This is a genomic window from Limosilactobacillus oris DSM 4864 (genome assembly GCF_001434465.1).
Classification (GTDB): domain Bacteria; phylum Bacillota; class Bacilli; order Lactobacillales; family Lactobacillaceae; genus Limosilactobacillus; species Limosilactobacillus oris.
Map to the genome: position 1 here is coordinate 1 of NZ_AZGE01000014.1, position 44,659 is coordinate 44,659.

A 44,659-nucleotide genomic window follows, 5' to 3' on the forward strand; every position below is an offset into this window, starting at 1 on the left:
AAGTGTCTAACTTACAGGGTTCACTTCAGTTCGTGCTTATTTTTGTTCATGGCAATGGTCGGTGACTTAGCGCTTCCCTGCTTGACGGTTCGTTCTAATTAGGCCCAACATCGTCATTACTGTCGCCAACCCTAAAGAAAGCAGGCCCTTTTCCTGGTCAACACCAGTTTGCGGAAGCTGGTTGTTGCCAGCTGGTACTCTCTCTGTTACCAACTGAGGATTAGCCGGATCAGTAACCAAGCTCGTCGCCCGGCTTTCAAGCTCAGAAGAAGTTTTCCCCTGACCGTTGAACTGAGCAGCTACCAATCCATCGCTAGCACTTTCAAGGTCAGCGCGGTTGTTCGGCGTCAGCTGTGACTGCTTAGCCTGGTTAGTATCCTGCTCATCCCCCAGGACGTGCAGTGCCATTCCGAGGGTCTTGGTAGAACCATCGGGGAACGCAACTACCACGCCCTCCTGGTGGTTACCTGGCTGGGCCACGTCAGCCATAAGTTGCTGTGGTGCCGCCCAGCTCGTCTTAATCCCCGCAGGGACAACAGCCAGGTTCATCCCGTCCTGGCTGCTTCCCGCCGTGGTAGGATTAGCAATTACTGGAGTCGTTAACTCCTCAGCGTGGTTTTGCCGGATGGTTTGGTCATTAATCGTAACCAATTCTCCATATTTCTGGGCCTCAGTTGTTGTCTGAACGGCCGCGTCACTATTGCTGCTAGTTACTACCTCCCCAGCAGTTGTCGCCGCGTGGGCCGGAGTTGCTGTGATCAGTACTCCCGCCAAACCTAGCGTGGATAATGCCACTGTTGCAATCAAACTTGTCTTCAGTGTTTTCTTTAGCATCATTTTCCTCCCCCAACTTACCATCATAAATCGTTCAACTTACAGCGCCCCTATTATACCATAATAATAATCAGGCCCCTGAACACTTTGTTAAATAGAAACAGCGGCCTGACGGTTCATTCCGTCAGCCGCTGCTACTTTTGGCTTAGGTACTTTTTAATGATTCGCAGGATGCGTTGGCTCGCCTGCCCGTCCCCAAACGGATTTTCTGCCTCGGCCATCTGCCGGTAAGCACGGTGATTGTTTAATAGTTCAAACACTGCCTGCTGGATGCTCGTCGGGTCCTTACCCACGATTTTAACGGCACCAACGTCAACCGCTTCCTGCCGTTCCGTCTTTTCCCGCAATAAGAGAACTGGTTTATGCAGGGCCGGAGCCTCCTCCTGCACGCTACCGGAGTCGGTAATGATCAAGCTGCTGCGCGCCGCCAAGTTGAGGAAACTGCGGTGGTCAAGGGGCTTAGTCAGGTGGATCCGGTCATTATTCCCCAGAATCTTCTCCGCCATCGCCAGGACGTCGGGGTGGGGCATCACCGGATATATCAGGTCCACGTCAGGATTGGTCTCGACAATGTCTTTCATCGTGTGGAAAACCTGCCGCATCGGTTCACCAATGCTTTCGGGGCGTGCCATCGTTAAAAGGATCAGCCGCTGGTCAGCCGGGATTTGCTGGAGGATCGGACTGTGGAAGTCTTCCTTCAGCGAATCCTTTACCATGTCAATCGCTGTGTTCCCAGTCACGTAAATCTGTTTGGCTGGATGGTGCTCAGCCAGGAGATTATCCCGGGCCCGGGTCGTTGGCGCAAAGTACAGGTCGGCCAGATCATCGGTCAACCGCCGGTGCATTTCATCGGGGAATGGCGAGTACTTATCATAGGTTCGCAAGCCCGCCTCAACGTGGCCAATGGGCAGGTGGTGGTAGAAACCGACCAGACTCGCCGCCAAACTGGTAACCGCATCCCCAACCACCAGCAGCATATCCGGCTGCCCGGCATTGATAGCGTTGTTCAAGTTATGGAGCAAGCCGCTGAGTTCTTCGACCGCTGCTCCTTTCCGGCCGCTGGTCTGGGCCAGGTCAAAGTCAGGAACAACTTGAAGATACGCCAGCGTCTGGCTTAATACTTCCTGTTGGGATTGTTGCGGGGCAACGGCAATTACTGGTTGCCAGTTCGCGGGGTCATTCCGCATTACCTTAATCAGCGGAGCCAGCTTCAATGCTTCCGCCCGGGTTCCAAACAGCAACATGATTCGATACGGCGCCTGCACAGTTCTCACCTCTTTTTAAGCAATTGTTAACATTATTGTACACCAAATCAGCTCACATTTTTATCCCCAGCAGGCCAAGCTGCCCTGGCGGTAAAGAAACGGGAGCGTGTTTATGACTTCGTCTTCACGCCCCCGTCGACGCGCAGCTAGTCTTTAGAGAGTACAAATAGGGCTTCAGAGTTCGGCAAAGCCGATCTCTGAAGCTCATATGTGTACCGCGTTATTCGGATGTTGAGTGAACAAAAGAACTTATTTCACAGTCCCACCCAATGCTGTTAATGATCCCATCCGGGCTTGAACCGGAATCGACCGCTTAGGAGGCGGATGCACTATCCAATTATGCTATGGGACCAAGCAAAGAATATTATCGCATTATCCATTTCGGAGGTAAAGCGATAATATTCTTTTTTATTAGGAATTTTGCCGCCGGTGTTTCAGGCGGATCCCCTTATTTTTCCGGTTCTTCTTATGACGGCGCTTCTTCGGCTTTGAAAAGCCGCTCAGGGTTTTGGCAACCGACTTCCGTGGTCCGGCTTCGCTATCAAGCTGGGCCTTTTGCAGGTGGCGGTCGGCCTTCTTGACAAATGGCTCAACCTGTTTGCCAGCCACCGGCTTCTGGTCAGTCAGCTGGTCCTGACTGATGTAAAAACGTTGGATATTTAAGTCCAAGTCCGCCGTCAGCTTGCGCAGGTCACGGATATCATGATCGTCCCCGAGGTTGATTACCATTCCCCGTTCTTCCTGCCGGCCTGTCCGCCCCGCGCGGTGAACATAGGTATTAGTGCTCGTTGGCAGGTCAAAGTTAACCACCCCAGGGAGCTTCGGGATATCTAATCCCCGCGCCGCTAAATCAGTGGTCAACAGCAGCTTGATCTGCCGTTTGCGGAACATCCGCATCGCCTTTTCCCGCTCCACCTGCCGTTGACGGCCACCAAGTGTCCCCACTGCCACGTGTTCATGGCGCAAGCGGCTCGCCGCGTAGTGAAGGGTTCGGGTGCTGTTGAAAAAGACTAGTGCCCGGAAGTCTTTGATACTTGCCAGCCGCCGCAGGGTAGCCGTCTTTTGGGCATTGGTCCGGGCCGCTAGGTAAACGTGCTGGACTGGGCCCCGGGAATGGTCAGTATCCCGAACATCGAAGGTTACGATATCCCGGCCAAACATCACGCTGAGCTGGTCCAAGATGGGCGACATCGTGGCGGAGAAAAACGCCAACTGGGTACTGAGCGGGGTTGCCCGTTCAATATCCTCCACCACCGCCAGGGTGTCATCCTGGAGCAGGTCATCGGCCTCGTCGACCACCAGGGTCTGGAGGTGGCCCAGCTTGAGGTGGTGGTTATCCAGCATGTGAAGTACCCGCCCCGGCGTGCCGACCACGACATCCGGGTGCTTGTGCAGCTGCATGACCTGCCGGCGCAGGTTTGCGCCCCCGGTCAGTGACTGGACCTTCACGCCGAGTATTGTCCCCCACTCGCGCATCACCCGGGCAGTCTGCAAGGCGAGTTCCTGGGACGGGGCCAGCACCAAAATCTGGGTTCCCGCGCCCGGCATCACCTTCGGCAGCAGCGGGAGGGTAAAGGCAAGGGTCTTCCCAGACCCAGTCGGCGCAATTCCGAGCACGGATTGGTCCGTCTGCAGCGCTTGGTCAACAGCCGTCTGAATCGCAGTCGGCTGCTGGTAGAGCTTCTCAAAATGTTCTTTAAACTGTTCGATCAAATAGCATCATCCTATTCTTGATCATTATCTGCAGGGAAAGTTAAGTTAGCGGACTGGCGCAGCGAGTACATCACGGAGTTGACCGTCCGCGCCAGGTTCATCCAGTGCTGGTACTTTTTGACTTGCACTGGGTCATCAGGGTTGTTGAAGAGGTCAGCGAAATCATTCATTTCGTCGGTCATCGAATTTTTCGCAACTGGTGCTTCCAACGGGTGGGCCTGCTTATCAGCATCGTAGTAAGTTACCTTCTGGGTTTCAAAAATACTATCAAAGACCAGGGTATCCTTTAAGCCGTACACCTCTGATGGCAGGTAGGAATTAGCGGTCTTACCAAAGTTCAGGGTCACCGTGAAGTGGTCATAATTGAGAATGGCAACTCCCTTCGCGTCAACGCCCGTTTTCGCCAAAGTTGGGTAGTAGACAACCGTTGATGGCTCGCCAAACAGGGTCACCGCACCGTAAACGGCGTAAACCCCTAGGTCCATCAGGGCACCACCCGCAAAGTCCAGGGTAAAGATATTCGGGTAGGGTTGGTCGCCAGCCAGGACCTTGTCATACCGTGAGGAGTACTTCATCACGGTGATTGTTCCCCCCTGGCAGTGGTGCTGCTTCATCTCATCAACCTTTTCCACAGCCTTTTCATAGAGCGGCGTGTGGATGTGCCGAGCTGCTTCTACCAGCCGGGCCTGCGGGTGTGCCGCCAGCAGTGATTCGATCGCACTGAATTCGGCCGGGTTAACAAAAGCTGGCTTTTCCACGATGATAAACTTATCATTTTCGATTGCCAGCCGCACCTGTTGATAGTGCAAACTATTTGGTGAAGCTACGTAAACTACGTCGAAGTCGCCCTCGCTGAAGAACTTCTCCAGGTCATCGTAAAATTCCGTTGCGCCGTAGGGTTCACCGAATTCCCGTGCCCGGTCCAGGGTCCGCGAATAGACCGCCGTCAGTTGGTACTTGCCCGTCGTCTTCGCGGCGTCTAACATCTGATCAGTAATGATATGAGTTCCAATAATTCCTAGCTTGAGCATCGCTTTTCTCTCTCCTTTATTAACAAATACGTTTGTTACAACTAATTTTACCAATTATTGCCGCTTTTTAACAGAAATGAAATCTTCTCCTAATACAAATGTGTGTATAATTGACCATGAAGTTAATGACTTATCGCATACTTAATTGAGGAGACTGATGAAATATGAAGAAAAAGGGAATGTTACTTTTCGGCGCGGGATTAATGGCTGGGCTCAGCAGTACATTGGGTTTCAGCCGTAAGAAAAGTAGCACGATAACTGCGTTACCGATTTTTTATACTGGTACTTGGCAATATTACGATAAAGAACGCAATCGGTCCCATCGAATCACCATTTCTCCTGAATTAAAATTAGGGATCGATAATCAAGCTATTCCGGCCACCGTCCAGCAAATCGAAACTGATAAGCTGGTATTCCTCGATAAATTCGGCTACCACATTACTATCCGGGCCAACGAACAACGGCCAGTTTCCTTGACTGACGAAGCGGACGACCAGGTCTACACAATTCAACCAGTTCAATAAATTTTCGAGCGCTGCTAACCAGCGTTTTTTATTTTAAACTACTTATCGTACGTTCGGTGAGCCGGCGCCTGGTAATCCTCCATAAAACGCAAGATTTCATCCAGGTTACTGCTGAAGCAGATTTCACGTAAGTATTGGTCTTCCAAGAAGCCGGCCTGATTCATCGTCACCAGTTGCTTTTTGAGGTTGTCATAATAGCCGCGGTAGTTATACACTGCCACCGGCTTGGCATTATCGCCAATCGTTACCCAGGAAGCGGCCTGGCTAATTTCCTCAAGGGTCCCCAGGCCCCCCGGAAAGGCAATCATCCCATCCGCCAGAGTCATCATCTTTTCCTTACGCAGGTCCATGTTGGCGACAATCTGCCGGTCAGTTACCCCGGGAAGTGCCACGCCCCGGTCGTATAATTCCTGGGTTAAGATACTGTGAACCACTCCGCCATTTGCGAGAACGCCGCGGGCCACAGCCCCCATTAGGCCATGCTGACCGCCACCGTAAACTAATTCAATCTGGTGGGCGGCCAGCCATTCGCCGACCTTCTCAGCTTCGACCATGTAGTCCGGGTCCTTCCCCTGAAGGGCACCACAATAAATTGCTAATCTTTTAATTGTCATCTGTTGTTCCTTCCTTTACTAACTCATTCAAGGCGGCTAGCTGCCCGTTAATTGCCGTTGCCGCGGTTCGGACCGCCATTTCTTCAACGGGGTATAGCTTTAAGAGAATTAAGTTGCCGACCCCCTGCCGACCTAACACCGCGGGAAAACTTACGTAACCCGAATATTGGGGTTGATAGATTGCCACGGGTAGGACTAGCTGCTCGTCATTTAGCAGGGCGCTAATCAGTCGGCAGGTCCAGGCAGCTACCGCACTATTATTATAACCGAGTCCCTTGAGGGTATACCAGCTTGAGAGGTCGGCCTGAATCTTGAGCTGGCTTTCATCCAGGTGGTGACCATTGATGGATCCGTCCAGTGCCTGACCATTCACCCGGGCGGTCGACCAGGCAAACGCCTGCCGGCCAGCGTGTTGTCCATAGACAAAGCCGCTGACGTTGGCCGGCGCTACGTGGGCGGCGTGGGCAATTGCCCGGTAGAGACGCGCGGTATCAAGCACCGTTCCGATCCCCAGCACCTGCTTCGTCGGCAGCTGCAATTGTTGTTGGAGGAAGGCGGTCACCGCCTCGTTAGGGTCAGTTAAGTTGACTACCAGGCCGTGGAAGCCGCTCCCTTTAACCCGCGGAGCAATTTGCATGACGGCCCGCCCCGCTACCGTTAGCTCTGCCATCGGGTCATCCTTCGTGAGGGCGCTGTCACCGACCGCTACCACTAGGACTTGCGCCGTGGCAAGGGCGGCATAGTCTTGAATGATAATTTGCGGCTGGGTCCGCATGGCTGGCAGTGCGTCCAGCAGGTCGGTCTGCACGGCCAGTGCCAGATCATCATCCTGGTCGATTAACACCAGCTTGTCGACCGCGGCCGTCGCCACCAGCTCATTTGCCAGTAGCCGCCCCACGTGGCCCAAACCAATAATACCAATTGTGCGCATCTCTCTATCTCCTTTTTTAAAGAAGAGGCCGGGAAAATATCCCAGCCTCTTTGCTATTTTAAAGCTCATAATGTCACAGCACGATAGACTAGGCCCTGATCAGCCTAGCTCTGGCCCACCCGCTTGTCTGTAAGTTAACTTACCTCTTCCTGAAAAGCGGCTGTTTCTGGGAAAGTGTTCAAAATAAAGTCCCGGGCCCCCTTGCTAAAGTCAAAGGCCTCTTGCGCCCGGTAGCTTTCCCGGTGGTCGCCCACCGCCAGGGTTACCTGGTCGGGAGCCAGGTTAAATTCAACGCCAAGTTCAATCGCCGCCCGAATCAGTTGCTGCACATCGTCGGAATAGTCCTTGCTGATGGCCTGCAACGGGTGCTGGTAGTTAATGTTATTCGTGTACCGGTCATTGGCAATTTTTAACCCAAACGACAGCAAATTGCCGTTCTCAATTTGGTCAGCCAACTGTCCGCTGATGGTCAGGGCAGGATCCTCCACCCGGCGTTTGGCAAAGGTCAATGCCAGCCGGTATTCCCGGGGAGCGTTAAATTCCTCAACAAATCCTTCCAGTTCCGTAATCAGGGCGTTCGCCGCCTCTTTCATCCACGCGGTTTCATCCTTAGGCTTTTGCAGGGCAACCTCATTGTTGAGCTGACGAGCCTGGGCTAACTTCGCAGTTAAATCATCTGGCAGCGGCGATACCAAAGCATCCAGCAGTAACAGTTCCAGGAAGTTAATCGTGTCGTCACTGATCCCGGTCCTCGAGAGCGGATCCAGGTCAAAGTTCCGGAATTCGAGGTAGTCGACCCCCTTAGCCAGGGAACCCTTCAGGTCAGTCACGTCCTGGTTATGTCCCCGCAGCCGGACCGGTCCAAAGAATTCCTTCAGGCTATAGAAGGTCCCATTGTCCATGAACTCCTGTAATTGAGCAACGTGCTCCTCAAGTGAGTTATAGGTGACCCGCTCGCTAGCAATGTTGTCATCTCCAAAGTCACTCGCCCGAATGCTCCGCACCGGCAACTCCAAGTTGTCAGGAAAGCTCTCAGGCATGTCTTCGGTGACTGGGCTGGCCCCATATAAGTAGGTAAAAAGCCACTGGTAAAGGTAGTAGACTTGGGCCAGCTTGAAATAGAGGTGGTTGCGGAAGTCAACCTCACTCTTGTAGTCTTCCTGGTAAAAGCGCTGGTAAAGGGTCGTAATCAGCTGGGGTGCCAAGCCAAAGTTAATGTGGACATCCCCCATGATTTCTTTAACGATCCCGTATTTATTTCCCAGGTAATCATGGTTTGCCTGGTCCCAATGTTTCGTGTAGTTGTCCTTGAGAAAATCCAGGTCGTTTTGGTACAAGGGTGCCGGTGCCATACTCAACGGCCAGAGCCGCTCATCACTGTGGAGGTGCTGAATCATGATCTGTTCCAGCATCTTCAGGTGGCGTACCGCTGCCGCACTCCCCACCACGGGCGGTGTTTCAAAGTCAATCATATCATCGGTAAACCCAGAATTCAGGTAAATATTGTGTTGGCGTGACCGCAAGTTTGCCGGATAAGGATAGCGGCTGGCCCGGCCATTCGTCAATACACGATGCTTTTTAGCTTCCAAGCCAAACCGGCAGGCGAACATCTGGGCGTTAAGCTCTGGTTCCTTTAGTGCCGACTTGATTTGGTCATATTTATCAGCCATCTAGCATCCCCCCATCATAATATCTCGTTTTCCACTCTACCACTTTTAAAAGCGAATGGGCAATCTTTTTTTGACCGCTTTCTTTCCCATTCTGCAAGCATTAGATTCCCTGCCAGCGGCAGCGCCGAATATCGACGTGGTTCTCGTCTTTAAACGGTACCCCCTCTGCCAGCAGCATTGGGCGTTGGTCAAACCAGCCGGGCACCAGGCGGCCGCTTGCGGTCACTACCCGGTGACAGGGATGTTTTCCCCGGCCGCCATACTTCCCCAGGATTTTGCCGACGAGGCGCGCGTTGCGGGGCCGGCAAATCATTTGGGCGATTTGACCGTAACTGGCAACCAGCCCGAACGGAATCAGATCGACCGTATTCAAAACGTCCTGAATAAATTGTTCATCCATCTTTGCCATGGTCCCGCCTCCTTGTCCATCGATTATACCTGTTTTGCCAGGAAAGAAAAGGCGCCCGAAACCGGCAGACAGCTTCGGACGGTCATTGCTTGAAAAGTGCAGTCAAGCTATTTCACATAAACAGGCGGGCAAACGGAATAACCACCAGGTCGATGACAATCCCGCTAATGACAACGCAGACCGAGGCCATTGCCCCCTCCAAGACACCGAACTGAAGCGCCTTGGCGGAACCAATCGTGCCCCCGGTCCCTAGACCCAGGCCCAGCCCAATTTGGGAATGTTGAAGCCGGAACGCCTTGATAAAGACATCCGCCAGGGCGTAAATAATTACGGCCTTGACGATGCAGGCGATGGCGGTCACCGCCGAATTGCCACCAATCGCCTCGGCAACCGGCATCGCAATCGCGGTAGTAGCGGCCTGGGGAAGCATGGCGGCCGCCGAAGAATGTGACAGGCCCACCAGCTTGCTGGCCCCAAGGATGATAAAGAGGCAGAGTACGCTCGATAGCACCAGGGAAATCAGAATATCAAGCCAGTACTTCTTCAAGACGTCGTTGCGCTTAAACAAGGGAATCGCGAAGGCAATCGTTGCTGGGTTTAAAAACCAGAAGATGATGTCCCCACCCGGCTTGTAGAAGTGCCGGTAAACATACGCGGTTGACGTCCCCTGAACCTTTCCCCAAAGAATCAAGATGATAATTCCGGCCACCATTCCAAAGAAGAGGGGCTGAAAGAGGAAAAAACCATTGCTCTTCTTGAATAGCCACTGACCGACCAGGAAAACCAGCAGAGAAATAAAAATTCCGGTAAATGGTAAGGCGAGGTTGTTAGTTAATGCTGTCATGCTGCTGCCCTCCCATGATCCGTTTGTGAATGGCAATCACCAGCCGGGTAACGTAGGCGGTTACCACCAGCAAGGCGACGGTCGCAACTAAGATGACCAGCAGGATTTGCAGGCCCTCCCGCTGTAAAATTCCCAGGTCGTTGGCGATTTGAATTCCTGATGGCACAAACAGGAAACCAATCAGGCTGATCAAAAACATTCCCAAGTTTTCGACCCACTCTAGTTTAACGACTCCCAGTGTCAATAATAGGTAGAGCAGAACCAACCCGATTACTGGGGTCGGCACAACAAATGACGGTGGACAGAGAGCAGATAGAATGCTCGCTACCCATAGGATGCCGGCAAAAATTGCACACTGAACAAGAATCGGTGCTGATTTGTGATTATTATCTTTTCTCGTCATAATAGCGTCCTCCTTATATTGAACAGTCTAATTTCACAAACTATTATACAGGAGAATTGCGAACAATGTAACCGCACTCAAAATTTACTTGCTGGCTGGCGCCGTTTCCAGTAAGAAGTGACCTGCTTAATTGATAGTGTCGTGCTCCGCCGAATGCAGCTGACGTTCATTTGGGCATTGCAGAGAGGCGCAGTCGGCCACCTCAAGTAACCGGCACCTGCCGCCGGCCATGTAAAAACTTTCCTCCCAATAATAAAATACGGCAACTGGCTCTGTTTGCACCAGGCAGATTGCGTGACATCCCCTCCTTTCCCGGTATAATTCAAGCTGAAACCCAACTTTAAGGAGGAAGAAGCAATGAAGACAGTGCAAAACATCATTATTGGTTTTGGCAAGGGTGGAAAAACACTCGCCAAATTTCTCGCCAAACAAGGCGAAGAGGTGCTCGTCGTAGAAAAGTCACGGGAAATGTACGGGGGCACCTGCATCAACATTGCCTGCCTCCCCTCTAAACGGCTGATTACCGAGGCCGCCCGCGGTACTGACTTTGCGGCCGCCATCCGGGGCAAGCGGGAAATGGTTGCCCAGCTGCGGGACAAGAACTACCACATGCTCGCCGATGAGGACACCATCACCGTCCTGGACGGGACCGCCCACTTTACCAGTGACCACACAATTACCGTCGATACCGCAACTGGTCCCCAGGAATTCACCAGTAAGCGAATCTTCATCAACACCGGCGCCCAGCCAACCGTCCCGGCCATCCCCGGCCTGCGGGAGAGTCCGGCCCTGCTGACGTCCACGAGCGCAATGGAACTGGATAGTCTGCCGCAGAAATTAGTAATCATCGGTGCCGGCTACATCGGCCTGGAGTTTGCCAGCATGTTTGCCGAATTTGGCGCCCAGGTGACCGTGGTTGACCACCACCAGGAATTCCTCCCCCGTGAAGACGCGGACGTCGCGGCGATGGTAAAAGCCAACTTAGAGCAAGCCGGCGTCACCTTCCGCCTCGGGGCTAACATCGACCAGGTCAGCACGGCCAATGGGCAAGCCCAAGTGGAAATCAGTCGCGATGGTCATACTACCCAACTGGTCGCCGACAAAATTCTCGCTGCCACCGGACGCCGGCCAGCAACGGCAAAGCTCGGGCTGGAAAATACCGGGATTGCCGTTGACGACCGGGGCGCCATCAAGGTCGATGACCAGCTCCACACCACGGTACCCGGTGTATGGGCCATTGGCGACGTTAAGGGCGGTCCCCAGTTTACTTATATTTCCCTAGACGACTTTCGAATCATCAAGGACGAGCTCTTTGGCGACGGCACCCGCCGTATCAGTAACCGTGGGGTCGTCCCAACCAGTGTCTTTATTGAGCCACCGCTCGCCCAAGTTGGTTTAACCGAAAAGCAGGCCCACGCTCAAGGACAGGATTACCTACTGTTTAAACTCCCCGTCGCCGCCATCCCGAAGGCCAAGGTACTAAAGGACCAGCGCGGAGTCCTCAAGATGCTAGTTGATCCGCAGACCAAGCTCATCCTCGGTGCCACCCTCTACGCACCGGAAGCCCATGAAATCATCAACATGGTTGCCCTGGCAATGCGGGCTAAGCTCCCCTACACCATGCTCCGTGACCAGATTTACACCCACCCAACCATCAGTGAGGCCTTTAACGACCTTCTCAAAAAGCCGCAATAGTTAAAAACGCTCACGCTTCCGACACTAAGTCGCTCGCGTGGGCGTTTGCTTTACAATTTTCGTTCATACATGTGGGCACTGGTGTCGCCAATGTCTTCGTAATGGAGGACTACTTCGCCGGCAAAGCAAAAACCGCTCTTGACGTATGCCCGTTCGGCCGGGACATTGCCCTTCATCACGTCGAGGTGCATTACCGCGTACCCCTTATTCTTGGCAAATTCAAATAATTTCTGGAGCATTTGCTTAGCCAGGCCCTGGCCCCGAAAGTTTTTGCTGACGGCAAATAGGTGGAGGACGGTTATTTGCTGCTCTGGTGCTGCTATTGCCCAGTCAACCTGACGGTAATTGGGGTCCTCCCCAGTCGTCAAAATTCCGACAGTAGCAACTTGACCGTTTACTAGACCCTCGACTACCATCCCGTTATCAATCCGGTCAGCCAGGAGGTCCCTGTTGGGATAAACGCCCCAGTGCCAATCAGCTCCGTATTCGTCGTCCTGCTGCTGGGCACAGACTTCTTGGTAAAACTGGCAAACCGCCTCTAGGTCAGCGGCCGTCGCTTGCTTAATCTGCATTTTCACAGCACTCCTTTCCGTATCATTCGTTGTTCTCCATGATATAAGAAGCAACCGAGAAAAGCAAAAACGAGGCTGGGAGAAAACTTCATTTTCTCACCAGCCTCTTGCTAGTTCTTAACTATTATAAAGATAACGTGGAAAATAACCACAAGGCTAGTGTCTAGCTACGAACGATAGCCGACCCGTGCCGTGTCAACTATCGTCCTAGGCTAGTCATACGCCTTGTCAAGGAGGTTATTTCCCACTCACTTGCTAATTTAGAGCTAAAAGTGAAACAGCACAGTAGCTAGCTGGCAGGATAAACGCCGGTAAATCAGCAATTTCCCCTCCTCAAGCAGTCTACTCTGCAACAGCCTGGATAGTTGGGGAAGCTAGACCTATCCCTCCCCACTATTGGCCTATTACTTAGCATTCAGGACAAAACTAAAATCAATGTCCTTAGTGGCCGGAATGTGGTAGTGCTGCTCAACATCGGCCCCCCAGCTGTCGATTCCGCCGACGCCGCGAACCGCACCGGCAATTACCATCACCGTCCGCCGTTCCAGGGGCAGTTCTTCGATGTGGGTCGCGTTTTCCAGCTCCTCCGCTGTGTATGGCAGGCAGCTAAAGGCAAATGGCTGGTCCGCCTTTGCCACCTTCAGGCTGAACGGCTGCCCGTCGTGATCAGCATTGTTCTGGGTCGTCGTCCGGATCACTTCGACCCAGTCGGTCACCATGTGCATCCCGTTTTCCTGGGGAACTAGATATTTGGCGACCGGCAGGCCCTTGATTTGGTAGACGCCGTGTTCAGCTCCAGCCATCCGGTCCGGGTAGGTTTCACCAGATAGGCCCTGGTATTCAAAGCCATCTGCAAGGGTCGGCATTACCAGCCGGACGCCCATCACGGGTAGCTCTGGCAAGCCTTCCTTGCCCGTATAGTGAACGTGGACCGCAATTGGCCCGCCCACTTCCACTGTATAGGTCATTGTGACCGTGGTTGCCGGAACCGTCAGTGTCTCAAAGGTGTAGGCAACCGTCACTTCTTCAGCCGTTTCTTCATTTGAGTAGTGGTCGTTGTCCAGTGGCAGGCCGCCAAAGTCGTGGTCATCCACTGTGACATTAATAGCAGTACACTTCTGGAAGTAGTCCGCACTCAGCCACTGGGCCGACTTGATATTGAAGCCGCTCCCCCGGTCGTTATCCGTTGTGGCCCGCCAGAAAGTCGGCACTGGCGTCCGGTAGAGCCATTCCTTCCCGTTCAGTTTTAACGATTCCAGGCCGCCCCGCTCGTAGGAAAAGATGTAGTGAAAGCCAGCACCGCCGACGCCGAGCGAACCGTCACCATAAACAACGTGTAATTTATTTGTGTAATCCATAGTAGTACCGTACCTCCTGCATTGCCGGCTTTGGTGTCCGATCCGCAAACATCAAGCCATCGCCAGAAAATTCATAATCGGAGTGGCGGTCGTCAAAGTCGCCACCGTAGCGCATTACTAGCTTGCCGCTAACTGGGTCCTTGACCTGAAGTGCTTGGTCGATAAAGTCCCAGATGAAGCCGCCGAAGTATTGCGGGTACTTATCGAGTAATGCGATGTAGGATCCCATTCCCCCGCAGGAGTTTCCCATGTCGTGCATGTATTCACACTCCATAAACGGCTTGTCCGGGTTATTTTGCAGGTATTCCTCCACCTGCTTTGGCGGCAGGTACATCCAGCTCTCGACGTCAGAAACCTGATCCCGGTAGTCCTTGGTTCCACCGGCCGGTAGATAGTTGGCCTTATCCATGCTTGGAATCTGTTCACTATAATCGTGAGTATGACAAACCCCTTCGTAGTGGACCAGGCGGCTGTCGTCATGCTCCTTGTAGAATTGCTGCATGGCTACCATGTCATCACCAACGAAGGACTCGTTTCCTAACGACCAGAAAAGGATGGCCGGGTGGTTCTTAAAGGTCTCGTAGTTGGTCCGGGCACGATCCACCACCGCTTCCTTCCATTGGGGAACGGAGCCCGGCACGTTGTAAGACGGGGCGACACTACCCATCTTTTGCCAGGTAGCGTGCGACTCCAAGTTATTTTCGGCCATCATGTAAATGCCGTTGTCATCACACATACTGTACCAGGGCAGCTGGTCCGGGTAGTGGCAGGTCCGGACGGCATTGATGTTATTTTCTTTAAAGGTCTGAATATCCTTTTTCATGTCGGCCATCGTGACGGAACGGCCCCGCTGGTCGTCCCATTCGTGGCGGTTGACCCCGTTGATAATTAAGCGTTTGCCGTTCAACAGGACGACGTGGTCCGGGCTGATTTCAATCCGCCGGAAGCCAAACCGGTATGGGACCAGCTCAACTAGGCGGCCCGCTTCGTCCTTGATCTCAACCAGCAGCTGGTAGAGGTAGGGGTGGTGGTTATCCCAGAGGTGGACATCTTTGACCGTCGTTTCATCCAAGCGGATGCTGGCAGCGACTGGTTTTGTCTGGTCGACAATTACCTGACCATCGGCATCCTTGGCAACCACGTGAACGGTCCCAGCCTGTTCACCAGCCAATTGCAGCTCCAGGTTAAAGTGGCCGTTTTGGTAGTCATCATCAACGGTCGGCCGGATGGTCATGTCCTCGACGTGGGTTGCCGGTTGGGCTAAAAGGTCGACGGAACGGAAGATCCCGGAGAAGCGGAACATATCCTGGTCTTCCAGCCAGGAAGCGGTACTGTGCTTAAAGACTTCGACCGCCATGACGTTGCCCTCGTCCTGAATGTACGGGGTCAGGTCAAATTCGGACGGGGTAAAACTGTCCTCGGCATAGCCAATAAAGTGGCCGTTAAGCCAGAGGTACATCGCCCGCTCAACCCCGGCAAAGCGGACCCGGATTTGCTGACCGCGCAGTGCCGGATCAAGGTCAAACTGCTTTCGGTAGAGGCCCACGGTATTGTCAGCCCCGGTGCTGAAGGAGCCCGCCTCCTTATTCTGACCATCCACGGCATAAGCTGGCCGCCGGTAAATCTTCCCTTCCCACGGAATCAGGGTGTTGATGTAATTGTTCTGGGCGTAGTCACTGAGCTCAATTTCACTCGGCACCTCAATCGTGCCAAAGTCTGCCGTGTCATAATCAACGGCAGAGAAGTCCGCCGGCCGTTCCTGCGGGTTCGGGGCAAACTGAAACTGCCACTGCCCATCGAGAGACTGAACGAAGCGGCTACGGTGGTGCGCCCACTCCGCGTAGTCGCCATAATAATGATGGTCGCTATGGGCGGGCAACTGGTTGACCCGGAAGATCTCCGGATCGTCCAACCATTTAATATCTGCATCCATGAATGAAAAACCTCCTCACTAAAACTATCCAGTTTTAGTATAGCGCTTTCATTTAGGCGAAGATAGTAAACATTGATGGATTTTACTAAAAGGTAAATAATCACAATTAGCTAAAAAACAAAGCAGCCGGTGCCCATTCAAGGTACAAACTGCTTTTCAAAATTTAACTATGTTTTTCCTTGATGCTATCAGGAACCCAATTATAGTCCTTACTTTTATTGATGAGCACTTTGCCGTGATCCGCCGAGTATATTAACTCCGTGTCACTCAGACTATTATCCCAAAGTTCTACTGCATCAAATTCATCATAGAGCTCAGCCAATCGCTGGAGGCTCCTAGTATATCTTCGAGTAACTAAGTCCGAGCTTACACCATGTCCGCCTTTGGAAACTCGTGATTGAACTCGACTAACAGCTAATTCAGCACTTGCCAAGCCTACATATTCCAAGCGCACTGTATACCCTTGTTTTTTGGCAAAGTTAATAAATTTTAAAATTCCCTTCCGGCTTGAAGCAAGCGTCGTCTCCTGGATAACATTATGCCCCGACAACAACTCGTGCTTTAATTTAGCAACAGCAGCCCGCATTGCTTTTAAATTATCCAGATTCGAATGCCAATCTCCATGCATTGACTGCAAAATCTCATCCGCATTAATCAACGCATAATTCTTATCACTGCTTAATAGAGACCTATATAGAGTACTTTTACCTGCGCCATTTACTCCAGCTAAAATTATATACTCAGGCATTAGAGGACAAACTTCCCTTCAATGATTGGTTTTTGGACTTCTCGCAGCCTAGAATTTAATAAATCATAGAGGAACAACCTTTTATCTTCGTTCGGTTCGTTATCAGCCATCCGTTTAATCTCCGCAGGCGTTAAATTGTGGAACCAATCGTAAAATTCAGTTGCTTTATCCATAATAATCATCTCCTCTGCTCAGCCTAAATATATGCCTTTGTTATACTTGAGGCTAATTTTTTATACATTTGTAAATTCAATTTTAGCTTATTAAATTAAATAATTGTTCCACTTTTGAAACAATTCGTCTTTGCCCAGCTAACGATGGTAACGGGAAGCAGAAATCTTCAATTTTTTCTTAGAGATATTAGGTTGCGCACCACCAGTTTCTAAACCAATTAATCGATTTCTAGAGGCTAAAAGATAATAAAACAAAACCCAATTATAAATTTCCTCGTAAGGAGTACATCCACAACCAGCTTGGTTGGTTACTAATTCTTTCTGACTTACAATTCCAAGTTTTCCGATAGTAGCACTGTACATTACTATTAAAACATTACCAGATTTATTAACTTTTACAGATGAATTCTTAACACCTAATTCCGTAATTGTTTCAGTTATATTTTCAATAACCCCATCATTAAAATTACCAGTCTTTAGCCAAGGAATATTCCCATCTGTACACGAAATCCTTGGACTGCATTTCTTGGTGCTTGGTATAGTATACATTCCGCTTGCTGTCCTGATTTAATAATTTCTGCGTATTTAGAAGGGTAATTATCAAAATTAGTTTCCATCATTTTCATTTCCTTCTTAGGCTACTTTCTTTTTAAATTCTCTGTAAGTAATTATACAGCAGAAACCGTCTACCTTACTATGCCTGCTTTAGCTCACTCACTCCTTAAAAACTAATCTTATGCACAGAAAAAAGGCCAAAACCCATCATACCGGTCTCTGATAACCCTTCAAAATTTCATCTACCCACCAAAAAACGTACGCAGTTTAAAGTTAACGCAAAAAACACCCGACCGATAATTAAATCAGTCGGGTGTTCTTAGTAGTGCGGCCAAGAGGACTTGAACCTCCACGGTCTAAACGACCATAAGATCCTTAATCTTACGCGTCTGCCAATTCCGCCATGGCCGCGTCAACAAATAATATTATAGCAAGCTGACTACTTGTTGACAAGCCCTTTTTTATTTTTTTAGGTAAAAGTGGTGACCACAGCGCCGGCAGACATAGCGCCGGGTATTAAAGCGGCGCTGGCGGCCAATCGTAATCCCACAGCCTGAGCACTGGTAGAGCCACTTTACCTTGCGTGGCTGAGTCTTGCTGGTCGGCGGTGCGTAGCGGGAACCACCAACTTGGGCCAACAGGGTTTGAAAGGCGGCGCTCCGGTGATGATAGTCCTGGCCAGTCTGGTGGAGGTGGTAGTGACACAATTCGTGAAGCACCACCCGTTTCAGGTTTGCCAGGTCAAATTCCGTATACATCAGCGGGTTGATATCAATATGGCCGTCATCCAAATGGTAGCGGCCCCCGGTCGTCTTGAGACGGGCATTAAAGAAAATCCGGTGCGTAAAGGGCCGGTGAAAGGCTGCTAGTGACCATTCCTCGGTCAGGCGTTGCAGGTCCGCGTTATTCATCCACGGTCGCCGGCTTCAGCATGGTCAGCTGGATTCGCTGCCGTTTTAGGTCAACGCTATCAATCCACACGTCGACGATATCGCCGACAGAAACAACGGACCGTGGATCACGGGTAAACTTCTTGGTCATCTTCGAAATATGAACCAGGCCGTCGTGCTTGACCCCAATATCCACAAAGGCTCCGAAATCGACCACGTTCCGGACGGTTCCCTGAAGCTGCATCCCCGGTTTCAGGTCCTCAATCGTCATTACATCGTGGCGCAACAATGGTGCCGGCATCGAATCACGCAGGTCACGGCCCGGCTTTTGCAGTGAAGCCACAATATCGTTGACGGTCGCTTTTCCAGCCTTGGCGGTCGTAAATTCTGCAGGATTCAACTGCCGGATCCGCTTGGTCGCTGCCGGCGTTCCCAGGTCAGCAACCGCCACGTCCGCCTTTTCCATCATTGCTGCCGCGATTGGGTAGCTCTCCGGGTGGACATCGGTGTTATCGAGCGGGTTCTCCCCGTTGACGATTCGCAAGAAACCAACCGACTGTTGGAAGGCTTTCGGGCCTAGCCGTGGCACATCCTTGAGCTGTTGACGGTTGGTGTAGCAGCCGTTGTCATCCCGGTACTTAACGATGTTTTTGGCAATCGTCTTGTTCAGGCCGGAAATCTGGCTAAGCAGCTGGTAGCTGGCCGTATTCAGGTTGACCCCGACCCGATTGACCGCCCGTTCCACGATAGCGTCCAGTTCACCGCTCAGCTCCTTCTTCGGCAAGTCGTGCTGGTACTGTCCAACCCCGATCGACTGCGGGTCAATCTTGACCAATTCCGCCAGCGGATCCTGGAGCCGGCGACCAATGGAGATTGCACTCCGCTGCTCGACATGCAGGTCTGGGAACTCATCCCGGGCTTCCTGGCTTGCGGAGTAAACGGAGGCCCCCGCTTCGTTGACAATCACGTAGTAAACCGGGCGGTCAATCTTCTTGAGCGCCGCCGCCACGAACTGTTCGGACTCCCGGCTGGCAGTCCCGTTACCGATCGCAATCATCTCGACGTGGTACTTCTCCAGCAGGTCAATGAACTCGCCCTCCGCAGCGGCCCGTTGCTTCTCCGGTGCCGGATTGTGGGGGTAGATGACCGCCTTAGTCAGGAATTTACCATTCTCGTCCAGGACGGCAAGTTTACAGCCAGTCCGGTAGGCGGGGTCGAAGCCAAGCACGACCTTGCCCTTGATTGGTGCCTGCATCAGCAGGTGGTAGAGGTTTTCACCAAAAACCTTGATGGCCTGCTGGTCAGCGTCATCCGTTAGTTGCCGACGCAGTTCCCGCTCGATGGCTGGGCCCAAGAAACGCTTGTAGGCGTCGGCCGCAGCCTCCTCAATAAAGTTTGTCGCCTGGTTCTCTTTCTTTGTCCGGATCAGGCGAAACTTGAGGTAGTTCAGGACGGCTTCCTCATCGACCGCCAGCTTAACGGACAAAACATCTTCCTTTTCGCCCCGGTTAATGGCGAGCACCTGGTAGGAATTTAGGTCCTTCACCGCACCGGTAAAGTCGTAGTACTGCTTATAGGTCTTCAACTCGTCCTTTTCCTCGCCATCCTTCTTCAGGCTGGTGACCAGCTGGCCGTGGTTGTGGGTAAAGTTCCGCAACCAAGCCCGGACGGTCACCATCTCGGAGATGGCCTCGGCCAAAATTTCGTGGGCCCCAGCAAGAGCTGTCTCCGGACTCTCAACATCATCGTTGACAAATTCGGCTGCCTTAGTCGTCAGATCGCCATCAGGGTAGGTCAGCAGCCAGTTTGCCAGCGGTGCCAGTCCCGCTGCCTTAGCCTTCTGGGCCTTGGTCTGCCGTTTTTGCTTGTAGGGCAGGTAGAGGTCCTCCACCGTTTGGAGATCGGTGGCAGCACGGATCTGCTTTTCCAGGGCAGGAGTCAGCTTCCCCTGCTCCTTAATCTTGTTGACCACCGTTTCCTGACGTTCGCGCAGGCTGGTAACGTGGTGGTACTGGTCGCGGATCTCTTGCAGCTGGACTTCATCCAGGGTTCCCGTCATTTCCTTCCGGTACCGCGCGATAAAGGGAATCGTATTCCCTTCGTCCATCAGCTGCAGGGCCGCGCTGACCTGTTTTTGCCGCAGCTTGGGCAGCTGCTGACTTACTAATTGAACAATTTGTTGATCCATTAAGTCCTCCGTCTAAAAACTACTTCCACCAGGAATCGAGCGGACTAATCGGCTGGTGGCGCTTATGCCGCGTCTTCTTATACCAGTCCTCGATTTTTTCAGCAACCTTATCGGCAATCTGGTGGCCCTCAAGATAGTTATCAATATCCTCATAGCAAACGCCCAGCGCTTCTTCGTCGGGGCGCATTGGCTGGTCGTCTTCCAGGTCCGCGGTCGGCACCTTTTCGTATAGCGACTTGGGCGCCCGGAGGTATTCCAGCAGGGCCTTCCCTTGTCGCTTGTCCAACCCGGACAAGGGGGTAATGTCAGCACCGCCATCACCGAATTTGGTGTAGAAACCGGTGACCGCCTCGGCCGCGTGGTCGGTTCCCACAACGGCACCGTGGTTAGCGCCAGCAATCGCGTACTGGACAATCATTCGTTCCCGGGCCTTGATGTTCCCCTTGTTGAAATCACTGATCTGGGCCCCCGCCGCTTCAACAGCCGCAACCATGGCGTTGGTCGCCGGCTTAATGTTGACCCGCAGTGTCTGGTCAGGCTTGATAAAATCATTAATTGCTTTCATGGCATCAGATTCATCCGCCTGTTCGCCATATGGCAGCCGGACCGCGATGAATTGATAGTGCTTGTCCGGTGCTTCTTGCCGCAGCTTTTCCACGGCCAATTGACACAACCGCCCTGCCAAGGACGAGTCCTGACCCCCGGAAATCCCCAGAACTAGGGTCGTCATCCCCGTCTTCTGCAAAAACTCACCGATAAATTGAACTCGCTTGTCCACTTCCTCTTGCGGGTCAATTTGGGGCTTCACCTTCAACGTATTAATAATTGATTTTTGTAACTGCCGCATTTTCCTTCTCCTTAATTATCGAGCCCTTTAACGTACTCGTTGACCTGGTGAATCAGCTTCATCTTGTTGTCGTAGCAACGCCGTGACAAGTCGACCGGGTAAACCTCAGGGTTAAGGTCCCGCTTGTACTCGTCCCAAAGCGCTGCCAGGCTTGCGATTCGGTGGTCCCTGATTTCCTCCAGGCTTGGTTCAGTATAGACAAACTCGCCATCCCGCCAGATGTCCTTGAGCATTGGCCGCGCGGTAAAGTCACTGACGTCCTTTTGCTGGAGTGGGAACTGCGGGTTGAACATGTTGATCTGACTGAGTTTGCGCGGGTCCTCGTCAGCGAGGGTAATGTAGTCCCCCTCGCTCTTGCCGTCTAAACGGTCGTTGATCCGCCAGACCTGCTTCTTGCCCGGCGTTGACATCTTGCCGACGTTGTTAGAAATCTTGATGGTGTCAACCATCTCGCCATACTCGTTTTCAAAGGCAACCAGCTTGTAAACCGCCCCCAGGGTTGGCTGGTCATAGGCGGTAATCAGCTTGGTCCCAATTCCCCAGACATCGATCTTGGCACCCTGCATCTTCAGGTTCTGAATCGTTTTTTCATCCAGGCCGTTGGAGGCAAAAATCTTGGCCTCTGGGAAGCCGGCCTCGTCCAGCATGGTCCGCACCCGCTTAGATAGGTAGGCCATGTCACCACTGTCGATCCGGACCCCCTGGAAGTTAATCTTGTCACCGAATTCCTTCGCAACCTTGATGGCATTTGGTACCCCGCTCTTGAGCGTGTCAAAGGTATCCACCAGGAAAACGCAGTCGTGGTGGGTCTGGGCATAGGCCTTAAAGGCATCGTAGTCGTTCATGTAGGCCTGGACGAGTGCGTGGGCGTGGGTTCCAGAAATCGGGATTCCGAAGAGTTTACCAGCCCGGACATTACTGGTGGCGTTAAACCCACCGATGTAGGCCGCCCGCGTTCCCCAAATTGACGCATCGAGTTCCTGGGCACGCCGGGTCCCGAATTCCATGACACTCTGGTCCCCAACCACGGAACGGATCCGGGACGCCTTCGTCGCAATCATAATCTGGTAGTTGAGGATGTTTAAAATCGCGGTCTCCACCAGCTGGGCCTCAATCATCGGCGCGTCCACCTGCAAAATCGGTTCGTGGTTAAAGACAAAGTCCCCTTCCTCAAAACTGCGGAGCGAGCCCGTAAAGCGGAAGTCACGGAGATATTCCAGGAAGTCATTATCAAACTGACCAGTCGACTTGAGGTAGTCGATGTCGCTAGCCGTAAAGTGCAGATTCTTGATGTAACGGATAATGTGATCCAGTCCAACGTACACGGCATAGCCATTGTTAAACGGCATTTTCCGGAAGAAAGCCTCAAACACTGCCCGGCGGTTGCCCATCCCCTGCTTCCAGTAGGTCTGCATCATGCTGAGCTCGTAGGCATCGGTGTGCAAAGCAAGGCTATCATCTGGATAATCAAATTTCATTGTTCTATATTCCCTTCAATATGGTTAACAAAGCGGTAGTAAAAATTATTTTTAATATAGCAGAGCGGGGTATTAATTCCAACCCCTTTCAACGGTCACCGACACGGCACCCGCGTTAAACCGGCAGGCTCGCCCGGCCATCCTTATTTTTCGAGGACAAACTCAAAGCGGGAGCCAACGTACTGGGTGTGAACGTACTCAAACGGGCGGCCATCCTGCAAATAGGAGAGCTGGGTCATCCGCAGGAGCGGGTCACCCCGTTTGACATCTAAGTAGGTAGCAATCCGTTCCGTGGCCTTAGTTGCGGAAATATGCTGGATCGCGTGGCCCGGATAGAGGTGGGCCTTTTGCTCCAGCGTCCGGTAAAAGGAACTGGTAATCTCATCCCGGCTAAAATCTTTGACCAAAGCAGCGGGCACCGTAGCAATTTCATAGCAAATCGGGACATCGTTTCCGGACCGAACCCGCTCCATCCGCAGGACCTGCTCCCCTGCCGGCAGCTTTAATTTTTCGATTTCAGTCTGGGAGGGCACCGTCAAGTGGTAGGAAATAGTCTTGCTAGACGGCGTCTTCCCGGCTGCCAGCATTAATTCGGTAAAGCTGGTCACCCCGGCCATTTTTTCCTGGACCTTGCGGTTAGCCACGAAAGTTCCTGACCCGACCCGGCGTTCCAGGATTCCCTCGTCGACCAGGGCTTGGATTGCCTGGCGCAAGGTCATTCGGCTAACGTTAAACTGGCTAGCTAGTTCCCGTTCTGCCGGGATTTTTTGACCGACCCGCCACTTATCGTTTTCGATGTTCTCTCGCAGCTGGTTGTGTATCTGAATGTAAACCGGTGAACCCATCGTATTCCTCCTCGTGCCAATACAGTTCTCTGTCATGCTTCGTCTTATTCTACCACTTTTCCAGTTATCTAGACCAATACTAACTTGCTTAGTTGAAGAGATACAAACCGCCCGTGAACGAATTTGCTTCGCTCCGGGCGGTTTGTATAAATTCAGTTATTATTTAATCAATGTCATCACAGTAAACCACTGGCTTGATTAGGTTTGCTGGCTTGTTATGCATTCGTTCCAGTGCGTCCGAAATCTTTTTAAAGCCGTCGAACTTGTAGGCAATCATTAATGATGGGTCTAACCGACCGTTGGCAATCAAACGAGCCAGCTTTCCCATCCGCAGACGGCTGCCAGCATCAAAGCACCATCAGCCAGTGTTCCCAGCGGCTAACCTCACGTCGAAAGACACACACCCCAACCTGCCAGCCGGTTGGGGTGTGTGTTCATCCTCTGCAAAAAACTATTTAGTTGCCCGTCCTTCCAGCTTCATTCCGCGTTCCAGGGAACGGTCGACGATAATCGACTGGGAATCGGCCACCGAAAACTCTGTCTCGGGGTTCATCTCCTGGGCATAGGACAACTCGGTACATCCCAGGATAACAACGTCGGCGCCCTCTTCCTCGACCATTTTGCGGACCAACTCGTGGTACTTTTGGCCGTCGGAGTGGCCAGCTTCCTTGATGTCGTGGTAAATTAAGTCCTCGGTCATATCAAGGATTTCCGGCGTCGGCTTGATTTCCTCATAACCCGCCTTAGTGATGTAGCCGTCATACAAACCGGCTTCCACGGTCCCCCGGGTTGCTAACAGGCCGACCTTCTTAGCATCTGGCTTAATCCGCTTGATTTCGGCAACCGTTTCTTCCAACATATTGAGAATCGGAATCGTCGTTGCCGCTTGCAACTGGTCAAAAGCATAGTGGGCAGTGTTGCAAATCAACACGAAAAACGCTGGGTTAAGCAGGCTCTGCTGCTGGATATCCTCAATCAGCGCCTTGTTATAGTCGGGCTGGCTGTGGTCAAGGATCCAGGTCGTCCGATCCGGGATACTAGCATGGTTGACAACAATGTAGTCCAGGTAATCCTGGTCGCGGTGAATCGGGGTCCGTTGGTCGAGCAGGCGAACGTAACTCTCAGTTGCCAGCGTGCCCATTCCCCCTAAAACGGTAAAGAACTTTTTCATTATTAGTTTGCCTTCCTTTTCTCATGCTAAGAGCGCCACAAAAATTGGGCCAAGCAGGGTAATGCCGATATTGCCGACCACGAACGCGGGAGTAAAGGCCGCCGCAAAGTAGGCGCCCCCTTCTGGCCCCGCCTTTTGAACGATTTCGCTCATTGAGGCGGCACTCGTCCCGGAACCCGTCAAGGCTCCCAACAGCGCCAGCGGCTCCATTCGCAACACGTAGCGGCCAAAGAGCAGGGTCAGCAGGTGCGGTGCAATTGTGATAATTGCACCAACCACCAACACGCCAACTCCCAAAGACTTAACCGCAGACGTAAAGGCTTGGGCCGACTGGAGACCAACCGTCCCCACGAAAATCGTCAGCCCAACACTCTGGCAGAAAGTCGTGACCGTTTCTGGAATCGACTTGTAGTCGTGGTGGCGGTTAATCCAGGAGCTCAGGACCAGTCCCATAATCAGGGCCGCGGTCCCGTTACCCAATTGAAGTGGGATACCATTTAATTTTAGCCCAAGAATTCCTAAAAGGGAAGCACCACCGATTCCGAGGGCGAAGAGGCTGTAATTGATGGCCTCAGCGCTGGTGTGCCACCGCCCCATCTTATGCAGGATGTTCGCGGTTCGCGAGGTGTTCCCGGTCAGTGAAATCACATTGCCGGGGCGAAGCTGGTTAATCAACTGTTCGTTCCCGGTATTGGGATCCTGGATGTTAATGAACACCCCGTGCTGACGCAAGATTGCCAATTGAACCGGCTTAAAGTTCTTACCAAGGACGAATTTTCGTTCCTTGGGCGCGTTCGTCGGCGTCAACACTTCCTTGATTCCCTGAAGGCCGTGAAGACGGTCGAAGTGAATGGCGTAACCGATGACCGTCACCAGGTCGCCCGGTTTGATTTCGTACTCCAGGTGGTCAGTCATCGTCCCCCGGTGAAAGACGGCCAGCGCAATCAGGTGGTAGTTAGTCCAGCGGTTAAACTGCACGATTGTTTTACCGACCAGCGGCGAATCCGCAGCCACTCGGTAGGTCCGGCGCCAGGTGGGGTTAGGATTTTTAGCATGAAAGTGATACTTCCACGCCATCAGCGGTCCCTGTTCCTCAATGGTAATTCCGCAGATTTTCGGCGCGATGTCCCGGAGGAAAACAATCACCCCTAGCGTCCCGAAGACGTAGGTTAGGGCGTAGGCAACCGGGAGCTGGGCCTCATAGGTTGACTTAACGGCGTTGCTGACCGGGAGCGACCCAATCGTCTGCAAGGAGCTGGCAACGGTCGCGGACTGGGTCAGTGAACCAGAGATAACCCCGGCGGCAATCCCCGGCCCAATCTTAAAGGCCACAAACAGGCCCCAGGAAACGAAAAAGGCTACCAGCATCCAAAAGAGGCTGGCAATAATGATGCGGATTCCAAAGAGTTTGAGGCTCACCAAGAGCTGGGGGCCAATTCGGTAGCCAACGGAAAACATGAAGGCCCCGAAGAAGATGGTGCCCAGCATCTCGTTCCGGGGAAAGGCCCCGATTTGACCAACAATCAGGGTCACGATTAGCGTTCCCACCGTTGCCCCAATGTTGAAGCGCCCGGCAATTTTATAGCTGCCGATGGCAAAGCCCAAAGCGACACAGATAAACAGGGTGAAGGTCTGGTTATTGACCATGAAATGGATAATTGTATCTAACATTAACGATTCTTTGTCACTTTCATAATTTTAATCCAGCAACATTATTACATTGCCACCACCGCAATTCAACAGTCTCCGTCAACTTATCATTGAATGTTAATGTGCCGGTAATCAAAGTAAAAGAGTGTGCAGGCAAACTAGGTCAGCTAGCTTGCCTGCACACTCTTTTCGTTTCTTATTTCTTTTCCACAAAGTACTTGGCAAAGTTCTTTTGTGAAACCATGTTGATCCGCTTTTCCAAGAGCCAGCGCATCAGGTTCATGTCCTTAGCGTAGTGGTAGGTTGTCCCCCACCGACCGTCCTTAATCAGTTGTTCCGCCTGCTGCTTGATTTCATTATCCTTGGCGTACTTTAGGAAGGTCTGCTTGGAAACGCCCAGCCAGAGCTGGTACTTAGCCGGATCCTGGTTGGCGTAAACCGTCTCCTGCCCGTCCAGACGATCAAAAATGTAGTCTTCCACGGGGAAGGTCGCCAGCTGGTGGCCGTTGAGGGAAACGAAGAAGCTGCTCCGTCCCTGCCGCGGGTTCAAATCAAAGACCTTGAACTGGCCGTCACGGCGGTCGTACTTCAGGTCAAAGTTGACAAAGCCGGTGAACTTGACGCTCTCCAGGAAGTGCTTGATGTTTTGGTAAATCTGCTTGTCGTAAGCCGGCATAATTGCCACGTAGTTCCCGACGTTGGACGGCTCACACTCCTCCAGCAGCGGGTGGCCCAGGCTCATCAGCTTGACCTGGCCGTCTTTGCCGACGTAGCAGTTAATCGTCCGCATGTTGCTATCGTCACCCGGGATAAACTCTTGGAGGATCAGATCGCCATTGTAGGGACTGTGCTCGTAAATAGTCGTCAGCACTTCAGTCAGCCGGTGCGCATCGTTGATGATGTAGGCCTTCTCATAGCCTTCGAAGTTTCCCTTGTGCCATTCGACCGCGTCGGCCGCCTTTAAGGCTACCGGGAATTCGAATGGTGACTGGTAGTGCTTGTAGTCGGTATCCGGTTTGAGGATGTCGGTCTTAGGGTACGGCAAGCCGTACTGCTCACAGACCTCATAGAACTCTTCCTTATTAGTCAGCTTGGCAACGGACTCGTAGTCGGCGTATGGAATCGCCATGTACTTTGCCAGTTTGCTCCGGTTCTTGCTGACCAGTTCCGTGTAGTCATCCCCACAGCTAATCAGGACAACCTTTTTCCCCTGGTCGATATACTGCTGGGCCGCCTTGATCAGGGTCTCGGTGAAGACTTCCGGCTTCTGCAGGTTAGCGTCAATGTGCAGGTCGATAATCTTCGAAAACCGGGTCGGTGCCAGTTCAGCCCGTGCGTACAGGTGGGACTTCACGCCGTACTTTTCATACATTGACCGGGCCATCCCGTAGGCGTTAAAGTCACTTCCTAAAATCAGCGGAACAAATGGTTGTTCGCTCATTTTCTCACTCCCTCGCTAAAATTAAACGTTATTTTCAGTATTCCAAGCTCCTATTCTACCATACTTTCGGCCCTTACTGACGGCTAGTCCGCTTTTGCAGGCGGTAGTTGATTACAATGGCTGCTAAGGCAATGACAGCCATTACCAACAGGAAGAGATAGTCAAAGCGGCCTCCAGCATAGGAGCGTGTCCGCAGGCTGCCCGTGCCGCTGTTTTGGTAAATCGCCAGGACCGCCGCCAAAAAGGCCGTCCCCAGGGAGCCGGCGAATTGCTGGACCATGTTGAAAATTGAATTGACGTCGGCACTGTTCTTTGCCGCTACCAGGACCGTCGCGTTGGAAATTGTGTTTCCAAAGGCAAAGTTAAAGCCGACCCGGAGGATGATGAAGAAGGTCATGATTAGCATTGGCGTCAGGCCCGGTTGGAACAGGGCAAAGCAAGCCGTCCCCGCCAGCAGCAGGATTCCGCCAAAGGTAACCGGGGTCGCAAAGCCCTGACTATCCGCGAGCCGACCGGCAAATGGCGCCAGCAAGGCTCCGCAAACCGACCCCGGTAGCAGGATCAGGCCAGCGACGGTCGACGTCGAGCCGAGAACGTATTGAGCGTATAGTGGAATCACGAGGGAAATTCCGATGTTGATGAATTGCAAATCAAAGTAGGTCAGGGTCGATAAGCGCAGGGGCTTGCTCCGGAAAACGCTCAGGTCGAACAGGCGCGACTGTCCGTGATTGTTGACATAAACGAAGCCGGCAAAGAAGACCGCGCCCGCCACCAGCCAGGCGAGAACCGTCCAGCTCAGTCCAGACCGCCCGATCAGTGCTAGGCCATAGACAACGGTGAAGAGTGCCACGGCTAGACTAATGAGGCTCCCGTAGCTAAAGGGTTTCTCGTTGCCGATTGGCTGGTTGCGGATATATAGTTGCCCCAGTACCAGACTGACCAGGACAAACGGCAGGAGGAGCCAGAAAATCATCCGCCAGGAGCTGACGGCGGAAATCCACCCGCCATAGGTCGGCCCAAGCGCCGGTGCGAAGGAAATTACCATCCCCGCAAAACCGGTCATCGCCCCAAGCCGCTCCCGGGGGATTTCGGTAAAGATGATGTGGAAGAGGATTGGCGTCGATAGACCAGTGGCAACGGCCTGGATTAACCGTCCCACCAGTAAAACCGCAAAGTTGCCGGTCAGGGCACACATCAAGTCGCCGATGATAAAGGCCGAGACCGCCACCAGCTGCAGTTTACGGGCCGCAAACTGACGTAAGAGGTAGGCCGTCGTCCCCATCGTGATGGTCACCATCAAGAGGTAGCCGGTCGTAATCCACTGGACCATATCCAGGGAAACACCGAATTCACGGGATAATTCCGGATAGGTAACGTTCATTGACGTTTCATTCAAGATTCCGATAAAGGTTAACAGCGCAAGGGAAATAATTGCTAGGTAGATATGATTTTGTTTGGTACTTGCCACACTAACGCCTCCTTGAAAATTTTAAATAAAAAATAGCCGTAGTGATTCGCTCCACCACAGCCTAATTAACAGTTATTGTTATACCAAATTTAATTTGCCCCTGTCAAACCTGGTTGCTGGGCCAGAGCTGTCAGCCACTGTCTGGTCGGCAAATCCAGGTCCGCCGCCGGCTGGTACGGTAACGGCGCAAGCAAGGCCCGCACCTGTTGCCAATCAACCTGCCCATCCCGATACAGGGCCGCCAGCAGTTGCTTCGCCACTAGCTGGGTTTGCGCCGGTGGTAACGGTCCCCGACCAAGCAGGGTCGCCGCGGCCCCCTTTTGTGCCAGCTGCTCGGCTACCAACTGGTTCAGCTGGCCAGTGCTGAGCTGGGCGGTCACCCGGAGGCGCTGATCCAGGGGCACAGCCGGTAGCTCTTTGACCAGGAAGCGCTGGAGGAGGTCCCAATTAGCCGTCACCTGGGCGTAAAACTGCCAGGGAACTTGGGAATTCAGCTTAGTTAGCAACGGCGGTACCAGTCTCGCCAGGTCGCCGTTGGCCTCCACTAGGCGATCAGCCAGCTCAATTAAAAACCGCTGGACTGTTTCCTGGGCCGCTGGGGCCACCCGCTTCTTTGCGGTCAAAGCAAAGCGGACCACGAGGAAGTCAGTCAGCCGGTCAGTTGAGACTGTGTTGCCCCCACCGCGGCGCTTGACCTTAAAACTATTTAGTTGTTTAGTCCGGGGCGACTTGGCAAACTGTCCCTGCTTCGGCATCTTAATCCCTCCTCGTAAGTTAGCAATTATTTCCCGGGTTATATTCTATGAATACCGCCTAGTGCGGTAAATCAAGCCGTCACCCTAGGGCACGTGAGTTTTAAAACAAAAAGAAGCTGGGTTTTAATCCAGCTTCTCAGTCAGTTGGGCTAGCTGGATTCGAACCAGCGCATGACGGTACCAAAAACCGTTGCCTTACCGCTTGGCTATAGCCCAATAATAAAAAATGGAGGAGGGTGGATTCGAACCGCCGAACCCGAAGGAACGGTTTTACAGACCGTCGCGTTTAACCAGACTTCGCTACTCCTCCATGTGGTTAAATTGATCAGTAATCAATCAACGTTTATTATAATACCGAATCTCCGACCTAAATGCAAGCCTTTTTTAATCAGTGACGCAAAAAAGCTCGTCTGCTTCGCCGTCCCACGCTTATAAGGACGACTAGGCAGCGGAGCCAACTATTCCGCTGAACCCTATTTTTAACAATAAAAAAGAGGCTGGGCCGCTTCCCAGTCTCTTAGAAATTTCAATTATTAGTCAACGCCGCCCATTAGACCGTGGATCTTCTTAACGAAGAACATTAAGATAATCCCGAAGACGATACTTACCAGACCGATTGTCAGGAAGTATGGTACTTCCGTTGATGATGAGTAGTACTTAACGATCTGCGCGTTCACGGCTTGACCAGCCGCGTCAGCTAAGAACCACATACTCATCATTTGGGACTTGAAGGCGTTTGGTGCCAACCGGGTCGTTACCGCCAGGCCAATTGGGGAAATCAGCATTTCACCAATTTCCACGATGAACCAGGAACCAACCAGCCAGAATGGTGATACCCGTCCGGCGGTCGTCCCGTGAATCAGTGCTGGCAGTGCCATGAAGGCATATGACAGCCCGGCAAAGACCAGCCCGGCCGCAAACTTACCAGGAGCACTTGGCTGGTTCTTCCAGTGGTCCCAGAGGGAAACGAACACTGGCGTTAAAATCATGATAAACAGTGGGTTCAGCGTCTGGAAGTTAGCCGCTGCAAAGTGCCAGCTCCCGATGTGCAGAACTGTCCGTTGTTCGGCGAAGAGGGCCAGCACAACTGAACCAGATTCTTCAATCGCCCAGAAGATAACGGCTGCAATGAACAGTGGGATGTAGGCTACAACCCGGGACTTTTCTGTCTTCGTAACCTTCTTGGAGTTCAGCATCATAACGAAGTACCAAATTGGCAACGCAATCGCGATGATGGTAATCAGCGTGATGATGTTGGTAATGTTCAACTGTCCCATCGCTGCCAGCAGGGCTAAGATGATGGCAACTGCTACCACACCAACAATGGACCAGATAATTACCGGCCGCAATTCGTCCTTTTCAATCGGATCTTCTGGGTACAGACTATCCTTAGAAAGGTACTTCCGTCCGCCAATTACGTATTGAACCAGGCCAAAGAACATCCCGATTGCGGCAAGTGAGAAGCCGGCGTGGAAATTCATTTCCCCGTGGAAGAGGTTCAGGCCAAAGCCATTTGCAGCCCACGGAACTGCCCAAGGAGCAACCGCGGCCCCCAGGTTAATCCCGAAGACGAACATACTGAAACCGGAATCCCGCCGTTGGTCTTCAGGGCTGTACAAGCCCCCCACCATTTCGGAAACGTTAGGCTTCAGTAACCCGGTCCCGACAACAATCAACGCGATTGACACATAGAGGGCGGAAACCCCGAACGGCAGTGATAAGGCAATGTGCCCAAACATAATGAGGACACCACCGATAAAGACGGTCCGCCGGGAACCCCAAACACGGTCAGACAGCCAACCACCAACAACTCCGGACAGGTAAACCAGTGATCCGTAGATTGACATGATGGAAGCCGCGGTGGTTTGGTTCATTCCTAAACCACCCTTAGTTACCGCATAGTACATGTAGAACAGCAGGATGGCACGCATCCCGTAGTAACTAAACCGTTCCCACATTTCTGTGAAGAACAGAGTTGATAGGCCACGTGGCTGGCCAAAGAAGGCTGTATCCACGTTTCTCTCTTTACTCATATAATTCCTCCAAACAATAATTTGAAATGAATTGAATCGTTAATACATACTCATTTCCAAAATTAAAAATATCTTTAAAATTTCAGAATATATTAATTATATACACCTCATTTTGGTCAGTCAATTAAAAAATAAGATTTCAATGAGAAAAAGTGCGCTTGAGCAGGGAGAAATTAACTTTTAACTTTAATTTTTAAACGAACAGCCCAGCAATTATTATTTAAATTAAGTAAAGAGTGCCTAGCAAACGATTACAACCATCCTTTTGAAAAATTTAGTGAGCTTAATCCTTCCCTTTGCGGGCAAAGTTAACGTAAACACCAACCAGGGCTGCCAGCAAGTAAATCAGGCTTAAAGCGAAAATAGCATTCCCAGCGGTCTGCCAGGCTCCGGGGCCAAAGAAGCCCCAGCAGAACATACTAAAGCCCAGGGCAATCAATCCGGGGGCTAAGACCATTCCGGCCCGGTTCAACTGGTCCGCCGACACCGTGTTGCCAGAAAACTGCTGGAGCCAGGTTAACAAGTTGAGCCACTTGCCGCGGAGAAATTGTAGTCCCACCAGCATGAAGACAATGCAGAGCAATAACGACGAGGTTTCCATAAATAAAACATTCCTTCCGTAAAAAAAGAGTGGGACAGACCCTGCTCCACTCCTGTAACATTTTCATTTTTAAAGTAACAAAAAGACTCCTCTTTGTAAACTACTCTTGTGCCCGTTTTAGGTAGCGCTCAGCCTCAGCGGAACTCAAATCATAGGCCGACATCAACTGCTTAACAATAACAGTCCGACTTAATTCAAGGCCAAGCAGTATCTTGGCCGCCGCAACGATCGACTCTTGCTTGCCTTGCTTCTTTCCCTCCGCCAGGCCGATTGCCATCCCATCACTGCGGGCGTCCATTAGGTCTAGTTCGTATTTCATATAATCACGCCGCCTTTCTGGGTCCTGCTTAATACGCTTCATTTCCTGGGTGACCTGTTCCACGAGTGGGTCTCCCGCTGCAATCTGATTATGCATTAGTTTGAGGAAACCTGCTACCCCTATATTATCATGAAAGGTGCTGGCCTGGGCATTAAAAACCACCAACTGCTGGCCCGTTCCTGCAGCCAGGTCCGGTTGGTCAATGTTCCGCCACTCGAAGCGGTATTCTGGCCGGTCCTGACCGTAATAGTCAAAATCACAGAAGAAGATTACGTAGGTCGGGTATCCTGCCAATTTTTCGTAGTTGTCACCCGGTCCTAAAATGCTGTAGTCAACCTGCTCAAGATAGTAGCGCAGCCGGTACGGAAGATTTTGCCGGTTGGCAACCTGCATCTCCACGATGTACGTTCTCTGCTGGTCATCACGAATGTAGACGTCAAAGCGGACCGTCCGCGCGTCTAAGGGCGTATTAACCTGCTTTTGCACCGTCACCCGCTGGACCCGGTCAATCGCCAGCTCTGGGAAAATCCGCCGGAGCAGTTCCCGGCAAATCGCATTATTCTCCATCGCCATCGAAAACATCCGGTCGTTGGCAATCGTCAGCTCTTCCCACTGCTGAGCCAGCCTTGTTAGTTCGTGTTCACGGTTCATTTACTCGCCTCCCACTTAATAAATACGGAAGGCACACCTAATTGAACGAAAAAAAGCGCTGCCGCCCACTAAGGCGTGACAACGCTTGATAATAAACATTTCGAATCAACTGAGGCCTAGTCCAGCTGCTTGGCCTTATCAACCGGGACGTTTGGCGTCACGGTCTGACCAAACCAGTAGTCGACGGCGTTCCCGTTTCCGGCCGGGTCGTCGGTCCACCGGCTCAGCACTACCAGCTCGTGACCGTTAAGCGCTGGCTGAACCGTGAATTGCGCGTTGAAGCCAGACTGGCCGGCGTTGTAAGTATCCGGAAAGGCTCGGGCAACATCCGGGCGGGTGCTGTTGGCAGCCGTTACCTTGACCCGCTGGACTTCCCGGTTAGTCGTCCGGTCAAAAAGCAGCAGGTAGTGGTACGGCCGGCCCAGCGACTGGCTCGTCGCGTGCCAACCACTAGCATAAACCACGTTGCCCTGGATGGCGAAGCTGTCCAGATTCGCGCGGTTCGCGGTGTCGCGATAAAGCGTTACCGGGGCGAACCAGTAATCCACGTAGTTGCTATTGGCATCCTGGGTTGCACTCCACCGGCTAACAATTTGGAGGGGCTGGTTCCCCATTCCCGGTACTAGCTGGAGGTCCACATTGAAGCCGGACTGCCCGGCCGTAACGATTCCCGGAAAGGCCCGGGTTAGGTCAGGACGGCTGGCATACTGTTTAGTTGTATACCGCAGGAGCTCGTGCCCGGTTTGGGCGTTCAGAATAATCAAGGTGTGGTAAGGGCGCCCAATCGACTGGTTCGTGGCGTGCCAACCAGCAATATGGAGTTTGCCATTTTGCACATTGACACTATCCAGGTACCCCTGGTTGCGGTGGTCACTCAACAGCTGTTGGGGCGCAAACCAGTAGTCCACGTAATCGCGGTTTGAATCTGCCGTGCTGGAGTAGCGGCTGATGAACTGGATGTTATCCGTAACCATTGCTGGCAAGAGCGGGACGTCCACACTAAAGCCAGCGTGGTCCGCCCCAAGAATTGTCGGGTAGGCCTTAGCCAGGTCAGGACGGGCCACGGCGGCAACGTCCGGGATCCGGGTTAACTCCCGGCCCTGGCTGGCGTCCCAAATAATCAGCGTATGGTGGTTCTTGCCGAGGGCCTGGTTCGTGGCGTGCCAGCCGTTAACCTGGAAGTGACCATTGACGTACTGAACACTGTCAATCCAGGCATGGTTACCGTGGTCAGCGTTGATACGGTTAAACCAGTGGTCAATCCGCTGGCCCTCACCATTAATAAAATCGCTGGAATAACGGGCAATAATCGTTAAATCATCCCCAGCGGCGGACAACGGAATGATAATGTCCTGGTTGAAGCCGGACTGCAAGCTGCCGTAGACGTTCCGGTAGGCCGCTTGGACATCAGGCCGGTTGACCGGGTCAATCGCTACCCGCTTGATTTCACGCCCACGAGTGTTGTCGAACACAATCAGCCAGCCATACGGCATCAGTGACGAAGCACCGCTGGCGTGCCAACCAGCAACGTGGATGGCCGCCTCAGTTGCGGAGGTCTGGCGGATTGAATAGCCATCCAGGCTCCCATAATTCTGCTGGTAGTCCTGGGTATTAGGAGTGTACGGCTGGTAAAGCTGAATCGTGGTCGTGACGTTGGACTGCAGAGTATACCCCTGCAAATCCGGCACCCGCCGCATGTTACTCAACCCCTGCTGGGAAAGCTGGAGACGGTAGGTACCAGCCGTCGTTGGCTGGCTGACCACCTGCCCCGCCTGGTTGGTAATGAAAAGGTCGCCAAGCTGGGGGTGGTAGGTGTAAATCAACGTTTCGTTGCGGTAAACACCGATCGTGTAGTTCCGCGGGTTTTGCACCTGGTTCGACGGCAGCTTGGTAGGGCCGTTCAACGTGCTGGTAGTGGTTTCCCAACTCGTAGTATTCGCAGCAGCATAGCTAACTGCCGTGTTGGCCGGCTGAGCAAGCGTGTTTTGTGTGGCCGAAGTCGCGTCGGCAGGCGTAGCGGTGCTGGTTGACGGCGCTGGTACGCTACTGTTAACTTGACTCGTCTGTGGCGTGGCAACCACAGTATTATCGTCAGCGGATGCAGAAGTCGTTGTGACAACGATACCGGCAAAGGCTACCAAAGTCGCGGTAACCCAGAGTTTACCGGCTTTATATAATTTCTTACGTTCTTTCATTTAAATATTTCTCCCCGAATATTTATCTTATCCTTACAAAATTTATTATATGAGGAAAAAGATCAAAATGCCACTATTTTGACGACGCAGGTACTAAAAAAGGGACTGGCGAATCATCACCAGTCCCTTTGAATTAGCTCCGGCAGTCAGACTCGAACTGACGACAACCTGATTAACAGTCAGGTGCTCTACCAACTGAGCTATGCCGGAATAATAACTTAACGAATTAATTATAGCGAATAGTTAATTAATTCGTCAAGCTATTTTTCTGTTTGGGGTAGCTAAGATTGTTACAGCATGGCGGTTACCCTGCTTGCCATTAAAGGCCCGCGCTGACGGGTCTTTAATGTATTTTCTGCCTTAGCCTTTAACAATTTCCGCATGGTCCCAAGTTGACGCATCAAAGTGATAAATTGGGCTAACCATTTGGTCATAGACTGTCAAATCATTGTCATTTGCATAGTACCGGAAAACAAAGCGGCATTCATCGGTTGGCTTAATATCTCTAAATATACGGAAGCCATTCTGGAAGCCACTATTGAGACTATTCCAAACATCTGGATAAGCTGCTGCTACATCCGGTCGTTCCATGTCCATCGCATTATTCCAGCCTTCCGCTTCTATAAGGTCCCTGTCAACATCCTGACCATTAACCTGGAAAATTATTTCCTCATATCGTGCATGTTTTCTTACTTCATTACCATGCATCATCCTCTGATCACGTAAACTCTTATAGTTCCAGTTAGCACAATAGTTGCTAATCATCCAACCTGTAACATCCAAAAGTCTCATTGATATTGGTTGTTTTGTTTCCGAGTCAACATACTCATAAATCACCGGCTTAATGCTGTCAATATGAAAGGCTTTCTTTACGTTGTGGTTATCCGGTGAATTGACCCCACCGGCAGGAATTACCGGTGCTTCTGGTGTAACGGGCTGGTTGCCAAACCAGTAGTCGACCGCGTTGCCGTTTCCGGCCGGGTCATCCGTCCACCGACTCAAGATCACTAGCCGGTGCCCATTAACGCTGGAATCAACGATGAATTGGACATTAAAGCCCGCATGATCAGCGTTGTAAACACCAGGGAAGGCTTGGGCGACATCCGGACGGTTGTTGTTATCCGTGACTTCACGCCGCTGGACTTCCCGGTTAGCCGTTTGGTCGAAGAGGATGATGTAGTGGTGTCCCCGTCCCAGCGACTGGGTCGTAGCGTGCCAACCGGCTGCCGAAATTACTGCTCCCTGAGCGGTAAAGCCATCGAGGGCCGCGCGGTTGCTGAGGTCAGGGTATAACTGTTGCGGTGCAAACCAGTAGTCAACATAGTTGCTGTTGGAGTCGGCCGTGGCACTCCACCGGCTGATAATCCGGATTGGCTGGTCGCCCATGCCCGCTGTCAATGCAATATCCCCACTAAAGCCGTTCTGGGCCGCGGTGATAACTCCAGGGAAGACACGGGTCAGGTCTGGCCGGCTAACCGGCTGGCTGCTCGTGTAGCGACCCAGTTCACGACCGGTGTTAGCGTTCAAAACGATAATCGAGTGGTACGGCCGCCCGATTGACTGGTTGGTAACGTGCCAGCCAGCAATATGAAGTTTGCCATTTTGAACATTAATGTTATCTAAGTACGCTTGGTTGCGGTGGTCAGCTAGCAGCTGCTGGGGCCCAAGCCAGTAGTCAACATAGTCCTGGTTACCTGCTTCGTCGGTGCTGTAACGACTAATAAATTGAATTTGGTCGTTAGCCATTTCCGGTAGCAGTTTCAGGTCAGCACTGAAGCCTGAATGGTCAGCCATCACAATCGTTGGGTAGACACCAGGGATGTCTGGACGATTGACGGTAACGTTATTAACCCGTTCAAGTTCCCGTCCCTGGGTTGCGTCCCAAACAATAATGGAGTGGTACGGCTTCCCCAGTGCGGTATTAGTGGCGTGCCAGCCAGCAACATGGAGCTGACCATTGGCAAACTGAACACTATCCACGTAAGCATGGTTGCCGTGATCAACGTTCATCCGGTCAAACCAGTGGTCAATCCGTTGGCCCTCACCACTGACCGCATCACTAGAGTAGCGGGCAATTATGGTAAGGTCATCGCCAGCGTTGGCTAATGGAATCAAGATATCCTGGTCAAAACCGGATTGAAGGCTGCCGTAAACATTAGGGTAGGCTGCTTGGACGTCCGGCCGGTTAACCGGCTTGATTTGAACCCGCTTGATTTCATGACCGAGGGTGTTATCAAAGACAATCAGCCAACCATTCGGCATGACGGCCGACGCTCCACTGGCGTGCCAACCGGCAACGTGCAGAGCCGCTTCACTATCTGAAACCTGGCGGATTGAGTGACCATCTAGCGAGCCGAAGTTCTGCTTATAATCCTCTGCTGTCGGTACGTATGGCTGGTAAAGCTGAATCGATTTTGTCACAGCATTTTCCGGCTGATAATACATAGCGACGGGGTCATCTTCAAGACTAATAAGCAAGCGATCTTCTTTCAACGTATAGTTCCCAGCTATTGTAGGATGTGTAACATCATTGCCATTTTGATCGACAAGTTTAAAATCACCTGCTTTAAGATGGTAAGTATAAACTGGTGTCCCATTATAGAAGAGAGTAACGCTATACTTGCTTAGATCAAATCCCTGATTTAATTCAATCTTTGACGGTCCATTAAGTTTCGCCGTTGCATTCACCCAAATACGGTACTTAACGGCGTTCTTTGTATTAAAGTGGTATTGAAGATTGCCGCCAAGCTGGCTATTTAGCCGGTTTAAAGCTGATTCAGTTAAGCTAACGTAATATGTGCCAGGTTGTGTTGGCGTAACTTGATTTCCATTCTCATCAAAGAAGGCTAAGTCACCATCTTGCAATGAAATTTCTTGCTGATTACTTCCTAATACGTATTTTAAAGTGTAGTCGCTGAGCTTAATGTAATCATCGGCGCCTAAACAGCTGTTCTGAGGAGTGGCGCTTAGCGAAAGCTGCCCTTGACCAGCCTTAACAATTATTTTAGCCAAGCCAACGCTTAGCCCTATCAATTCATCCCTGTGATTGTTCAGATTATAAATGCTCTTAATAAATGGATACTGGCGTTGAATATTCTCAATACCTTGCTCAGTAACATAGATACCATATTGTTTTTCCAAGGCACTATTAGAAAAATTACCGTCTAGCCCAACCTGTTGCGGGTCAACATTCTTTCCCTCCTCGTCTACATACTCCAAGTCACCAGCAACAGGATGATAAGTTGCGATTTGCTTAATACTATATTGTGACATTATTTTAACTGTAACATCACTTGGATTCAGTGCAGGTACGGATTGACCATTATAAGTGTAAACATGATTTTCAGGACTATCATTAAAAGCTGTTTCAATACCGAGGTCAGTAGCTTCTTTAAGGTACACATCAATACCAAATCTGGAATCAAAATCGTAATGGTGCTCATCATCAGCTGCGTTAATATGTGCTAACCCAGCTGCTGTCAGGTTAATGGAATATGCACCAGCGGCACTTGGACTATCGGAAACCTGGTTGCCATTTTTATCAAAGAGTCCTAAGTCTCCAGCTACAGGTTGATAATCCTTTGCTCCGTTTAGGGTTAGCTTAAATGAGCTGGGATCATAATTACTCAATGAGAACTGACCAGCATATGTATAGTCATTTACATTAGGGTTATCCGTAAACATATACAGGCCCTTGTTATAAGGAGTTGCTGCTGCAAGGTTTGTAAATATCCCTGAGGTGGAACCTGATTCTAACTGATTGCTTGCAACTACTTGTTGATAATTAGGTGTCGAAGTCGCCTGAGTAGACTGTAAGTCTGTATTCGCCGTCGCTGCTTGACCATTATCAGTGGTCACTGCCGCACTTGCCTGCGGTGCCGCATTCACCGTGTCATCAGCCGCTGCGGGACTGGCTGCCAGCACAACTCCCGCAAATGCAAACAGGGTTGCGGTGACCCACAGTTTACCGGCCTTATATAGTTTCTTGTGTTCTTTCATGATTGACCTCCCAATTGATCAAGTAATCTACAAAGTTATTATATTGAACCGCCAATTGAATTGGTATCACTTTCATTGAGCGGCGATATACTGCAGTGACGGCACCAAAATGCAGCAAGTCGTGGTTGAAATCTTCTTTTATAAAGGAAAAATCGTTTGCAAAATCATCCCCGCTTTTGCGAACGCTTTCCCCCTTTTTCTAATCGTAAATCTGTCAACGAACGGATTGTTAAGCTAACTGCTTTTTGTTAAAATATGCCTCTGGAAAATCTTCCCTTTCATCCCAAATTCAATTATTGTTAATCATGGGGAGGTTTCCGCAATGAACTTTTTTATCTTAGAAGATCAATGGATCGAGCAAATTAATTTGGAAAAGGTACTCAACTCAATCGCTAAGGAGCAGCAAATTGCCGTTGCCACCATCAAGGCTTACGCAACGGTCGACGAATTAACCGCCCACTTGCCAGCGCCGAGCATGGATAACGTCTACCTGCTCGGCCTCGAAGTCGCCGGCGACACCAAGGCCGGGCTAAAAGTTAGCCGGTTGGTCCGCCAATACGACCCGTACGCCACCATTATCTTTATCACGGTGCACGACGAATTATTACCGGCCACTTATCGCTACCAAGCAGCCGCCCTGGACTTTATTTCCAAAGGCACGGCCAATATCACTGAACGCCTCCGGCAAGACATTGTGCTCGTCAACCAAAAAATCAAGCAGATAAAACAGCTCAACCAGCCTACCATCCTGTTGAAAATTGGGACCGGCTATACCCGGATTGCCCTGGCCGACATCCTCTACTTTGCCCCAACCCCCGCAACTCGCACCAGTCATTTCTCTACTTGACGAATGGCCAGCAAGTCACGGTGCACGGTTCATTGACGAGTCTGGAACACGGCAGCCAATTCTTTTTCCGCAGTCACCGGCACTGCCTGATTAATATTACCAAGGTGAGTCAGATTAACACCCATGACCATACAGTAGTGCTGGGGCTTACCCCCCCCCCACATTTGTCCCCTTTCACGGCTCAAAACCGCGGCCCTGCTCAATCAGCTCGCCACGGTAACTAACACTAAAATCAACTAACCTTCGCCCCAATTACGGCGAAGCATCCAAAAGCATCCTGCTGCTTTGCCTATCGCGCACACAGTTATTTTAAGATGCAATCACCAAGAGGCTGGGAGAAAACTTCATTTTCTCACCAGCCTCTTGCTAGCTCTTAACTATTATAAAGATAACGTGGAAAATAACCACAAGGCTAGTGTCTAGCTACGAACGATAGCCGACCCGTGCCGTGTCAACTATCGTCCTAGGCTAGTCATACGCCTTGTCAAGAAGGTTATTTTCCACTCCCTTAGTGATTACTTGCCTGTCAGCTGGCAGATAGGATAAGATATGTAGAAATGGAGGGTTAGCAATGATTGAAGTACGAAAAATCACGGGAAAGTCACCGGACTTCGCAAAGATCAAGCGGGTCTACACCACCGTTTTCCCCCGCCACGAACGACTTCCGCTGGCCTTGCTGAAAATGCGGGCGGCCACGGGCAAGGCAGAATTCTGTAGTATCTCTGAGCGGCAAAACTGGGTTGGCTTCTTTTATACCGTCTATGATCGCCGGATGGCCTACGTCTTCTTCCTGGCAATCGATCCCCGCTACCACGGCCGGGGTTACGGGAGCGCAGCACTGACGGCAATCAAGGAGCGGTACGCCGATAAGCTAGTCACCCTGTGTGCTGAGCGCCCGAACGAGGCGGCGGCTAATAATGAGCAGCGCCTGCGCCGCCAGCGGTTTTACACCCAAAACGGCTTCGTCAAGACCGGCTACTACACCATTGAGCAGGACGAGGAATTTGACCTGTTGGCGCTGCAAGCAGACGTGAACCCGCAAATCTTCCAGCAGCTGATGACTCGCTTTTTGACCAAGCGACGGCGCCATTACCTCCCGTTTAAGTTAGTCAAGGAATAAGCAGAAAACGAACATCGTGCTATATAGCTAGACTAAAGCGGCCCCCAGCGTTCAATCGAATGCTGGGGGCCGCTTAGCGTATCGCCATAGTTCATTGAGAGTCTACTCCACGGTAATCACTTGGCTGTTCTTAAATGCCGTCGTGGAAAGTTCGTTGCCAATCCCCGGGAGGTCGGGCACCGTTAACTGACCACCCTGCGGTTCGTAATCATACTTGGTCAGACTCAACATCTTGGGCATTGCCGTATTGACATTATATTCATGGATAATGAAGTTCGGCAGGGTAGCTTCCAAATTAAGGGAAACCGCCGTCATTAGGTTGCTCCCGGTGATATGGATTTGAACCCCAATATCATAGAGGGTCGCTAAATCACAGATTTTCTTAGTCTCGGTCACACCACCAGCAGTCCCAATGTCTGGCTGGGCAACCTGGATGGCCCCCTGGTCAAAGGCACGCTTAAACTCCCACCGCGAGTATAAACGCTCGCCAGACGCCACTGGCAAACCAGTTTCCTGATGAACGGCCGCCAATAGCTGTGCATCCGGCTTAACTGGTTCCTCGTAATATAACGGCGCATCCGGTTCAGCAAGCCGGGCCACTTGGATGGCAGCCAGTTTACCGATCAGCGCGTGGTTTTCTAATATCAGATCATTGTTCGGACCAAGTACCTTCCGGACAGCTTGCAGTCGTCGTTTAATCAGCTGTTGGTAGCTAATACTCAGCAGGCTGCTCTGATCAACATGCCTAATCGGCTGTCCCTGCTCGTCAAACGTCAAAAAGTTAATTTTTACCGCGTCGAATCCTTTTTCCATTGCAATCCGGGTATTGGTCGCGTAGTCCTCTTCTGTCGCTGCATGATGGCGGCCAACACCCCAGCCCATCTGCAGCTGGCTTGCGTAAGCGCGCACCTTTGAACGTTGCTTACCACCTAATAGCTCTGACAATGGCGCCTGGTAATACTTCCCCTTAATATCCCAGAGGGCAATGTCAAACGCTGAAATAGCGCCAAAAATAACTGGGCCCGCGTTTAGGCCAAAGAAGCTCTGCCGGTATAGTTTTTCCCAAATCAGTTCATGCTCTAACGGGTTCATCCCAATCAGCAAGGGCGCTAAGTCGCGCATTTCTGCAAAGGCAGCGTGACTGACGGCCCCATAGGAAAGTGCAACCTCACCATCCCCATATAATCCCGTATCCGTATAGATCCGGCAAAATGAGGGCCGCCAGCCGTCTTCAACTGGCGCGCTATACAACAGGTCAATCTTCACTATTTTCATTAACAAATCCTCCAAACAAAGCTAACAGTAACGTTCCCAAAACAATTAAATCGATTAACGCAAATAGGCAGAACACGCGAACAAAGCCCGCCTCTCCCGGAGCAACCATCAGCAATAACGTTAGTGCGGCTGTCCCCAGGCTCCCTAATAGCTGGCGAGTTACCGTAATCAGCGTAATCCCGTGGGCTACTAAATCTGAAGGCAATTGCGCTGCCCCTTGCGTCGTCGCCGGCATCAGCACCAGACTAGCCCCAATTGCAGCTAGACTACTATCAACAATTAGCTTGACTACCGTTAGACTGGGGCTGCCAATCGCCAAAAGTAAAAAGCTGCCAGCGAGGATGGTCATTCCCAGGGCTAGCATGACCCGGTCGCCCATTAAGTCCGCTAACCGGCTAGTCGCTAAGTTGGTAAGCACAAGAAACAAGGCCGGAATTAGCAAGGCAAGGCTTACCATTAATCCATGCTCAACGAGTATTTGGCGATAAAATAAGGGTAATAAGACCGTTAACCCCACCAATGACATGTACGCCACCCCGGATAGCAACAAGCAAAGGTCAAATCGCCCGTAATGCAGGACCCGCACCTGCAATAGCGGCCGCTTGCTAATTAGCTGCCGAAAGCAAAACGCTAATAGTAAGGCTAGACTTATTACTAGCAGCCCTAACATTAAATGCTGCCGCTGAGCCCATGACGCGTTGATTACATACAAAAGGCCCACTATTCCTAAGGAGTAAATAATCGAGCGCCAGTCAAAGGGTTGCCGGTGAATCGGCACCACAGCGGTGATCCAATGAAGTGCGCCCAGACTATCTAAGGCTACGATTGCTGCTAACAGGCCGTAAAAGCCCCGCCAGCTAACCATCGTCAAGGCCAGCTCTACAATTGCTGGCCCACCGACAATTGCAAAGCTCATTACTGCCCCGGCAATCCCCATCACCTGTTTTTGCTTGTCCCCTGTTGTGATGACGAGCAGGGCTGATTGATAAAGTGGGAACATTATTCCCAGTGCAATTGCTTCTAGTATTCGCCCAATCAAAGCCAGGAAGTACCAGGGTGTTAATACTAGCAACAGCGTCCCTGCTACAAAGCAACCGAGGAGCATTAAAATGAGCTTACGGAAACCAATATTCTGCAATAGCCACGGACTAATGAGCATACTGATACACATTACCAACAGGAAAACGGTGGTCAGCCACTCTACCTGGGCAAACGATACATGCCAGATGGACATCAAACTAGCAGTAGTCGGCGCTAACGCAAGCATACTAAGTGCCATCACGAATGTCGCGATCGATAGCACTGAAATGAAAGCCGTTCGATTAGGTCTTTCTTTTTCCATTTAACTTTTCCTTTCCATATAGTTGATTCACATCAAGCGTAACCATTAGTCAGTATCATGTGAACATTTTCAAAAACAGTTGAGCTAATAAACAATTTTTGAGTATCTAATTATAAAACCGTTCATTCCCCTTTCGCGGCTCAGAACCGCGGCCCCGCTCAATCAGCTTGCCGCGGTAACTTACGTTAAAATAAACTAAGCTGCGCCCGGTAAAAAATGCCCACCAAATAAAAAAGAGAGTGGGACATAAGTACTATTACTTAGATAAAAGA

At 51.5% G+C, this 44,659-nt stretch carries 39 protein-coding genes and 5 tRNA genes; 5 read left to right on the top strand and 39 right to left on the bottom strand.

Features of this window, described 5'->3' with window-relative positions; translation table 11 throughout:
- Window positions 1-66 precede the first annotated feature (66 nt).
- The 5 genes from FC49_RS05960 to FC49_RS05980 form a co-directional block, all read right to left on the bottom strand.
- Window positions 67-837 (bottom strand): Rib/alpha-like domain-containing protein, encoded by a 771-nt coding sequence (locus FC49_RS05960; protein WP_235804882.1) that lies wholly within the window; start codon window positions 835-837, stop codon window positions 67-69.
- 131 nt (window positions 838-968) lie between these two features.
- Complete coding sequence (gene wecB / locus FC49_RS05965; protein ID WP_056984520.1) at window positions 969-2,099, bottom strand: non-hydrolyzing UDP-N-acetylglucosamine 2-epimerase; 1,131 nt, start codon at window positions 2,097-2,099, stop codon at window positions 969-971.
- Window positions 2,100-2,378: 279 nt separating this feature from the next.
- A tRNA-Arg gene (locus tag FC49_RS05970) sits at window positions 2,379-2,451 on the bottom strand.
- Between the two features lie 59 nt (window positions 2,452-2,510).
- Window positions 2,511-3,812: a DEAD/DEAH box helicase gene (locus FC49_RS05975; RefSeq protein ID WP_056984521.1), complete on the bottom strand. Its 1,302-nt coding sequence runs from the start codon at window positions 3,810-3,812 to the stop codon at window positions 2,511-2,513.
- A gap of 11 nt (window positions 3,813-3,823) precedes the next feature.
- Window positions 3,824-4,843 (bottom strand): Gfo/Idh/MocA family protein, encoded by a 1,020-nt coding sequence (locus FC49_RS05980; RefSeq protein WP_003715779.1) that lies wholly within the window; start codon window positions 4,841-4,843, stop codon window positions 3,824-3,826.
- A 164-nt stretch (window positions 4,844-5,007) separates the two neighbouring features.
- Here FC49_RS05980 and FC49_RS05985 point away from each other — a divergent pair, with 164 nt between their 5' ends.
- Window positions 5,008-5,367, top strand: coding sequence for a DUF4828 domain-containing protein (locus FC49_RS05985; RefSeq protein ID WP_056984522.1), 360 nt, complete (start codon window positions 5,008-5,010; stop codon window positions 5,365-5,367).
- 38 nt (window positions 5,368-5,405) lie between these two features.
- Here the strand turns inward: FC49_RS05985 and FC49_RS05990 are convergent, their stop codons facing one another.
- The 6 genes from FC49_RS05990 to FC49_RS06015 all read right to left on the bottom strand — a co-directional run bounded on the left by FC49_RS05990 (window position 5,406) and on the right by FC49_RS06015 (window position 10,238).
- Entirely contained in the window at window positions 5,406-5,981 is a 576-nt protein-coding gene (locus tag FC49_RS05990) for an LOG family protein (RefSeq protein ID WP_056984523.1), read from the bottom strand.
- The gene (locus FC49_RS05995) at window positions 5,971-6,912 is read right to left on the bottom strand and encodes a lactate/malate family dehydrogenase (protein WP_056984524.1); all 942 of its coding nucleotides are present in this window, start codon (window positions 6,910-6,912) and stop codon (window positions 5,971-5,973) included. Before FC49_RS05995 ends, FC49_RS05990 begins: the two co-directional genes overlap by 11 nt.
- 134 nt (window positions 6,913-7,046) lie before the next feature.
- Entirely contained in the window at window positions 7,047-8,582 is a 1,536-nt protein-coding gene (locus tag FC49_RS06000; protein ID WP_056984525.1) for a glutamate--cysteine ligase, read from the bottom strand.
- 100 nt (window positions 8,583-8,682) lie between these two features.
- Complete coding sequence (locus FC49_RS06005) at window positions 8,683-8,991, bottom strand: MGMT family protein (protein WP_056984526.1); 309 nt, start codon at window positions 8,989-8,991, stop codon at window positions 8,683-8,685.
- Window positions 8,992-9,103: 112 nt separating this feature from the next.
- Window positions 9,104-9,835 (bottom strand): LrgB family protein, encoded by a 732-nt coding sequence (locus tag FC49_RS06010; protein ID WP_056984527.1) that lies wholly within the window; start codon window positions 9,833-9,835, stop codon window positions 9,104-9,106.
- Window positions 9,819-10,238 (bottom strand): CidA/LrgA family protein, encoded by a 420-nt coding sequence (locus FC49_RS06015; RefSeq protein WP_056984528.1) that lies wholly within the window; start codon window positions 10,236-10,238, stop codon window positions 9,819-9,821. Before FC49_RS06015 ends, FC49_RS06010 begins: the two co-directional genes overlap by 17 nt.
- Before the next feature lie 357 nt (window positions 10,239-10,595).
- Between FC49_RS06015 and FC49_RS06020 the strand changes: the two genes are divergently transcribed.
- Window positions 10,596-11,933: an FAD-dependent oxidoreductase gene (locus FC49_RS06020; protein WP_056984529.1), complete on the top strand. Its 1,338-nt coding sequence runs from the start codon at window positions 10,596-10,598 to the stop codon at window positions 11,931-11,933.
- A 50-nt stretch (window positions 11,934-11,983) separates the two neighbouring features.
- Here the strand turns inward: FC49_RS06020 and FC49_RS06025 are convergent, their stop codons facing one another.
- From FC49_RS06025 to FC49_RS06140, 26 genes are all read right to left on the bottom strand, one after another.
- On the bottom strand, window positions 11,984-12,505 hold the full coding sequence (locus tag FC49_RS06025; RefSeq protein WP_056984530.1) for a GNAT family N-acetyltransferase: 522 nt from the start codon (window positions 12,503-12,505) through the stop codon (window positions 11,984-11,986).
- Window positions 12,506-12,909: 404 nt separating this feature from the next.
- Window positions 12,910-13,863 (bottom strand): beta-galactosidase small subunit, encoded by a 954-nt coding sequence (locus FC49_RS06030; RefSeq protein WP_056984531.1) that lies wholly within the window; start codon window positions 13,861-13,863, stop codon window positions 12,910-12,912.
- Entirely contained in the window at window positions 13,847-15,796 is a 1,950-nt protein-coding gene (locus FC49_RS06035) for a glycoside hydrolase family 2 TIM barrel-domain containing protein (protein WP_056984532.1), read from the bottom strand. Before FC49_RS06035 ends, FC49_RS06030 begins: the two co-directional genes overlap by 17 nt.
- Window positions 15,797-15,959: 163 nt before the next feature.
- Entirely contained in the window at window positions 15,960-16,544 is a 585-nt protein-coding gene (locus FC49_RS06040; RefSeq protein ID WP_056984533.1) for an ATPase, read from the bottom strand.
- On the bottom strand, window positions 16,544-16,717 hold the full coding sequence (locus tag FC49_RS09925) for a hypothetical protein (RefSeq protein WP_003713131.1): 174 nt from the start codon (window positions 16,715-16,717) through the stop codon (window positions 16,544-16,546). Before FC49_RS09925 ends, FC49_RS06040 begins: the two co-directional genes overlap by 1 nt.
- 138 nt (window positions 16,718-16,855) lie before the next feature.
- Window positions 16,856-17,266 (bottom strand): restriction endonuclease subunit S, encoded by a 411-nt coding sequence (locus FC49_RS09765; protein WP_082603562.1) that lies wholly within the window; start codon window positions 17,264-17,266, stop codon window positions 16,856-16,858.
- 332 nt (window positions 17,267-17,598) lie between these two features.
- Window positions 17,599-17,683 (bottom strand) — tRNA-Leu (locus FC49_RS06050).
- A gap of 50 nt (window positions 17,684-17,733) precedes the next feature.
- The gene (locus FC49_RS06055) at window positions 17,734-18,183 is read right to left on the bottom strand and encodes a SprT family protein (RefSeq protein WP_056984535.1); all 450 of its coding nucleotides are present in this window, start codon (window positions 18,181-18,183) and stop codon (window positions 17,734-17,736) included.
- Window positions 18,176-20,350, bottom strand: a complete 2,175-nt coding sequence (locus FC49_RS06060; RefSeq protein WP_056984536.1) for a Tex family protein — start codon at window positions 20,348-20,350, stop codon at window positions 18,176-18,178. The genes FC49_RS06055 and FC49_RS06060 overlap by 8 nt, the downstream gene beginning before the upstream one ends.
- A 19-nt stretch (window positions 20,351-20,369) precedes the next feature.
- Complete coding sequence (gene nadE / locus FC49_RS06065) at window positions 20,370-21,197, bottom strand: ammonia-dependent NAD(+) synthetase (protein WP_003713132.1); 828 nt, start codon at window positions 21,195-21,197, stop codon at window positions 20,370-20,372.
- 11 nt (window positions 21,198-21,208) lie between these two features.
- Window positions 21,209-22,675: a nicotinate phosphoribosyltransferase gene (locus FC49_RS06070; RefSeq protein ID WP_003713104.1), complete on the bottom strand. Its 1,467-nt coding sequence runs from the start codon at window positions 22,673-22,675 to the stop codon at window positions 21,209-21,211.
- Between the two features lie 143 nt (window positions 22,676-22,818).
- Window positions 22,819-23,520 carry a GntR family transcriptional regulator gene (locus FC49_RS06075; protein WP_003713144.1) on the bottom strand — a complete coding sequence of 234 codons (702 nt, stop codon included), beginning with the start codon at window positions 23,518-23,520 and terminating at the stop codon, window positions 22,819-22,821.
- A 163-nt stretch (window positions 23,521-23,683) separates the two neighbouring features.
- Complete coding sequence (locus tag FC49_RS10055) at window positions 23,684-23,848, bottom strand: hypothetical protein (protein WP_003714766.1); 165 nt, start codon at window positions 23,846-23,848, stop codon at window positions 23,684-23,686.
- Between the two features lie 123 nt (window positions 23,849-23,971).
- Entirely contained in the window at window positions 23,972-24,691 is a 720-nt protein-coding gene (locus FC49_RS06080) for an aspartate/glutamate racemase family protein (RefSeq protein WP_003714752.1), read from the bottom strand.
- Window positions 24,692-24,712: 21 nt separating this feature from the next.
- A complete protein-coding gene (locus FC49_RS06085; protein WP_003714782.1) occupies window positions 24,713-26,362 on the bottom strand; it encodes an aspartate-alanine antiporter-like transporter in 1,650 nt (549 codons plus the stop codon).
- A 175-nt stretch (window positions 26,363-26,537) separates the two neighbouring features.
- A complete protein-coding gene (locus FC49_RS06090) occupies window positions 26,538-27,782 on the bottom strand; it encodes a carboxylate--amine ligase (protein ID WP_056984537.1) in 1,245 nt (414 codons plus the stop codon).
- A gap of 73 nt (window positions 27,783-27,855) precedes the next feature.
- Window positions 27,856-29,250, bottom strand: a complete 1,395-nt coding sequence (locus tag FC49_RS06095; RefSeq protein WP_056984538.1) for an MFS transporter — start codon at window positions 29,248-29,250, stop codon at window positions 27,856-27,858.
- 89 nt (window positions 29,251-29,339) lie between these two features.
- Window positions 29,340-30,005, bottom strand: a complete 666-nt coding sequence (locus FC49_RS06100; RefSeq protein WP_056984539.1) for a hypothetical protein — start codon at window positions 30,003-30,005, stop codon at window positions 29,340-29,342.
- A 144-nt stretch (window positions 30,006-30,149) separates the two neighbouring features.
- Window positions 30,150-30,221 (bottom strand) — tRNA-Gln (locus FC49_RS06105).
- An 11-nt stretch (window positions 30,222-30,232) separates the two neighbouring features.
- A tRNA-Tyr gene (locus tag FC49_RS06110) sits at window positions 30,233-30,315 on the bottom strand.
- Window positions 30,316-30,538: 223 nt separating this feature from the next.
- Window positions 30,539-32,038: a peptide MFS transporter gene (locus FC49_RS06115; RefSeq protein ID WP_003714776.1), complete on the bottom strand. Its 1,500-nt coding sequence runs from the start codon at window positions 32,036-32,038 to the stop codon at window positions 30,539-30,541.
- A gap of 283 nt (window positions 32,039-32,321) precedes the next feature.
- Window positions 32,322-32,639 carry a hypothetical protein gene (locus tag FC49_RS06120; protein WP_056984540.1) on the bottom strand — a complete coding sequence of 106 codons (318 nt, stop codon included), beginning with the start codon at window positions 32,637-32,639 and terminating at the stop codon, window positions 32,322-32,324.
- 100 nt (window positions 32,640-32,739) lie between these two features.
- Window positions 32,740-33,609 carry an Rpn family recombination-promoting nuclease/putative transposase gene (locus tag FC49_RS06125; RefSeq protein WP_056984541.1) on the bottom strand — a complete coding sequence of 290 codons (870 nt, stop codon included), beginning with the start codon at window positions 33,607-33,609 and terminating at the stop codon, window positions 32,740-32,742.
- Window positions 33,610-33,725: 116 nt separating this feature from the next.
- Window positions 33,726-35,804 (bottom strand): KxYKxGKxW signal peptide domain-containing protein, encoded by a 2,079-nt coding sequence (locus FC49_RS06130; protein ID WP_056984542.1) that lies wholly within the window; start codon window positions 35,802-35,804, stop codon window positions 33,726-33,728.
- Window positions 35,805-35,941: 137 nt separating this feature from the next.
- A tRNA-Asn gene (locus tag FC49_RS06135) sits at window positions 35,942-36,014 on the bottom strand.
- A gap of 150 nt (window positions 36,015-36,164) precedes the next feature.
- The gene (locus FC49_RS06140) at window positions 36,165-39,803 is read right to left on the bottom strand and encodes an MBG domain-containing protein (RefSeq protein ID WP_056984543.1); all 3,639 of its coding nucleotides are present in this window, start codon (window positions 39,801-39,803) and stop codon (window positions 36,165-36,167) included.
- A 322-nt stretch (window positions 39,804-40,125) separates the two neighbouring features.
- Between FC49_RS06140 and FC49_RS06145 the strand changes: the two genes are divergently transcribed.
- From FC49_RS06145 to FC49_RS06150, 3 genes are all read left to right on the top strand, one after another.
- Complete coding sequence (locus FC49_RS06145; protein ID WP_204780338.1) at window positions 40,126-40,650, top strand: response regulator; 525 nt, start codon at window positions 40,126-40,128, stop codon at window positions 40,648-40,650.
- A gap of 20 nt (window positions 40,651-40,670) precedes the next feature.
- Window positions 40,671-40,874 carry a LytTR family transcriptional regulator DNA-binding domain-containing protein gene (locus FC49_RS10180; RefSeq protein WP_235804883.1) on the top strand — a complete coding sequence of 68 codons (204 nt, stop codon included), beginning with the start codon at window positions 40,671-40,673 and terminating at the stop codon, window positions 40,872-40,874.
- A gap of 347 nt (window positions 40,875-41,221) precedes the next feature.
- Window positions 41,222-41,770: a GNAT family N-acetyltransferase gene (locus FC49_RS06150; RefSeq protein WP_056984544.1), complete on the top strand. Its 549-nt coding sequence runs from the start codon at window positions 41,222-41,224 to the stop codon at window positions 41,768-41,770.
- 102 nt (window positions 41,771-41,872) lie between these two features.
- Here the strand turns inward: FC49_RS06150 and FC49_RS06155 are convergent, their stop codons facing one another.
- Together FC49_RS06155 and FC49_RS06160 are read right to left on the bottom strand one after the other, a co-directional pair.
- The gene (locus FC49_RS06155; protein ID WP_056984545.1) at window positions 41,873-43,045 is read right to left on the bottom strand and encodes a mandelate racemase/muconate lactonizing enzyme family protein; all 1,173 of its coding nucleotides are present in this window, start codon (window positions 43,043-43,045) and stop codon (window positions 41,873-41,875) included.
- A complete protein-coding gene (locus tag FC49_RS06160) occupies window positions 43,026-44,387 on the bottom strand; it encodes an MFS transporter (RefSeq protein ID WP_056984546.1) in 1,362 nt (453 codons plus the stop codon). Before FC49_RS06160 ends, FC49_RS06155 begins: the two co-directional genes overlap by 20 nt.
- Window positions 44,388-44,659: the final 272 nt, after the last annotated feature.

Coding starts and splice junctions, on each gene's coding strand:
- FC49_RS06000 (WP_056984525.1), bottom strand. CDS start 8,582: ATGGCTGATAAATATGACCAAATCAAGTCGGCACTAAAGGAACCAGAG.
- FC49_RS06070 (WP_003713104.1), bottom strand. CDS start 22,675: ATGAAATTTGATTATCCAGATGATAGCCTTGCTTTGCACACCGATGCC.
- FC49_RS06025 (WP_056984530.1), bottom strand. CDS start 12,505: ATGCAGATTAAGCAAGCGACGGCCGCTGACCTAGAGGCGGTTTGCCAG.
- FC49_RS06040 (WP_056984533.1), bottom strand. CDS start 16,544: ATGCCTGAGTATATAATTTTAGCTGGAGTAAATGGCGCAGGTAAAAGT.
- FC49_RS09925 (WP_003713131.1), bottom strand. CDS start 16,717: ATGGATAAAGCAACTGAATTTTACGATTGGTTCCACAATTTAACGCCT.
- FC49_RS06160 (WP_056984546.1), bottom strand. CDS start 44,387: ATGGAAAAAGAAAGACCTAATCGAACGGCTTTCATTTCAGTGCTATCG.
- FC49_RS05980 (WP_003715779.1), bottom strand. CDS start 4,843: ATGCTCAAGCTAGGAATTATTGGAACTCATATCATTACTGATCAGATG.
- FC49_RS06120 (WP_056984540.1), bottom strand. CDS start 32,639: ATGGAAACCTCGTCGTTATTGCTCTGCATTGTCTTCATGCTGGTGGGA.
- FC49_RS06100 (WP_056984539.1), bottom strand. CDS start 30,005: ATGCCGAAGCAGGGACAGTTTGCCAAGTCGCCCCGGACTAAACAACTA.
- FC49_RS06140 (WP_056984543.1), bottom strand. CDS start 39,803: ATGAAAGAACACAAGAAACTATATAAGGCCGGTAAACTGTGGGTCACC.
- FC49_RS06125 (WP_056984541.1), bottom strand. CDS start 33,609: ATGAACCGTGAACACGAACTAACAAGGCTGGCTCAGCAGTGGGAAGAG.
- FC49_RS06155 (WP_056984545.1), bottom strand. CDS start 43,045: ATGAAAATAGTGAAGATTGACCTGTTGTATAGCGCGCCAGTTGAAGAC.
- FC49_RS06005 (WP_056984526.1), bottom strand. CDS start 8,991: ATGGCAAAGATGGATGAACAATTTATTCAGGACGTTTTGAATACGGTC.
- FC49_RS06080 (WP_003714752.1), bottom strand. CDS start 24,691: ATGAAAAAGTTCTTTACCGTTTTAGGGGGAATGGGCACGCTGGCAACT.
- nadE (WP_003713132.1), bottom strand. CDS start 21,197: ATGCGGCAGTTACAAAAATCAATTATTAATACGTTGAAGGTGAAGCCC.
- FC49_RS06020 (WP_056984529.1), top strand. CDS start 10,596: ATGAAGACAGTGCAAAACATCATTATTGGTTTTGGCAAGGGTGGAAAA.
- FC49_RS06010 (WP_056984527.1), bottom strand. CDS start 9,835: ATGACAGCATTAACTAACAACCTCGCCTTACCATTTACCGGAATTTTT.
- FC49_RS05985 (WP_056984522.1), top strand. CDS start 5,008: ATGAAGAAAAAGGGAATGTTACTTTTCGGCGCGGGATTAATGGCTGGG.
- FC49_RS06085 (WP_003714782.1), bottom strand. CDS start 26,362: ATGTTAGATACAATTATCCATTTCATGGTCAATAACCAGACCTTCACC.
- FC49_RS06035 (WP_056984532.1), bottom strand. CDS start 15,796: ATGGATGCAGATATTAAATGGTTGGACGATCCGGAGATCTTCCGGGTC.
- FC49_RS06030 (WP_056984531.1), bottom strand. CDS start 13,863: ATGGATTACACAAATAAATTACACGTTGTTTATGGTGACGGTTCGCTC.
- FC49_RS05995 (WP_056984524.1), bottom strand. CDS start 6,912: ATGCGCACAATTGGTATTATTGGTTTGGGCCACGTGGGGCGGCTACTG.
- FC49_RS05960 (WP_235804882.1), bottom strand. CDS start 837: ATGATGCTAAAGAAAACACTGAAGACAAGTTTGATTGCAACAGTGGCA.
- FC49_RS06075 (WP_003713144.1), bottom strand. CDS start 23,520: ATGGGTTCACCGGTTTACATTCAGATACACAACCAGCTGCGAGAGAAC.
- FC49_RS06130 (WP_056984542.1), bottom strand. CDS start 35,804: ATGAAAGAACGTAAGAAATTATATAAAGCCGGTAAACTCTGGGTTACC.
- FC49_RS09765 (WP_082603562.1), bottom strand. CDS start 17,266: ATGTATACTATACCAAGCACCAAGAAATGCAGTCCAAGGATTTCGTGT.
- FC49_RS06055 (WP_056984535.1), bottom strand. CDS start 18,183: ATGAATAACGCGGACCTGCAACGCCTGACCGAGGAATGGTCACTAGCA.
- FC49_RS06090 (WP_056984537.1), bottom strand. CDS start 27,782: ATGAGCGAACAACCATTTGTTCCGCTGATTTTAGGAAGTGACTTTAAC.
- FC49_RS06115 (WP_003714776.1), bottom strand. CDS start 32,038: ATGAGTAAAGAGAGAAACGTGGATACAGCCTTCTTTGGCCAGCCACGT.
- FC49_RS06150 (WP_056984544.1), top strand. CDS start 41,222: ATGATTGAAGTACGAAAAATCACGGGAAAGTCACCGGACTTCGCAAAG.
- FC49_RS05990 (WP_056984523.1), bottom strand. CDS start 5,981: ATGACAATTAAAAGATTAGCAATTTATTGTGGTGCCCTTCAGGGGAAG.
- FC49_RS10055 (WP_003714766.1), bottom strand. CDS start 23,848: ATGGGAAAGCTGGCTCGTTTGATTGCCAACGGTCGGTTAGACCCATCA.
- FC49_RS06015 (WP_056984528.1), bottom strand. CDS start 10,238: ATGACGAGAAAAGATAATAATCACAAATCAGCACCGATTCTTGTTCAG.
- FC49_RS06060 (WP_056984536.1), bottom strand. CDS start 20,350: ATGGATCAACAAATTGTTCAATTAGTAAGTCAGCAGCTGCCCAAGCTG.
- FC49_RS06145 (WP_204780338.1), top strand. CDS start 40,126: ATGAACTTTTTTATCTTAGAAGATCAATGGATCGAGCAAATTAATTTG.